Here is a 57,671-nt window from a genome sequence, read left to right as displayed (position 1 = left end):
CAGCAGCGTTTGGGTGTAGGCCAGACGGAGCTGGCGGAGGGTTCCGGCTGTCATCTCACGCCCCCGGGTGATTGCGATGGATGATCCTTGACGGCCCAGCGCGTATCGATAGCAAACTATCAATTAGCGGTGCATCATTCAAGGGCGGGCGTGGATTCCTGGGCCGCCGAACGCCGCATCTCACGGGAAGCGGACGCCACGAACAGCACAGTATGTTGCCGGCGCAGAGGGCATCGGCCGCGGATAGCTCGGAAATTCGTCTGCGACATCCACAGTGACGGGCTCAGGAAGGCCGCCGGTGACCTGCCGGGCCTCGGGACGGGTCTGTGCGATGTCTCCGACAGGACGCAGCAGATCGGGCGCGGTCGGAGAGCTCGTCGAAGCACACGGACGCCCCGAGCTGCGCATGAACGACACCATCCTGCCGGGCGCCGTCGATGGCCTGCACATCCGACGGCTGTTCGCTTGGCCCTGCCCCAGAGAAGGGTTGCACCCAGATCCACGGGATCGACGGGGGCCTTCAGGCCGGTGGGCCAAAAACGAGCTGAGATTTCAGTGAGTTGGTCGCCCTGATTGGCGGAGAGCGCTCTAGCCATCCGGCCCCGGATCGGCCCGCACCGCCGCGATGCCGGCACCCGCCGCCCAGGCGTCGAGGTCGGCCTTGCGGATCGCCGCCGCCATCATGTCGGGGAACAGGTCGGGCGTGCAGGCGAAGGCCGGAACGCCGAGCGCGGCGAGCCGGGCCGCGAGCGCCCGGTCGTAGGACGGAGCGCCGGAATCCGACAGGGCGAGCAGCGCCACGAACTGCACCCCGGCGGCCACGAGGCGCTGGGCGTGGCCGAGCAGACCCTCCGTCACGCCGCCCTCGTAGAGGTCGGAGATCAGCACCAGGATCGTGTCCTCGGGCCGGGTGATGCGCGACGCGCAGTAGCCCACCGCCCGGTTGATGTCGGTGCCGCCGCCGAGTTGCACCGAGAACAGCACCTCGACGGGGTCGTCGAGCGTGTCGGAGAGATCGACCACCGCGGTGTCGAACACCACGAGCCGCGTCGAGACCGCCGGCAGCGAGGCCATCACGGCGCCGAAGATGCTGGCATAGACCACGGAGGCCGCCATCGAGCCCGACTGGTCGATGCACAGCACCACGTCCTTGAGGGAGCCGCGGCTCCGGCGCCCGTGGCCGAGCCGGGTCTCGGGGATGATCGTTTTGTAGTCGGCTTGGTAGTGGCGCAGGTTCGCCCGGATGGTGCGGTTCCAGTCGATCTCGGCGTGGCGCGGGCGCCGGTTCACCCGGGACCGGTCGATCGCGCCGTTCACCGCCTGTCGCACCGGCTCTTCGAGCTTGCGCATCAGCGCCTCGACCACCCGGCGCACCACCAGCCGGGCGGTCTCCTTGGTCCGGCCGCCGAGGAGGCTGCGCATGGCGATCAGCGTCGAGACCAGGGCCACGTCGGGCACCACGGCCTCCAGCATCTCGGGCTCGGTCAGCATGCGCTTGAGGTCGAGCCGCTCGAACGCGTCGCGCTGCATCACCTGCACCACGGAGGCCGGGAAGTAGTCGCGGATGTCGCCGAGCCAGCGCGGCACGGAGGGCGCGGAGGCGCCGAGCCCGGCCTTGCGGTCGGAATCGTAGAGGGCGCCGAGCGCTTGGTCGATCCGAAGGTCGCGCTCGGACAGGGGGCAGCCGATGCCGTCCGCCGGGCCGCCGCCCAGGACGAGGCGCCAGCGGCGCAGGCGCTCGGTCTCGCTCACGCTCTTCCCTCCGTGGCAGGCTCCGGCCCGAGGAGCAGGCGCAGGATGGGCAGCACCCGCGCGGCGCGCTGCGCATCGAACAGGGCTCCCGGGACATCCTCGCCGCGGCCCGCACCCTCCGGCCGGGCCAGGGCCTCGCCGATGGCCCGGCGCTCTGCCGGCGCGAGGGTCGCGAAGGTCCGGCGCACCAGCGGCAGCAATTCCGAAAACATCTCGGGCGCGAGGCCGCCGAGCCAGGAATCCACCAGGGCGAGCAGGCCCCGGCCATGGACCAGCGTCGTGCCGCTCTCCGCGAGAAAACCCTCGATCCAGGCCGCCGCCGCCAGGGCCTCGGTCGCCCGCGACAGGGCGCGGTGAAGGCGGTCGCCCGCCTCGGCATCCGTCAGGGCGCCGCCCTCGTGGAGGAGGCGCACGGCCCGGCCGACCACCCGGCCGTGGACGTGCTCCTGATCGGCGAGAGCCCGCAGGGCATTTCGCCAGATCGCGGCGAGGTCGGGATCCTCCAGGAGCGCGACCGCGCCGGAGACCGCGACGATCCGCGCCTTGGCGTCGGCAGCGGCCGCATCGTCGAGGCTCTGGCAGGCGGCGACGAGGCCGGCCGCCGCCCGCGGCAGCAGACCCCGCACCAGGGCCAGGACCGGTGCGGTGGCGGAGGCGCGCACGGAACCGTAGCGGGCGAGTTCCGCGAGCGGCGGCAGAGCCTCCATTAGGTCGAACACGTCCGCCGAGACGGCAGCGCGGGCGTCGAGCGCCCGGATCACATCGCCGCTCGCCGCCCCGAGATCGGCATCGAGCAGCGTGCCGATCAGCGCCGCGAGGTCGGCGACGCGGGTCGCCTCCCGGGCCTTGGCGCGCACCCGCTCGGCGGCCGCCTCCGCGACCGTGCCGCCGTCGGCCGAGGCCGCCACCAGCTCGACCACCCAATCGGGCTGCCAAGCCAGGGCCCACGCCTCCTTGAAGGTGCCGCGCCCGCGCGCTTGGCGCGGCGTCCCCCAGGGGATGTCGATCAGCCGGAGCCGGTTGAGGAACTGGCTGCGGCCGAGGTCGGTCTCCTTGCGCAGGTCGAGGGTGATCTCAGCCGTCTCCGCGCCGAGCTTGAGCCGCAGGCGCCGGCACTGGGCCTCGAAATCCGCCTCCACGGGGGTGCCGGCGCTGCCCGGCGGGGTCGCGCCCAGCCGCTCGCCGATCACGAGCTTGCGCCGGATCAGCGCCATCGGGGCCGGATCGGCGAAGCACAGGGTCGCGAGCGCCGCCTCGTCGAGATCCTCCAGGGCGGGCTGCGCCCGGCCGCGGAACCCCGCCAAGGCCTCGGCGAGGCGGGCCGCCTCGATCACGGACGCCGGCGAGGCGTCGAGATCCTCACCCCGCAGCAGCGCCGCCGCCCGGGCGAGCCAATAGGCCGCGACCCGGCCCTCGTGATGCCACAGGGTGTCGTACCATTCGGGCGAGAGCACCCCGGCCCGGTAGCCGCTCGCCGCGGCCAGCCGCGGGTAGGACCACGGCGCCCAGGCGACCGCGACCTTGGTCTTGGGCAGGCCCTTGAGGGTCGCGGTGTCGGACGCCGCTTGACCGCGGGCGTCGTGGCGCAGCAGCGCCGGGACGTGCCACGCGCCGCAGATGACGGCGATCCGCGCAAACCCGTCCCGGGCGGCACGCCGGATGCCGGTGCGCATCTGCGCCTCGCGGGCCGCCTCCTCGGGATCGCTCTCTCCCAGCTCGCTCCCTTGCGGCTCGGCTTCGCGCAGGGCCGTCATCGCCTCCGCGATGGCCGCGAAGACGTCGCCGTCCGCCCCGCCCCGGCCCTCCACCAGGGCGTCCCACCAGCGCTCGCCGTCCGCCTGTCCGGCGGCCTGCGCCAGCTCGCCCAGCGGATCGCGCCGGATCGCGGCGACAGGGTCCTGGCGATCGGTTTCGGGCGCCGCCGCCGCGGCGTCGTCCATCTCGGCCGCATCACTGGCCGGCTCCGCCGGGAGCGCCGGCTCGGGCGAAAACCCGTCGGCGAGCCGGACCGCCTGCGGCAGGTCGATGAACCGCACCGGGATCCCGGCCGCGAGGCCGTGGCGCAGCGCGACCCATTCCGGCGAGAAATCCGCGTAGGGGAAGAACCCGCACGCCCGCGGCCGATCCGGCCGGTAGACCAGCAGCGCCACCGGCGGCCTCATGCCGGGATCGGCCGCGAGCGGGAGCAGCGGCTCGGCCTCCGGCGGCCCCTCGATCAGCAGGCAATCCGGCGCGAACCCGTCGAGCGCCGCCCGCAGGGACTTGGCCGAACCCGGGCCGTGGTGGCGGATGCCGAAGATCCGGATCTCGGCCATCGCGGGCTTTCAGCCGATCTCGCGGGCGGCGCGGTAGAAATCCTTCCAGTCCGGCCGCTCCTTGACCACGGTCTCCAGGTATTCCCGCCACACGATGGCGTCCTGCACGGGATCCTTCACCACGGCGCCGCCGATCCCCGAGACGAGATCCCGTGCCGTGAGCCGGCCGTCGCCGAAATGCGCGGCGAGCGCGAGCCCGTTGCCGACCACGCTGATCGCCTCGGCGGTGGAGAGCGTGCCGGAGGGCTGCTTGACCTTGGCCTTCCCGTCGGCGGTCACGCCCTCGCGCAATTCCCGGAAGATCGTTACCACCCGGCGGATCTCGGCGGCCCCCGGGGGCTCGGCCGGGATCTCGAAGGCGCGCCCGAGGGCGGCGACCCGCGATTCCACGATGGCGATCTCGGCCTCGATCGTGGCGGGCGGCGGCAGCACCACGGTGTTGAACCGGCGCTTGAGCGCACTCGACAGCTCGTTCACGCCCCGGTCGCGGTTGTTGGCGGTGGCGATGAGGTTGAAGCCCTTCCGAGCCGGCACCTCGTCGTTGAGTTCGGGGATCGGCAGGGTCTTCTCGGACAGGATGGTGATGAAGCTGTCCTGGGTCTCCGAGGGGATGTGCGTCAGCTCCTCGATCCGGGCGATCACGCCGCGCTCCATCGCCCGCATCACCGGCGAAGCGACCACGGCCTCGCGGCTCGGCCCCTTGGCGAGCAGCAGGGCGTAGTTCCAGCCGTAGCGGATCGCCTCCTCGCTGGTGCCGGCCGTGCCCTGCACGGTGAGCCGCGAGGTGCCGCAGATCGCCGCCGCGAGATGCTCGCTGACCCAGCTCTTGGCGGTGCCCGGGACACCGAGCAGAAGAAGCGCCCGGTCGGTGGCGAGCGTCGCCACGGCGATCTCCATGAGCCGCCGGTCGCCGATATATTTGGGGCTGATCGCGGCCCCGGAGGGCGTTTGCCCGCCCATCAGGTAGGTGACGACCGCCTGGGGCGACATCTGCCAGTTCGGCGGGCGGGGCCGGTCGTCGGCGGCGCGCAGGGCCTCGATCTCCTCCGCGAAGGCCTCCTCGGCGGCCAAGCGCAGCCGGGTCGGGGCGGGCGTGTCGGTCGGGCTCATCGTAGGGCGGTCTCCGAAACGGGCGGATCGGGTGCGAAGTCGCGCCGCATGGCGGCACGCAGGTCCAGAGTCTCGGCGAGCCGGGCGAGCGCACTGGCCAGAGACCGGTTGCCGTCCTGCGGGAACCGATCGCGCAGCGCACCGGCCGCGGCGGCTGCCTCCTGGCTCGGCCAAGCCCGCTCGGCGAGGCCGTCGATCAGGTGGGCAAGCTTCCAGGGCGGATCCGGCACCGCGCCGCGGTCGATCAGGCCAGACAACCAGCCGAGCAAGGCGCGCGTGAAGGATTCGGAGAACCGCGACGGCTCCTGTCCGAGATGCGCGATCACGAAGGCCACCGAGTCGGCGCGGATGAGGATCGCCACCAGCTTTTCCCAATCGCTCGCCGGCAGCAGGGCCGCCGCTGCCGCCCAGGCGGTCACGAGCGGTTCGGAGGGTTCGACCCCCGCGAGGCGGCCGAGGCAGGCCTCGCCCAGCACCGTCGTCAGGGCCTCGCTCCAGGCGGGATCGCCCGCGCGGCGCGCGGCGGCGAGGAGTCCGGCGCGGATCTCGCCCGACCAGTCGCCGCGCAGGGCCAGCTCGATCCAGCGCCGCGGCGGGTGCTCGGCGAAGGCCTCGAGCGGCGCCGCCGCCAGGACATCCCGCAGCAATCCGGCCCGGACCCCGCTCCCCTGCGGGGCGTGGGCGCTTGGCGCGATCCCGTCCCGGGCCAGGGCCGGATCCTCCTCCGGCAGGGTGACCACCAGGGTGTAGGTGGTGCGGAACAGCTTGCGCTGAGCCTCGATCCGCAGCGCCGCCCGCGCCCGGGCCGCCATGCGGGCCGCGAAGGCCGAGGCCGCCAGGCGGGGAAGGAGAAGTTGCGCCTCCGTGCGGACCCCGGCGGCGCGGTCGTCCAGGCAGGTTTCGAGGAACGGGCCGTCCGCCTCCGACAGGCCGACCGCCAGGGCCGCCACGAAGCGCGCGCGCAGTTCGGCCTTCTCGGTGCGGAACCCGGCTTCGAGGGCCGCGCGGGCCGCCGCCGCGTCGCGGGCGCGGAAGGCACGGAAGGCGGTCTCGCGCTCGGCCGGGGCGCCCTCGGTCCAGTCGGGTTCCCCCTCGGCGGCCTCCGGCTCGGCCCCGCCCGTCGCGGCCCGGTCGAGCCAGGCGAGTTCGGCCCCGGCGACCCGCGCGACCGCCTCCGGCAAATCGCTGCGGCGGGCCGCCAGCGCCGGCAGCAGCCAAGCCGGAGCCCGCAGCCCCGCCTCGCCCGCGAGATCGCACCATTCCGCCAGCCGCTCGCGATTCTCCGCGGACAGGAGCAGGGCAAGGCGCGAGGCCGCCGCGGGCGGGCATTCGGGCCCCGCCGGCGCCCGCTCAGGCACCGGCACCAGCGCCTCGGGCGCGAAGCCCGCCCCGGCGAGGTGGTGGATTCCGTGGGCGGCGAGCCGCGCCAGCAACGCACCACCGGCATCCAAGACCGGATCGAGCGCGACGAGATCGTCACCGGTCCGGGCCGGCCCGGCGCGGTCGGCGCCGAGCAGGGCGGCCGCCAGGGTCGGCTCCCAGGCATCCGCAACCGGTCCGGGTGTGACGGCGTCCATCAGGCCGCCAGCAGCAGGATCGGGCGCGGATCCTGCGCCGGGACCGCGAAGCGCCGCCCGGCCGCCGTCACGGCTAGGACCTGGAGGCCGAAGCCGTCGTAGAGGCCGAACAGACCGACCGGCTGGCCAGCCGACACCGCCAGCACGGCCGGAAGGTGCGGGTCGGCCCGCAGGGGCAGGCAGCCGGTGGCATCCCCCGCCGCCAGACCGCCTCCGCCCGCGAGATGCCCGAGCCGGACGCCGGCCACGCAGACCGGCCACCGCTCGGTCCAGGGGGCCCGGGCCAGTACGGCCGCGAAGGCGTCGCGGGCCTGCGCGACCGTGCCGCCCGCCGGCAGGGCGGCGGCACCGGCCACGACCGCGCCATCGCGGAAGACCGCCCGCAGCGGCGGTTCCCCCGGATGGAACGCGAGGCTCCCGGCGCAATCCCGTCCCGGAGACGGCATGAGCGGCAGGGCCGCCGCTGCGGCGGCGAAATCGATCACCTGGGCGGGCAGGCCAGTCCTGCGCCCCACGAGCCAGACGGTGCGGACCGTCAGCCTGTCCTCCTCGGTGACGGTATGGGCCAGGACGGCCCAATCGTCGGACACGCCAGGCCGGGCCGCCAGTTCCTCGGCGCCTACGGGAAAGCCGATCGCAGCGCGCACGCCGGCGGCCTGTTCCGGCGCCAGGGCGTCGAGGCGCCGGGCAGCCCGGACCAGCAGTGCGAGCCGGCCGACGCCGAACGCCAAGGCCGCCTCCGGGGCGGCGGCGCCGGGACGTAAGCCCGCGGCGGCGAGGCCCGGCAGCGCCCGGACCCGCCGGGCGAGGCCGGAAGCCTGCCCGTCGACGAGGCGCCCGGCCATGCGGTCCCAGAAGGCATAGGGCTCGGCTCGGGCCACCGCGAGACCGCGCCGCATCAGGTCACGCAGCCACAGGTCGAGTTCGTCCAGGGCTCCGGCGACCTTCGCGTCCCGGGCCTGCCGGCGCCGATCCTGGGCGCGGGCGTCGACGGGTTTGGCCGTCTCCTCGGCGCGGCCCGCGGCGGCGGCGCGGCTCTCCCGCCCGCGGATCCAGGCGCCAACCCAATCGGGCGGCTCGGCCTCGGGCGGCGCCCCGGCGGCCGCGACCAGCATCAGGCCGATCGCATGCTTGCAGGGGAACTTCCGGCTCGGGCAGGTGCATTTCGCCGCCGGCCCGGACGGGTCCGCCACCGTCCGGTACGGGGCCGCGCCGCTGCCCTTGATCTCACCCCAGATGACGCTTCCGGCGCGCCCGAGCCCCTGCCACTTGGCCGGCTTCGCCTGATCCTGGCCGGCCTTGCGGCTGGCCGGATCCGGCGCGAGATCGAGGATCTGGTCCGCGGACAGGGTCATGCGATCGACGCGATAGTACCGATTCGGTGCCGGCAGCGCCAGGATAGAAGAGGATCGCCGCAGGCGAAAGCGCCGCCGGCAACTCTGGACCGGCGCACGGCCTCGAAGATCATCACGACAAGGTCCGGCGATCGTATTTTTGCATCCACATATGCCTGCATCGACCGACACTCATCTTCAAACGCTCAATCCACGGCTTCGATTGTCTGTCTCTTCATCGTCCGCCGGCCCGCGATGGCGCACCAACGCCTGCGCACCCGGCCAACCGGAAACATCAGCGTTCCACCGAGGCCACGAGCCAGTGCGTCAGCCAGACCGAGCCGCCCAAGATGGCGAGGCAGACGATCACGCGTAGAGCAATCAGGATGACCAGGATGCTCTTCGGAAAGTGGACGCGATCCGCGGTGATCAGCATCTGAGAACCGAAATAAAGCGTGCCGCCCGCCCCCACAGTTCCGACGACGAGTCCGATCACGGCGAGCGTCCAGAGAAAGATCCTCATGGGCGGCTCCCGAGATCGGGCAGGCGCGCGCTCGCCGGCCCGGACCGGGCGGCGGGGAACGGCTCACGCGAGCAGGCGGCCGGCATCAGAGCAGCGGCTGGGCCGAAGGCCGCGGCTGCGGTGCCGGGGTGACCGTGCGCGGGATGGGCTGAGCCGTGGACTCCGTTCCACCCGCGGACGCTGCGGCATCGGGCGTCCCCGTGGCCCGCGGCGGCGGGGCCGCGGGCACCGCCTGGCGGACGGTGTCGCGCAGGAAATCGCCGGTGCTGGCTTCCCGGGCCGCCGGCGCGCTCCGGGCCTCGTCCCGCGGACCTGCGGCCGGGCCGTCGCGGCGGACCGGCGCCCGCGTCGCCACAGGGGCCTGAGGGCGTTCGCCCTCCGGCACCCGGATCCGGAACGTGAAGGGGAGCGTCGAGCCGTCGCCGTATGTGACGGTGACCGACAGGGTGTCGAGGCCGGAAAAATCGGGCCGCGCCGTGTAGTAGAGCGACATCGCATTTTTCTTGGCGCCCTCGCAGCCATTCAGGGCGGAGATCGGGGCCCCGGTCGCATCGGTCTTGCCGGAGAGGATCCTGAACTCCCGCCGCTGCTCGACCCGGCCGCCGCGCGGAGGCTAGACGAGTTCGATCGACGCCGCCTGCGACCGGCAGCCCTCCGTCGCGAAATAATACGTGAAGCCGTTGAGGAAGATCCGCTGCCCGGGCCGCGCGGTCTTGTTCACCACCTCCGCCTGGGCCGGTAGCGCGAAGCAAAGCGCGATCAGGCCGATGCACGCGGGCAGGCGGGCCGGCGCAAGGGATCGGGCGGCGTTCGGCATGCGGTGATCCACCAGACTTCTCCTCGGCATCGTGATGCGGGCACCGGTCGGTGGGGGACCGGGCGGCCTGCGCGGTGTCAAAGTTGGGGCGTGGCCGGCGAGTGGGGGCGTGGAGCCGGGGACACGTTCCGCGGGGCCGAGGACTCGGCCGGAACCCGCGGTGCAGGCGCGTCCGAGGCGGATGCCGAAGCGTCGGCCTCCGCCTTCGGAGGCGCCGCCGCAGGCCTCGCCGGACTGGCGGGAGCGGCGCCGCGGACCGTGTCGCGGAGGAAGTCGACGGTGCTCGCCTCGCGGCTGGCCGGGGCAACTCGAACCGCCGGAGCGGCGTCCTCGCGGGGGCTTGGCCGCTGCGACACCGCCGGGGCCTGCCGGCGTTCGGCCGCCGGCACCGTGATCCGGTAGGTGTAGGTGACCTCCTCGCCGTTCGAGAAGGTCACCGCGACCGACACCGTGTCGCGGCCGGAGAAGTCGGCTCGGGCCGTGTAATACAGCGCCGTCGCGTCCTGCTCGACGGCGGAGCACGGGCCCGTCACGCGGGTGCCGTCCGTGTTGAAGTTGAGCACCATCAGCTCTTGCCGCTGATCGACACGGCCGCCGCGCGGGGGCGTGACGAGTTCGACCGCGTTCGGCGGCTCCGATGGGCAGCCTGCCCGATCGTGCTGCATGGAATAGCCATCGAGCTGGATCCGCTGCCCGGGGCGGGCGGTCCGGTCGATGGTTTTCGCAAGCGCCGGCCCGGCGAGACAGAGCACGAGGAGCCCCAGGAGCCCGGCCCACGCCCAGAGGGCGGACCGGTCGGCGGGGGAAGGTCTCACCATATCGGGTGCCATCGATGATCTCCTCGGCTTCGACAGGGGATCGGCAGCGGAGCGCTCACTTCGGCGGCTTCTGCTCCAGGACCGGCCGGTTGCCATCCGTGCGGAAGCGGACGGCATAGGTGCTGTTCGCCGACTGGGCGCTGCAGGTGATGACCACGGGGCCGCCCATCGGGTCGGGCATCTCGCAGGTGCCCTTGACCTTGATCGTGTGGGACTGCTTGCCCTCGGCGAGCAGGAGCCCGTCGATGGGCTGGTGCAGGGCGCCGCCTTCGACCCAACCCTTCGCCGAAGCCAGGAACGCCATGGCCCGGTCGTCGGTGGTGCCGAAGATGAACCCGGCCTTCGGGCTCCCGGCCTCGGAGGTGTTCTCCGCGGCCGGGGCGCAGACGGCGGTCGCGTCCTCGCCGTCGATCATCAGGGATTCGCAGCGACCCTTGAAGGACAGCTTCAGGAACGTGCCGGGCGGCGGATCTCGCGATTCAGCCGTGTCGCGGGGCGGCGGAGGCGGTGTGGAGACGGCCGGATCCGGCTCCCTCGGCTGGGTGCCACGATCCTGCGCCGGCTGAGCGCCGCCGTCGCGCCGGGCCCAGGCGCCGCGGTTCTGGCCCGGCTGCCAGACGCACAGCCGGGCGTCGACGTTCTGCCAGCAGGGACCGTCCGGCGCCATCGCGCCGAGGGATTCGCCGGCGCGCAGGGCGCCGGAGCGCGCGTTCCAGTAGCCGGTGGCCCGCAGCGGGTTCTGGGGCTCGCGGACCAGCTGCGCCAGGATGTCGAGCTTGCCACCGATATAGGACCGGATCTCGAAGCCGCGCGTACCATCCTGCCCAGACTCGGGCCGGAACTGGCAGGCCCCGTCGAGCCGGCTCTCGCCCCCGACCTCAAGGAGGCAGTCGGCCAAGCGCGGCCCGGTCAATCCGGCCGCTGCCCCGGGCCCGTCGAAGCCAGGGCGCCCCTCGCCGAGCTTCCAGGCGCAGACCCGGCTGCGGGAGCCGGTCCAGCAGGCCCCATTCGACGTGACCACGTCGGTGGGGCCGTCCTCGGGCTTGCCGCCGGCCTCCCGGCTCCAGGTCGCGGTGCCACGGCCGGGGGACGAGATGGTGACGATCGCCCCGTAGCGGATGTAGCCGTTCTCGTAGGTGGCGAGGCGGAACCCGCCCACCCCGTAGGCGGAGGCATCGGTCAGGAACTCGCAGGCGCCGTTGATCAGAGTCCTGCCGCCGGCCTCGACGAGGCAATCGGCCTTGCGGACTTTGATCTGCGCCCAAGCGGCGCCGGGCAGGAGAAGGCCAGCCACCAGGGCCGCCGCCAGAACGGCGAGCCCGCGGGCGAGGCCACCCCCTGCCGGAAACCACGCGCGATCCGGATGTCGACCGGGAGCCATGCCCGTCATCTCCTATGGGTTGCCGAGGAGGCGGCGGGCCGCCTGGATGGTGCGGTCATTGCGCTGGTCGACGATGCGGCCCTGGTAGAGACTCCGCTCGGCCAGCCGCTCCTGCAGGGCGGCCCAGAAGCCGTCGCCCCATTTGTCCTGTTCGAGATTCTGCATGATCTCGGTGGACTTGAGTTCGAGGGCCCGGATCGTCATGTCGGCCGCCTTCGCGGCGTCTCGCGACAGGCCGGCGCCGCCGATGTCGTACAGGAAAGCCGCAGAGACCGCCGCGGGAGCGAGAGATCGCTCGGTCACGAGACGTTCGAGATACCGGCTCGCCAGGGGCCCGTCGGGCGGGGTGACCCGCTGCTCCTTGTTGGCCGGGGACAAGTGCATCGTGGCGTAGAAATACTGCGCGACCGAGACCCCGCTCTCAGCCAGGCTCCTGAGCTTGGCCGCGTCGGCGGCGTTGGAGACCGCGCTCTTGGACAGCGCGATGAGTTCATCGACGCTCGGCTGCACGGCCGGGGGCGGATTCGCCGGCTTGGCGGCGCCGGATTTCCCGCCATAGGGGTTCGGCTGCGAACCGCCGGCGTTGCCGGCCAGCGCCTGCACGGCTGCCCGCGTCTGCGGGCTCGCCGTCCCGTCGACCGGGCCGGTGTAGAAGCCGCGCCGGGCGAGATTGCGTTGGATCGCCGCCAGGAGGTCCGGCGGCTGCCGGCCGAGATCGTCCGCGAAATTGCCGACCACGAACGTCTGCTTGGCGGCCACCGCGCCCAGGTAGATGTCGGCGGCCTTCTGCGGATCGCGCGGCACGCCGCTCTCGGCGTTGAGGAAGCAGTTCGCCAGCCGGTAACGCGCCAGCCAGGATCCGCCGAGATATTGGGTCCGGATCGCCTCCGGGTTGTCGTTGAAGGCCAGCCCGTAGCGGCAGCCGCGCTTCAAATCGTAGGCGCCGCCCTTCGGATCGAGCAGGATCTCGACCATGCCCCGCTGGGCCAGCGGATACCCGATATCGGCGGGCTTCTGATAATAGGCCAGGGCCTTCGGAGGGTCCGGCCTGACCGGGTTCTTCGGGAAGAACGGGCCCCATTCGGGATCGTAGAGATAGCCCATGGCCGCGCGGGCGTAGAGGTCGCCGCCCTCGGCGGCATTCTTCAGCCTCTCGAAGGCGGCCTTGTCGCCCTCCTGGCCGATCTTGTGGGCCAGATCGTAGTAGAGCTTCTCGTTCTCCTTGTTGTCGGCCGGCTTGCCCCATTCGTCCGTCGGCTTCAGCAGCGCCAGGGCGAGGCCGGCCAGGAGCGCGACCACGGCCTGGGGCAGGACCAGCCAGGCCAGGCGGTAGCGCGCATCCGCGTACCAGAGCGTCCCGTGCGCCCTGCCTCGATCGGTGGCGGTCATGACTTGGCCTTGATGTAGGTGCGCAAAGCCGTGATGACGGCGGCGTTGCGCTTGTTCTCGACGGGAAGCTTGTAAAAGCCGCAGGCTGTCAGCTCGGCCTGCAGGGCGCCCCAGAACGGGCCACTCCAGCTGCCCGCCTCCTCGAACAGGAGCCAGATTTCGCTCTGGCTGTCCTTGAGGTCGAGGCTGCGCAGCGCTAGGACGGCGGCCTTCCGGGGATCCTTGGCGACGTTGCCCCAGCCCGCGTCGTAGATCACCGCGGCCTCGCCTGCCGCCATGCCGTTGCCCGCCGCGGCGGCGCGCTCGTAATAGGCGACGGCGACCTGCGTGTCGGGTGCGAACACCGCGCCCTTGTTGAAGACCGGGTTGAACAGGCGCGCGTAGGCGGTGAGCGCGTCCGCGTCCCCGCCATCGGCCCGACTCTCGAGTTCGGCCATTTTCCCACGGTCGCCGGCCTGGGCCGCCGCCTGGAGAGCCCTCACCTCCGGTTCCGGACCCTTGGGCTCTATCCGCCGCAGCTCGGGCCGCGGGGCCGCGACCGTGTTGGTGATCCCCGCCTCGACCTGGAGGGCGGTGACGATGCCCGGATTGGCACGCCCGTCCACGGGGCCGATGTAGCGCCCTTGCTTGGCCAGGCTCTGCTGGAGGCCCGACACCAGGGCGGGGTTCTGCTGGCCCAGATTGTTGACGAAAGCGTCGATGGTCGGCGGGTGTCTGCGCCACAGCACCGCCGTCACCAATCCCCCCGCCCGGACCGGATCCTGCGGCAGGCCGCTGCCGGGCTCGACGTAGCAGGTGGCGAGCTTGACCGTGAGCCGCTCCTCGCCGGTGATCGTGCGCTGCAGTGTCTCCGGGTCCTCGATCCAGGTCTGGGCGAGGCGGCAGCCGCGCCGGAGGTCGCGGTTCGGGTTGGCCGGATCGAGCAGCACGTCGGCGAGGCGCGAGACCGCCGTGAGGTCACCGACGGCGGCGCCCGGGCCGTAGAGGGCGGTCGCCCGGGCGAAATTGTCGGGCACCGTCTTCCTGGGGAAGTAGGCGGCGGTCAGCGGGTCGTAGAGCGTCCCGAGCTTGATCGCGGCGTCGATCTGGCCCCGCGTCGCCGCGGCGGTGAGTTCGTCGAACGCCTTGCGGTCACCGTCCTTGCCGGCCCGGTCGCGCAGGGCGCTCAGCTCGGCGACCCGCGCCTTCGAGGCGGTGGCCGGCTGGCCCCATCCGCCCTGTGCGGCGAGCGCGAGACACAGGCCCGCCGCCGCGCAGGTCGCGGCCTGCGGCAGGAGAAGCCATGCCAGCCGGTAGCGGGCCTCGCCGTACCAGAGGGCCGCGTGCGCGCGCAGCCAGTCCTCGCCGCGGGGGCTCATGGCCGCGACGGACTCCGCTTCGCACCGTTCATCGCGTCGTCACGCATGCGCTCATGCCGCCGCTCATGCCGCGGGCGCGGCGGCGCGGAGGGCCCGCTCGAAATCCACCAGTTCGAACTGGCCGTGATCGCCCAGGGGATCACCCGAGAGCCGGATCGCCTGGGCCTCGCGCAGCCGTTCGAGGAGGGTGCGCATCTCGCGGGCGTTGGACCAGTCGTGCCGCTGGGCGCGCTGCTCGATCCACGGGATCAGCAGGGTCTCGAAGCGCGGCGGCAGCCGGAACGCTTGCCGCCCTGCCATCAGGCGCAGGATCTCGACGAGGTCGTAGGGGTCGTAGGCCGGGAACGCGACCGTCTTGGTGAAGCGGCCGGCCAGACCCGGGTTCGTGTCGATGAACCGGGCCATGTCCTGCGTGTAGCCGGCCACGATCACGACGATCCGGTCGCGGTTGTCCTCCATGAACTTCAGGAGCGTATCGATCGCCTCCTTGCCGAAATCGCTGCCGCCCCCGCCATCGGCCGCCAGCGTGTAGGCCTCGTCGATGAACAGGATGCCGTCGACCGCCTCCCGGCACGTCTCCAGGGTCTTGGTCGCGGTCTGGCCGACATAGCCCGCCACCAGCCCGGCCCGGTCGACCTCGACCACGTGGCCCTTCCGCAGGACGCCGAGCGCCTTGAAGATGTCGCCCATGATGCGGGCCACCTCGGTCTTGCCGACGCCGGGCGGGCCGGTGAACACCATGTGCTGGCTCACCGCGCCGACCTCGATGCCCTCCGCGCGCCGCTTGGCGTCCACCAGGACCCGGGCCACGACGGCCTTGACCTGCTCCTTGACCGGGGCAAGCCCGATCATCGCTTCGAGGCGGGCGATGACCTTGCGCGCCCCGTCGATATCCACCGCCCCGGCGGCCTGCCGCCCCACCGCCGTCGCGATGTCGGACGCTTCGAGCCGGTTGATGTCGCCGCCGGGATTGGCGGCGATCCGCATCGCCTGGGCCTGACGGGCCTTCTCCAGCACCGTGCGCATCTCGCGGGCATTGGCCCAGTCCTCGGCCCGGGACCGGGCGCTGACGTAGGGCAGGAGATCCCGCTCGAATCCCTCCGGCAGGACGAAGCCCTGGGCCGCCGCCATGCGCTTCAGGATCTCGGCCAGTTCCGGCGGGCTGTAGGGCGGAAACGCGATCGTCTTGGTGAAGCGGCTGGCGAGGCCCGGATTCGTATCGATGAACCGGCGCATGTCGTTGGTGTAGCCGGCCACGATCACGATGATCCGGTCGCGGTTGTCCTCCATGAACTTCAGCAGCGTATCGATCGCCTCCTTGCCGAAGTCGCTCCCGCTCCCGCCGCCGGGCGCCAGCGCGTAGGCCTCGTCGATGAACAGGATGCCGTCGAGCGCCTCCTTGCAGCGCTCCAGGGTCTTGATCGCGGTCTGGCCGGCATAGCCCGCCACCAGCCCGGCCCGATCGACCTCCACGAGGTGGCCCTTGCGCAGCACCTTCAGCGCCTTGAAGACGCTGCCGAGGATCCGCGCCACCTCGGTCTTGCCGGCGCCGGGGGGCCCGGTGAACACCATGTGCTGGCTCATGGCGGCGACCGGCAGGTTCTGGGCGCGGCGCTGCTGCTCGACCTGCATCCGGGCGATGACGCCCTTCACCTCCAGCTTCACCGGGTCGAGGTCGACCATGCCCTCCAGGTTCGCCAGGGCGGTGGCGAGGAGATCCTTCTTCTGCGCCGCCGCGCCGTCGTCCGCGAACCGGATCGGGCGGATCTTCCGGCTGGCCCGGGCCCGCTCCTGGGTGCGCCGGGTGTCCTCGATCCGCGCCGGGATGTAGCTGCCCGCCAAGAGGCCGCCGACGAGGCCGCCGAGGATCAGGCCGTTGTGCAGCAGCGCGGCGGGCGTCGCGGTCAGCGGATCGAGCACCTCCGGCCGCAGGGCGATCAACAATCCGACCGCGACCAGCACGATGGTCAGGAAGACGGCGGCCGGATGTTTGTCGAGGCGTTCCATCACAGTGACAAACCTTGGGCGGTGACGAACCTTGGTGCGGGGCGGCCGGGCGGCGTTGCTCGGGCCGCCGTCAGGCGTCCTCGCCGGTGGCGCGCAGCAGATCGGCGATCTCGAGGCGGCGCAGGTCGCCGCCTTGCAGGACGACCCGGCCGGCCTGCGCCTCGCGGGCCTTCTCCAGGAGGGTCCGCATCTCGCGGGCGTTGGACCAGTCCTCGGCCCGGGACCGCTGGGCGAGCCAAGGGGTGAGCGCCGCCTCGAACCCCTCGGGGAGGGTGAAGTGCTGGCGGGCCGCCATGCGCTTCAGGATCTCGCAGAGGTCCTTGGGGCTGTAGGGCGGAAACGCGATCGTCTTGGTGAAGCGGCCGGCGAGACCGGGATTCGTGTCGATGAACCGGCGCATGTCGTTGGTGTAGCCGGCCACGATCACGATGATCCGGTCGCGGTTGTCCTCCATGAACTTCAGCAGCGTATCGATCGCCTCCTTGCCGAAGTCGCTCCCGCTCCCGCCGCCCGAGGCCAGCGTGTAGGCCTCGTCGATGAACAGCACCCCGTCCAAAGCCTCCCGGCACTTCTCCAGCGTCTTGGCCGCGGTCTGGCCGACATAGCCCGCCACCAGGGCCGCCCGGTCGACCTCCACGAGGTGGCCCTTGCGCAGCACTTCGAGCGACCGGAAGATCTCGCCGATCGCCCGGGCGACCTCGGTCTTGCCGACGCCGGGCGGGCCGGTGAACACCATGTGCTGGCTGATCGCGGACACCGGCAGGCCCTCCGCGCGCCGCCGCTGCTCCAGTTCGAGCCGTGCGATTAGGGCGTTGACCTCGCGCTTGACCGGCGCGAGCCCGACCATGGCTTCCAGCGTGGCGATCACATCGTCGGGCGCCCGCGCCTCCACGACGCGCCGCGGCGCGAGCATCAGGCGCGGCAGGCCGAGGAGGCCGCTCGCCGGCTGTCCGAGCGCGGCCTCCGCCTTCCGTGCCGCCGTCGCGGTCGCAGCCAGGCCCAAAGCCGCCAGCAGGGCGATGGCGATCCCGATGCCGGCTCGCCAGCGCGTCTCCGGGCCGACCGCGTTCCACCAGGCTACGGGACCGTAATCGGTGCTCAGTAGCAGCGGCGTCAGGACCGCGACCACGAGCCCCGAGATCACGACCGGAACGAAGGCGGATTTCGACATCCCTCAGCTTCCGCAGGGCTTGCTGGTGTCCCAGATCACCGGAATCCGCACGACGCCGGCTACCTGATCCATCTTGAGGCCGGGTCTCAGCTGGACGAACACGTCCTTCGCGGAGCCTTCGAGGACGATCTCGCCCTTGCCGGTCTCGTAGGGGGCGGGGAACGGGACCGCGATATCGATCGGCGTGTCGGCGACGTTGAAGGCTGGCGACAGGTAATTCCCCGCCCGGATGCGCACCACGCCGCCGCCCTGGCTCGTCGTCTTCGACAGCCGCATGCTGGCGAGCGGCGCCGTGCAGGCCTTGGCCTCGGCCACGACCTTGTCCTTCTCCTCGGGCGCCAGGGTGTCGGCGGCCTTCTCGATCTCGGCTTTCTTGACCAGGCTTAAGGCCGGCCGGTCCACGGTCCCGACCTTCTCATGACCGCCGAGGAGCAGGACGCCCGCGACGACCGCAGCCGCTACCACGCCGCCCCCGATCGCCAGGACGCTCGGCGACGGCCCGGGCTTCGCCTGCCCCGGAGCGGGCGGAGCCGACACGCGTTCGGCGGACTTTCCTTCAGATTGTACCTGGTGGTCCATGTTCGACATCCGCCAGACCCTGAACGTTGATCAAAGAACGCGCGTGATGAATTTGCGATTATTGCGTCTCTAATTTTGTATTAAAACTTGGAATGAATCCAAGAAACACCGTATCTTCTCGCCTGTCCAACACAGGCAACGTTTAGGCAGCCGCCAAAAACCGGTCTACTAGTGCACATGACCTATATCGTTCGGCTTGACCTGGGGGGTGTCTTGCTTGGCAGTAGGAGTTCGGCCGTCCGCAAGGCGGCCTGATTCCGAGGCGGCGAACGGGAGCGGAATGGCGGGCCGGGCGGGAGACACGATCATCGTCGCCGATGATCATCCTCTGTTCCGCGCGGGCATCCGGCTCATCGCCGAGCGACTTTACACGCAGGCCCGCGTGCTGGAGGCGGCCACGATAGACGAAGTCCTGGCGCTGTCGCGCACCGGCCCCTCGCCGCACGCCTTCTTCCTCGACCTGCTGTTTCCCGGCCTCGATCCCCAGCATTCCATCGGCGCGTTGCGCGCCGAGTTCCGGAAGGCGTCGATCGTCGTCGTCTCGATGGCCGAGGACGAGGCCTCGATCCGGGCCGTGATGGAAGCGGGTGCGGACGGGTTCATCGGCAAGTCGCTGCCCGCGCAGGAGATCGGCGAAGCGATCGCGGCGATCCGCGACGGGGCATTCATGGTCAGGCGCGGCCCCAGCGCGGGCTTCGCCCCGGCGCGCGGCGTCCTGCCGTCCCTGACGCAGCGCCAGCGCGATGTCCTGCGCCTCCTCGTCCTGGGATGCACGAACAAGGAGATCGCCCGAGAGCTGGACATTTCCCCCTTCACGGTCCGTATCCACGTCTCGGCGCTGCTACGGGCCCTCGACGTGAGCTCCCGCTCGGCCGCCGCCGCGAAGGCGGCGACCGCCGGGATTGCCGGTTGATCGGGCCGCTGCGGGGGCATCGGATCGCAGCGCTCGGCTTGATGATTCGGCCCGGCTAGCGGCGGGGACCGCTGACGGCAGCGGACCGGGTCCCCCGCGTGAGGCCGACGGAACGAAGGGACAAAGGCCGTAGGACAAGGGCCTTGGGACAAGGGCCCTGGGACAAGCCTGTCCAGGATCATCGCCAGAACGTCGGGTCTCATCCCGATCATCGACACGGAAAACGCGACGCCCGTCACTTGAGAATCTCGATGTCTCCTCCGCGGCACAAGCAGGACGAACCCTTCGATACGGAGAAAGCGCAGGCCGTCATCCGTATCGTCATCATCAGCAGCACCATCGTCTATTATCTTCTGTTAAAAATTATCGATGTCATCCCACCGGAGGGATATCTGATTCCATATATCATGTTTTCTAGTCTATTTTTGTCGTTTTTTTACTACTATTGGATCAAACGGCGACCCGGTAAGATCATCCTGCGGCGCATCATCACGATGAGCAACGACATGGGCGCGATGACCTGGGCCATGGCGGCGGGCGGCGCGCCGATGCTGCCGGTCTACGCCATCCTGATGTGGGTCACCGTGGGAAACAGCCTGCGCTTCGGGACGACCTACCTGAAGATCACGACCATGGGGGCGCTTGCGTCGATCGCCGTGACGGCCACGTTCAACGCGTATTGGCGGGACAATCCGTTCCTGGTGCTGACGCTGGCCTGCACCACGATCCTCGTACCGGCCTACATACACTCGCTGTTGCAGCGCCTGCAGACCGCCTACGTCCGCGAGCAGGAGGCGAACCTGTCCAAGTCCCGGTTCCTGGCGCAGGCGAGCCACGATCTGCGCCAGCCGATCCACGCGATCAGCCTGTTCACCGCGTGCCTGCGGAGCGCCAAGCTGGGTCCGGAGGAGTTGGGCATGGTCGAGAACATCGACCGGTCGCTGCAGAGCGTCTCGCGCCTGTTCAAGTCGCTCCTGGACATCTCGACCCTCGACAGCGGCAAGGTGGAGCCCCGGTTCGAGCCGGTCGCGATCAGCGACATCATCGAGGATGTCCGGCGGCAGAACGCCGAGGCCGCGCAGCGCGACGGGACGGCGCTGCGCGTCCGCGCCTGCGCGGCGATCGTGAGCGCCGATCGGGCGCTGCTGACCACGATGGTGCAGAACATCGTCAACAACGCGATCAAATACGCGCCCGGCCGGCCGATCGTGATCGCCTGCAGGCGGCGGGGCGATCGCCTCGCCATCCAGGTCTACGATCGCGGTCCCGGCATCCCGGAGGCGGATCAGGCGAAGGTCTTCGACGAGTTCTACCGGGTCCGTCGCCGCGGCGACAAAGATATCGAAGGGGTCGGCCTCGGCCTGCCGATCGTCCGGCGCCTCGGTACGATGCTGGGCCTGCAGGTGATGCTGCGCTCCGTGCCGGGACGGGGGACCTGCGTGAGCATCGGCAACCTCCCGATCGTCCAAGCGCAGGCGCTCTCAGCCCCGCCGCGCGCGCTCGATCCGTCGCCGACGCTCGGCGGATTGCGGGTGCTGCTGGTCGAGGATGACGAGGCCGTGCTGCGGGCCACGGCCAGCCTGCTGCAGACCTGGGGCTGCCAGGTTCAGGCTGAACCCGCGATCCCCGGGACCGTCTCCGAGATCGACCTGCTCGTCACCGACTTCGAACTCGGCAGCGGCGTCACGGGAACGGATTGCATCGCGGCGGTCCGCCGCCTCGCGGGACAGGCGCTGCCGGCCGTGGTGATGACCGGCCACGACGAGGCGCGCGTGCGCGTGGACCTGGGCACGATGGACGTCCCGATCCTGTCGAAGCCAATCCGGCCGGCGGAACTGCGCTCCGTCCTCGTCGCCGCGCGGATCGGGATGCGCACCCGGCCGGCGCCGGCCGGGTGACGGTGCAGGAACGGGCCCTCCGCAGGCCGTGCGGCACCTTATTTCCGCTCGTCGGAGCGGTTCGATCGTGCGGCGGCCTCCCGATGATCCACCATGGCCTTCAGCAGCTCGGCCTGCGTGAGGCCTTGCTCGGCCGCGATCTGGTTCACGCTCCGAAGCGCCCGCTGGGCCGGAGAGCGGTCCGTCACCGGCAGCTTGGCGAAAGCCCCGTTGAGGCGCTCGGCCGCGATGGCCCCGATGACGAGCCCGCCGGCACCGGCTGCAAGCCGAATGCCGATCGTCATGGTCTCCATATCAGGTTCCGGGCCGATCGACGGCATGAAACCCTACGCCCGACGCACAACGGATGAGTTTCCGCCGACGCGTGGCTGGCGGCGTGCAACGCCATTCCTTTAAACCGACCGCATCTGAGCGTCGATACTTCACCTGTACTAGAGACGCACCTGATCGCGTTGCAATCATGCGCAGCTCTCAGCGCTTGTTGTGACGCGCACTCTTGCGCCGAGCCGGTCTCAACTTCGTCGGAGAGCGCTCTCAGATCGACTTTGGATCACACGTCGAGCGTGGTTTCCCGCTCCCAGGCCGTGAAATGGGCGCAGTAGCTGTTCCACTCGCCCTGTTTCAGCTTGAGGTAGGCGGACGAGAAGGCGCTCCCCAGATTCGTCCGCAACGCCGCGTCGGCCTCGAAGGCGCGTAGGGCGTCCAGCAGGTTGAGCGGCAGGCACGGGGCGTCGGCGACCGTGTGGCCGTCCCGGTACATGTCGATGTCGCTGTGCGGCCCGGGATCGGCGGCGTTCGCCAGCCCGTCGAGGCCCGCCGCCAGGATCGCCGCCTGGAGCAGGTAGGGGTTGGCCGCGCCGTCGGGCAGCCGCAGCTCGAACCGGCCCGGCCCGGGCACCCGCACCATGTGGGTGCGGTTGTTGCCCGTCCAGGTCACGGCGTTCGGCGCCCAGGTCGCCCCGGAGATCGTGCGCGGCGCGTTGATGCGCTTGTAGGAATTGACCGTCGGGTTGGTGATCGCGGCGAGCGCGGGCGCGTGCCGCATGATCCCGCCCAGGAAATGCCGGCCCCGGCTCGACAGGCCGAACGGCATCTCGGGATCCGCGAAGACGTTCTCGGTTCCGGCCGCGTTCCACACCGAGACGTGGCAGTGGCAGCCGTTGCCGGTCAGCCCCGGGAACGGCTTCGGCATGAAGGTCGCCCGCAGGCCGTGCCGCTCGGCGACCGACCGGACCATGAACTTGAAGAAGGCGTGCTTGTCGGCGGTGGCCAGCGTGTCGTCGTATTCCCAGTTCATCTCGAACTGGCCGTTCGCGTCCTCGTGGTCGTTCTGGTAGGGCTTCCAGCCGAGCGCCAGCATGTGGTCGCAGATCTCGGCAATCACGTCGTAGCGGCGCATCAGCGCCTGCTGGTCGTAGCAGGATTTTTCCGCCCGGTCGTGATGATCGGAGATCGCCGCCCCGTCCGGCGCGAGCAGGAAGAACTCCGCCTCGACGCCGGTCTTGACCCGCAAGCCCTCGGCGGCGGCCCGCGCCACGAGCCGCTTCAGCACCACCCGGGGCGCCTGATCGACGGGGGCGTCCGCCATGGTGCAGTCGGCCGCCACCCAGGCGACGTCCGGCTTCCAGGGCAGGCGGATCACCGAGGCGGCGTCCGGCATCGCGAACAGGTCGGGATGGGCCGGGGTCAGGTCGAGCCAGGTGGCGAAGCCGGCAAAGCCCGCCCCGTCGCGCTGCATGGCGCCGATCGCCTGTGCGGGCACCAGCTTGGCGCGCTGGCAGCCGAACAGGTCCGTGTAGGAGATCATGAAGTACCGCACGCCGTGCTCGGCGGCGTAGGCGGAAAGGTCGGTCGTCACGGCAGCCCCCTGAGCGCGGATCGGTTGGGGACCGGCCGCGCCCGAACCGGCGCGACCGGCGGGGTTGAAGGCCTAGAAGCCCGCTTTGCCCGGGTACCAGTCGGTCCCGGCCAGCGGCACGCGGGCCATGGCGGCGGCCTCCAGGGTCAGCGCCACGAGGTCCTCGGGCTCCAGATTGTGCAGGTGGTTGTGGCCGCAGGCGCGCGCGATCGTCTGCGCCTCCAGGGTCATCACCTTCAGGTAGTTGGCGAGCTTCCGGCCGGCGCGCACCGGGTCGAGGCGAGCCGCCAGTTCGGGATCCTGCGTGGTGATGCCCGCGGGGTCGCGGCCCTCGTGCCAGTCGTCGTAGGCGCCCGCGGTGGAGCCGAGCTTGCGGTACTCCTCCTCGTAGGCCGGGTCGTTGTCGCCGATGGCGACGAGCGCCGCGGTGCCGATCGAGACCGCATCGGCCCCCAGCGCGATGGCCTTGGCGACGTCGGCGCCCGAGCGGATGCCGCCGGAGATCACAAGCTGCACGCTCCGGTGCAGGCCGAGATCCTGCAGCGCCTGCACGGCGGGGCGGATGCAGGCGAGCGTCGGCTGGCCGACATGCTCGATGAAGACGTCCTGGGTCGCCGCCGTGCCGCCCTGCATGCCGTCGAGCACGACGACGTCGGCCCCGGCCTTCGCGGCGAGGGCGGTGTCATAGTACGGCCGCGCGCCCCCGACCTTCACGTAGATCGGCTTCTCCCAGTCGGTAATCTCGCGCAATTCGCCGATCTTGATCTCAAGGTCGTCCGGGCCGGTCCAGTCCGGGTGGCGGCAGGCGGAGCGCTGGTCGATGCCCTTGGGCAGATCGCGCATGGCGGCGACCCGGTCGGAGATCTTCTGGCCGAGCAGCATGCCGCCGCCGCCGGGCTTGGCACCCTGGCCGACCACCACCTCGATGGCATCGGCGCGCCGGAGATCGCGCGGGTTCATGCCATAGCGGGAGGGCAGGTACTGGTAGACGAGGATCTCGGAATGGCCGCGCTCCTCGTCGGTCATGCCGCCGTCGCCGGTGGTGGTGGAGGTGCCGGCCAGGCTCGCGCCGCGGCCGAGCGCCTCCTTGGCGTTGGCGGACAGGGATCCGAAGCTCATGCCGGCGATGGTGATCGGGATCTTCAACGCGATCGGCGTCTTCGCAAAGCGTGTGCCGAGGGTGACGCCGGTCCCGCAGGTCTCCCGGTAGCCCTCCAGCGGATAGCGGGACATCGAGGCGCCGAGGAACAGCAGGTCGTCGAGATGCGGGAGCTTGCGCTTCGTGCCGCCGCCGCGGATGTCGTAGATGCCGGTGGCCGCGGCCCGGCGGATCTCCGCCAGGGTGTGGTCGTCGAAGGTCGCCGATTTGCGCGGCGGCATCGGCGGGTTCTGGTAGGTCATGCCCAATCTCCCGCTCAGTAGGCGTCGGCGTTATCGATGTTGAAGCTGTAGAGCGTGCGGGCCGAGCCGTAGCGCCGGAACGCTTCGGGCCGCACGTCCGTCACCCCGGCCCGGTCGAGCAGCACGGCGAGGTGCTCCACGTGCTCGGGGCGCATCGGCTTCTCGATGCAATCGGCCCCGAGGCTCTTCACGCTGCCGCGGACGAACAGCTTCGCCTCGTAGAGCGAGTCGCCCAGAGCCTCGCCGGCATCGCCCAGCACCACCAGGGAGCCGGACTGGCCCATGAAGGCCGACATGTGCCCGATCGAGCCGTGGACAACGATGTCGATCCCCTTCATGGAGATGCCGCAGCGCGAGGCCGCGTTGCCCTTGATGACCAAGAGGCCGCCGCGCCCGGTGGCGCCGGCATATTGCGAGGCGTCGCCCTCGATCACGACGGTGCCGGACATCATGTTCTCGGCGACGCCCGGGCCCGCCGAACCCTGCACCGTGACGGTGCCGCCGTCGTTCATGCCGGCGCAGTAATAACCGACCGAGCCGCGCACCGTGACGCTGACGGGCCCGTCGATCCCGACCGCCACCGCGTGCTGGCCCCGCGGGTTCAGCACCTCGAAGGCGGTGTCGTTGGCGCCCGGGGCGACGCCGTGGAGGGCTTGGTTGAGGGCGCGCAGGGGCGTCGCCTCCAGATCGAAGACGGGCATGGGCGAGATCCGTGGACGAGATCCGTGAGGGGTGGGAAGCGGGGCGGCTCAGGCCGCCTGCCGCTGATCCCAGAAGTAGACGGTCGCCGGTTCGGGCTCCCAGACTCGGGCGGACTCGATCCCCGGCAGGCCGACCAGCGCCCGGTATTCCGAGCCGAAGGCGACGTAGCGCTCGGTCTCGGCCATGATCGCCGGCTTGCAGGCGATCGGATCGCGCAGCACCCCGAAGCCGGAGCGTGTGCCGACCACGAAGGTGAAGAACCCGTCGAGATCCTCCAGCGCCCCGGCGAGGGCCGCGCCGAGGTCCCGTCCCTGCGCCATCGCGGTGGTGAGATAGGCGGCCGCGACCTCGGAATCGTTCTGGGTCTCGAACACCATGCCATCGCGGGCGAGGCTCCGGCGCAGGTTGTTGTGGTTCGACAGCGAGCCGTTATGGACGAGGCACTGGTCGGCGCCCGTGGAGAACGGGTGCGCGCCCATCGTGGTCACGGCCGATTCCGTCGCCATCCGGGTGTGGCCGATGCCGTGGGTGCCCGACATCCCGGCAATGCCGAAGCGCGCCACCACGTCCTTCGGCAGGCCGACCTCCTTGTAGATCTCGACGCTCTCGCCCGCGCCCATCACGCGCAGATCGGGCGAGAGATCCTTGAGGGCGCTCCGCGTCGCCGCGAGGCGGTCGGACGCCACGGTGATCACCGCATGCGAGTTCTTCACCGCGACCCGCGCCGAGCCACCGGAGACTTCCGCGAGCTGTTGCGCCAGGGCGGGGAAATCTGCCGCAGGCTGCGCCGATTGCACGGTGATCTTCGACTGGCCGGGAATCGGCGGCGCGTAGATCGCGAGGCCCGCCGAATCAGGCCCACGATCCGTCATGGTCACGAGCATGTCGGCGAGCAGCGCGCCGAGCTGCGGCTCCAGGGCCGGGTCCTTCAGGAACAATCCGACGATGCCGCACATGGCACCACCTCCGTTGCGGGTACGCCCGGAGCATAGGCGGCCCTCACCGACAAAATCAACCAGCAAGAAATAAAATTTCTTCTCAGGAATTAGATGCGGAGGTTCAGTCGGGACTGCCCGCCTTCGGATAGGCGATCACCGACAGGTAGCGGGCCGGCAGCACGAGCAGCTCCGAGGGCCCATGCGGGGCATCGGCGTCGAAGAACAGGCTGTCGCCCGGCCGCATGTGGAAGTGCCGGTTGCCGTGCCGGTACAGCACCTCGCCCTCCAGCATGTAGAGGAACTCCAGGCCCGCGTGCTGGAAGGTCGGAAACACGTCCGAATCGGTCGTGAGCGTGATGAGGTACGGCTCGACCGTGACCCCGCTGGTATTCTCGTGAATGTGCCCGAGCAGGTTGTACTGATGCCCTGCCCGTGTCCCGCGCCGCTCCAGCTCGATCCCCTCGCCGGCCTTGACGAACACCGCGTTGCGGACCTCCTCGTAGCGCCGGAAGAAGCCGGTGATCGGCATGCCCAGCGCCTGCGCGAGCGCCTGCAGCGTCGTCAGCGATGGCGAGATGTTGCCGTTCTCGATCTTCGACAGCATGCCGGGCGACAGGCCGGTGGTGGCGGCGAGGTCGGCGGAGGTGAGGCCCAGCTGCTTCCGGCGCTCCCGCACCGCGTGGCCGATCGCCCGTTCGAGGTTGTTCTCGCGCGGCTCGCGGACGGCGTGCGGATCCTGCGACAGGAGGGGTTCCCCCGCCCGCCCCGCCGCCCGGTTCGAAGAGCCTGACGGCATGGCGGGTCCCCTCCTCAGCCGATCGCGGGCTCCGGCCGCACGGACTTCGAGGCGCCCTGCCGCGGCGTCCCGTGTCTGTCAACGGCACGCGGTCCGAGTCATCGGCGAAACAGGGCACCGGGAGCCTCCACGGTGACCTGTCAGGTGGCGGAACGCCGAGACCGGCCTGGGATCGCCGACGGTCGGGGGCCGGATGGGGAGCGCCTGAAGCTGACGGAGGGCGGACGGAGCGCAACCGGGAGCGTCCGGCCTGTCGTCTGTGAAGCAGCCCACATCCCATTTCACGGGCAGGCCGCGCGAACGTCCTCCGCCTGACGGCCGGCCGAGGCTATGCCGCGGCGACCCGCTGGTTCGTCGGCGGCGCTTCTGCTGGCCCACCTCGCCGTCACCAGCCTCCACCCCTGGGCTGACCCGCCTGTCCCAGCCGCTGCCCGAATCCGCGCCACAGCTCCATGCGGGCGGCCCTTAAAGCCATGCCCGATCGCGTTGCGCATCGACGACGACACACGATCGGAAGCGTTCGATCGGCCGTCCAACCCACCCCCTCATCCTGAGGTGCCGGCGCGCAGCGGAGGCCTCGAAGGAGACCTCCAGGGATCGCGCGGCCGGCTGGAACCCTCCTTCGAGGCCGCTGACGCGGGCACCTCAGGACGAGGGGATTGGGTGGGATCGCGCGATAACCGGGCCATGGGATGCTGTCGTGTCCCGTGCGCTTTGCAAGCGCCCAGAGCTCGGCAAGCGCCCACAGCTCGAAGCTTTGTTTCAGAGCGCTCTCCGCACCGGCGGAGAGCGCCCTACGCCTCCGGGAGCGTCGGCGCCGGCGGGCTCACCAGGCTCTCCCGGCGCAGGCCGACGCCGCTGGTCCCCTGCGCCATCATGGCCCGCAGCAGGGCCTCCATCTGGTCGGTGGCCGCCTCGACCGCGAGCCCGTCCTGCCGGATGTTCGAGATGCAGTTGCGCCGGGAATCCGGCAAGCCCGGTTCCGGCGTACAGGTGATGTAGCAGCCGAGGCTGTCGGAGGCCGACAGGCCCGGCCGCTCGCCGATCAGCACGACGACGCAGCGCGCCTTCAGCCGGGCACCGATCGGATCGCCGATCGCGACCCGGCCCTGTTGCACCACCGCGACGGGGGCGAGGCTCCAGCCGGCCCGGCGGACCCGCGCGGCGAGCGCGGTGGCGGTCGGCACCGCGTTGAGCGCGACCGCCGTGGCCGAGAGCCCGTCGGCGATCACCAGGGCGACGTCGAAGCCTTGCCCCAGCCCGTCGAGGACCCCTTCCGAATCCGGGTGCAGCGTGCGGCCCCGGTCCGGCCGGCGCAGATATTCCGCCCGGTCGGCGACATTGGCGCGGAGTTCGACCGATCCCAGCCCCTCGGCCCGCAGGGCCTCGCCGATCGCCCCCGCGTCGAGGGGCGTCCAGACCGCCTCGCGGGCCCGGGCATGGTCCAGCCCGAAGGCGAGGGCCGCCCCGGTCGGCAGGCCGGCGCCGTGGGCGCCCAGCGCGATGCGGGCCTGCGTCAGCGCGCGCAGGTCGCGCAGCGACGGGGTTCCGGCACGCTTGGGCTCAGCGGGCGCGCTCATGCCGCCCGCCCCGGCAGAAGGCGCGACGCCTCGGCCAAAGCCGGGGGCAATTCACCCGGCGCGTTGGCAAGCCGGCCCTGCGCGTCCGTGATGCGGACCTCACGCAGCCACGCTTCGAATTCCGGGGCCGGCGGGCGGCCCAGGGTCTCGCGGGCGAAGACCGCATCGTGGTGGGAGAGGGACTGGTAGTTCAGCATCACGTCGTCGGCCCCCGGCACGGTGATGACGAAGTTGACGCCCGCCGCGCAGAGCAGGGTCAGCAGGGCGTCCATGTCCTCGCCGTCGGCATCGGCGTGGTTGGTGTAACAGACGTCCACCCCCATCGGCAGGCCGAGCAGCTTGCCGCAGAAATGGTCCTCCAGCCCGGCCCGGATGATCTGCTTGCCGTTGTAGAGGTATTCCGGCCCGATGAAGCCCACCACCGTGTTGACGAGGAGGGGATCGAATTCCCGCGCCACCGCGTAGGCGCGGGCCTCCATGGTTTGCTGGTCGACGCCCCAATGGGCATCGGCCGAGAGGGCCGAGCCCTGGCCGGTCTCGAAGTACATGAACTGCCCACCCTCCGGGCAGCGGCCGAGCGCGCGGGCCGCCTCGGAGGCCTCGCGCAGCACTTCGAGATCGACGCCAAAGCCGGCATTGGCCTTCTGCGAGCCCGCCACCGACTGGAACACGAGATCCACCGGCGCGCCCTTCGCCATCGCCTCAATCGCCACCGTGACGTGGCCGAGGCAGCAATGCTGGGTCGGCACGTTCAGGCGCAGGCGCAGGGTCTCCAGAAGCTCGACGATGCGGATGTAGTCCGGCAGCGAATCGGTGGCCGGGTTCACCCCGATCACGGCGTCGCCCGATCCCATCAGCAGGCCGTCGAGGGCCGAGATCAGGATGCCGGCCGAAGAATCGGTCGGGTGGTTCGGCTGGTTGCGGGTCGCGAGCCGGCCGGGCAAGCCGATCGTGGAGCGGAAGCGTGTCACCACCGGCCGCTTGGCGGCGATCGCGACGAGATCCTGCAGCCGGCAGATCTTTGAGACGGCCGCCACCATCTCGGGCGTGAGCCCGGGGGCGAGGGCCGCCAGCGCCGCCGCATCGGCCGCCGGGGAGAGCAGCCATTCCCGAAAAGCGCCCACCGTCAGCGACGCCGCCGGCGCGAAGGCGTTCCGATCGTGCCGGCGGGCGATGAGGTCCGAGACCTCGTCCTCCTCCGAGGGGATCAGCTCCTCGGCCAGGAAGGTCTTCAGCGGCAGGTCGGCCAGGGCGATCTGCGCGGCGAGGCGTTCCACGGGACCCTCGGCGCAGAGCCCGGCGAGTTGGTCGCCCGACCGCTCCGGCGTGGCCTTGGCCAGCAGGCTGCGCAGGTCGGGAAAGGTGAAGCGCGTGCCTTCGATCGTCGTCGCGTATGCCATGGCCGGCGCTCCGGGCGAGCTGTTCGGTGTCAGGTATACCGGTCCGGCCCGATTGCGAGGGGCGGCCGGTCTTCTCCGGGCTGACACGCAAGGAGCCGGACGCGGTTGTCTCATGCCTTCATGAGACGCTGAAACGGATCGCATGACCGAAACAGCAGGCCCCGATCGTCGACGGGCAGGTGCGACGGTGGCGGCTCGCACCTCGGACCGCCTGATTGGCCTTAAGAGCCGGCGGATCGCCTCGACCCGCGCACCGCCGGCATAGCGACTTGCCGCGTCCGCACCCCATCGCAGCCGGATCGCAATTGACATCGCGGTGCTGGCAGCTCCCGAGGCGGGCTTGCAGAAGCACGAAGACTTCTGCCGCGGCTTAGAGCCGTTGTTGTAACGCGCTCTCACGCGTCGAACCGATGTCCCCTTCGGCGGAGAGCGCACCCAATCGCTGACGCGCGCGCCACGATCACGACTCTCCTCAAAGTCCCACCGCCCGAAACCGCAATGCTTCAGCCAGTGGACGTCATCACGGCGAATTTTTTATCCGCCTTCCCACCGATCAGGAATATCCTCAAGTAAATGGCTTCAACAAAATGGCATAAACGCTAACCGTAAAATATCTTTCCACAGTATTCCACCTTCTGAAAAAATCAAACACCTTCAACATCGGCTTGTCACCGGCGTTGTAGTTCAGCCGCTCGACAACCAAAGATTGACTGTCGATCAGTTTGCGGATCTCGAGGGGCGTAATTTTGTTGAGTCCGACGTCCGACGCGCTTTGAATATTATTTTTGAGCACAAAACGCGCGAGCGGAAACAGCACGCGCTCCGGAAGAATGCTGATCCACGGGATGGATCGCCCAACGAAGCGCCCGTGATCTCCAAAGGGACTGAAATACAATGGGCTCGTGCCCAGTACGATGCGCCCCCCCGGCTTCACCATAACGAGAATATCCCGAAGCACTTTGTTAATGTCGTCAATATGCTCCAAGGTATCCTTGCAGATCACAACGTCAAAGGCATTGCGGTACCGGCTTGTAATATTGGAAACATCATCGCAGATGAACGTGATCTTATCTACCAGCGGAGCATAGTTCTCTCGAACATGACTGACGCCAAACGATACGCGCTCTTGATCGACATCAATGGCGACGACGGAGGCTGCGCCGCGTTCCACCGCATCGACAGAGAGGGCGCCGTGACCGCAGCCGAAATCCAAGACGTTGAGAGATCGAAGGTCGAGGGGCTCACCAATTCGACGCCAGAACTCGTCGATACTGCCAGACTGCCAATCGAAATAGGCGCGATTGCGCCGCGCTTTCAGATCCTTGTCCGACTCCCCCGGCAGGCGCGGCAATGCCCAGGGTTGGAAATTCGGTGACCATTTGCCTTCCATTAGACATTCTTCTCTAAGTAATCTCAATCTCTACCGTCTGCGGAACTAAATATCTCAAATTTTCCGAGCGGAACTGAAATTTCTGGCCCGAATATCTTCCGATTTGGTTTCGTACGCAAGCCAAAATCCGAGGATCACGAGGAAGAAGAAGGCGGCGTTCGGTGCAAACATGTTCGGCGAGATTGAGCTATCCAGGACGAAGGTACAACCCTGAAGGAACAAGGCTTGGTCGAAGGGTTTGGGTATAGATTTGTTATAGGCGCACGTGATCAGCGACGCGATGAGGAATAGACACAGCCCAATCAGGCCATAATCGAGGAGGACCCCGACCAAGCCCAAGTCGCCGGGTGCGAAATACGTGATGCCTGTGACGGAAAAATGGTAATTCGCGAACGAGGTCAAACCCATACCTAGCATCGGGCTGCGGCCGATGATCTCCTGTGCGATCTGGTATTCCAGGGCTCGGCCAATTCCGGACGTGTCGTTGCTCGCGAAGGCGAAAAACGGGTTCCATCGCGTGTCGACCATTCCGTAGACGAGCACGGATGAAAGGATACCGAAGCAGCCCAGGCAAACCGCACGGATCACAGGGCGGGGTGCCCGCACCACGCTCAAGATCGACACGACGGCGAGGCACCCGAGGTACACCCGCGAAAGGGTCATGATATTCGCCAACGCGCTCACGAGCAGAAGCATCACGCGCGCACTCGTTAGACGATCCTGCACCCGCACCATGGAGACATACCAGACGAAGCCGAGCGCGCCGAAATGCGCCCAGAGGCGATCGCCGCGTTCCATGTCATTGAGGATGAGCGGCGTGCTGATTTGGGGTGGGAGCAGCCCGACGCTATGAAGTAACGAGATCGCTAGATAGATGAAGGTGTAGGCAATCGCGTATCGCGTCAGTGTACGGACGACGTACGTCGCAACCCCGTCGCGCACCATGATGAAGATCGGAACAAATGACAGAAAGGCGCCGTACTGGCCGATGCCAGGCCAGTTCAGGGGCACGTTCCAATTTTGCTCGAAGATCCAGGCCTGACCGAGTATAAGACAGACGCAGGATATCGAGATAAGCACAACGGCAATATAACCTCTTGCAATTGCGATAAGTATATAGAAGATAGCGATTAAAATCTGACTCAAGAGGAGGATGCGCTGAGCAGCGTCAGAAAACATGAAGAGATAAAGTCGGGAGTTGTAGCATAAATCCGCCCCGATGATGACGTGAATCAGGATACGGTGGACCATTAAAAGAAATTGAGGTTTAGCGGCGTGATCCGTCATGGCGCGCTCGGCGTCCGCGCGCAGATCGAGAGGCCGCGACGGGACGCAGTTTGAAGGAACCGGCGCACGTGTGGATATCGGGCTGATCTCATCGCGTCTGTTCGAAGTAAATAACCGGTGATGCCGTTGGCACGTCCTCGCCCGATGCCGCACTCTGGATTCTGGTCAGCGGGCGGGCGGGATCGTCTCCGGCTTGTCCGCGACTCTGATTTCCTGCCAGCCACGTTCCGAGGATAGCCGCGAAGTAGAAAGCTCCGCCCGGCAAGAACAGGATGGGCGCGATGCAGCCATACATGGCAAGCGTGCAACCTGTCAGATTGAGTGCATCACCTTGGTCGCCACTCAGGATTGGCGGCCGTGTGCAGGCGAGCCACGATGCAATAAGAAATAAGCTCAGCCCTAGGATGCCGAAATCGAGCACGATCCCAGCCATCCCAAGGTCGCTTGCGGCAAAGAAGGGAATACCCGTGAGCAAGCCGGGTTGCTCAGGCGAACTCGATAAGCCCAAACCCAGAATCGGACTGCGCGCCAGGAGATCTTGAGCGATCTGGTACTCAAGGGCGCGTCCGATCCCTGACGTATCGTCACCCGATAGCGCGAAGAAAGGGTTCCACCGCGTGTCGACAAGTCCATAGAGGAGCACGGACGATACAACGCAGAGAGCGCCGACGCACACGATGCGGATGACTGCGCGCGGCACCCTCACCAAGTCCAAGATCGTGACCGCCGCGAGGCAGGCCAGATACACCCGCGACAATGTCAGCACGTTGGCGAGTGCGCATAGGCCGAAGACCGCAAGGCGTCCGCCGGTCCTTCGGGCCCGAATACGATTGAGCGCCACGTACCAGGAAAAGGCCAGTGCCCCAGCATAAGCGAAGAAGCGGTCGCCCCGTTCGATGTCGCGGAGCAAGAGCGCTCCGGTGAAGCTCGGTGGCAGGAGACCCGCGAAATAGGCACCGACATAGGCAATGTAGAAGCAAACGTAGCCGAGCGCGTACATCGCGAGCACGCGCATCGCATATTCCGCGAGCCCGTCCCGACCGACTACGAAGAATACGATGAATGTCAGAACGACCGTATATTGGGCGACACCGGTCGGGTTCGCCGCCATGCCCCAATTCACCTCGTAGACGATCAGCTGGCCGATGATGAGCCCGCCGGCGAGGAGAAAAAGCAGGACCGGGACCACGTGCCCGCGCATGAGCGCGAGACCAAGATAAGCCAACCCGACCAGAAGCAGCGTGGACAGCAGGATGCGCTGCGCAATGTCGGGAAGGATGGCCATGTAGAGGCGCGAGCTGAAGCACAAGTCCGCCGCAATGATCGCATGGATGGTCACGCGATGGAGAGAGAGCAAGTGCCTCTGTCCGGGCGACGCTGCGTTCACCCATTCGGGCTGGCCGGGAACGCCACTCAACTGACGCCCAGGCCAGTCCGGACCGACGACCGCATGGCGTAGACCGGCTCCGGCGAGACCCGGGTATTCGGCACTTGGTCATGCATGAGGGCATCCGGCACGAACTTCAGATTCACGAAGCCGAATCGACGGCCTGTGAACAGCAGCAGGAGCGACGCGAACAACCCGATGATGAGGCCGGCCGGGATATAGAGGGCCGGCCGAGGCGAGGCCGGAGCAGCCGGCACGCTCGCCGGCTGAAGGATCTGCGCGCTCGAGAACGCCTCGTTCGATCGCCACGCGTTGTTGACGCGGGCCTCGCTCGCGCGCTTCGACAGATTGTCGATCGCACCCTCAGCTTGCGACACGGTGCGCCGCAGCGTGTTGTAGGTCGATTCGTGCGTCGCGAGCGCCTGGAGCTCGGCATCGATCTGCTTCAGCACGTCCGCCCGCTGCAAGCGGGTCGCCCGCAATCCCTCGAGTTCGGAGTTCGCCGAGACGAGGCGCGCAGCCGACTCCTGGTAGATCTTGATGTTGAGCAGCGGCGGGTCATCCGAGATGACATCGCTCGGCCTTGCCGCCCGGGTGCCGCTGACCCGCGATGTGTCCCCGAAGATCTCAGGCGGCAGCGTGATCTTCCCGCGGAGTGCGACCATCTGCGTCTTCAGCGAATTCAGCTCGCTCTCGACCTTCGCGATCTGTGTCGCATTGTCCGCGGCATCCTTGGCCGCCGCCGCCCGACGTTCGAGCAGGAGTTTCCGCTGCTCGGAAACCGAGTAGATCGAGTATTGGCGCCCGAACTCGTCAAGCGACTTGGAGGCGGCTCGCAGCTCGTCGTTGAACCGCTGCTCCTGCGACTTGAAGAAGTCCACGTCGCCCTCATTGCTGTAGAGGGCGGAACGCCGCGCGAGGAACTCCCCGGCCAGCAGATTGGCGAAGCGCGCCGCCATCACAGGGTTGGGATGACGAAACGCGAGCTTGAACACGAAGGTGTTCGGCTCAAGGCTCAAAATGACGTTGCCGCGCGCAACACCGGCCTCGACGTTCTCGATTTCGCTCGGGTCGAGGCCCTTTGTCGCCGGCAGATCGGGGTAGAGGCGCGCAGGCCGCAAATCCTGGACCGCCTTCCGGACGACGACGTCGCTGCCTGCGATCAGCAGCTGCGTGCGCAGCAACTGGTCGTAGGTGACGACCTCGTTGCCCGACCGGCGGTCATCGACGCCGGCCACCGTCTGCGAGCCGCGGCTCGCATCGAGGATCATCCACACGGTGCCCTCGTACTTCTTCGCGGGAACGAAGGAGAGGACGAGCGACGCTGCGATCGGCAGGACCAGCGCGGCGAGCACGGTCAGCCAGAACGCCGTCAGCGCCAGTTTGCTTCGTCCGGGGCGTTCCATGCAGAGTCCGTTCCTATCGCGGCCGGGCGTCACCCGGAGTGGAACCGGAGAGGCACCATCCGGGGATCCTCGCGACGGCGCTCGCCGACGGAGCGTTGCGCGTTGAGGACTGTTTGCGTGTGGATTGTGGCTCTATAGCGCCCTTTCGCATTGCACAAGACGATGGCTGCGGGGGTCATTGCTGACCCGCAATGGATCTCTTTTAGGTGATGCCAATGGCTCGCAGCGCCGCGGCGAGGTCCTCGACGTAGCGCTCCAGGCGATAGCGCTCGCGGGCGAGCGCTGCGGCCCGCTCGCCCAGGCGGCTGCGTTCGTCCGGCTTGGCCAGAAGGTCCGTGATGGCCGCACGCATCGCCACCGGGTCGCCGGGCGGCACGGTCCTCATGGCGTCCGGCTGGTTCACGTAGCCTTCGAGGCCCGCGGTCGCCGTGACGACAACCGGACGTCCGCAGGCGAGGGCCTCCATCAGCGCCTGGACGCCCGCCGCGTGATCGCTCGGGAACACGCTGACCACGATGATGTCGGCGTCGCGGTAGAGTTGAAGCAATTCCGGCCAGGCGTAGAAGCGCTGGCTCATGTTGGCCGGCCGCGTCGCCGGGAAGGCGCGCGCCAGGACCTTCGTATCGGCCGAGAAGCCGCTGATCTTCACGTCGACATCGAGCGTTTCGGTGGCTGCCGCGAGGGTCGCATAGTCGCGCTGTTCGAGCCCCACACTGGCGATGATCGGCCGAACCTTGTCGGGCGATGCCGGTCCGGGCCGGAAGAACGCGGTATCCGTCTGATCGGTGACGAACTGGGCGCGCGCTCGACCGCCGTGGTGCGCGACGAAGCCCTCGAGGAAGCGGGCCTGCGGATGCGCCACCGCCGTGAACAGAGCCGCGCGCTGCGCCAGCCTGAACAGGCGCAGCGCAAGTCGCCCCTTCGGCCGATCGACGTAGTGCATCATCACGGCGACGCGCGCGCCGCCACGCCCGCCACAGAGCGCCGCCACCGGGATTCCGACGTCTTCACCGGTGCAGAAGACGACGTCCCCCGGGGCGATGTCCCGGCGTAGCCGTCGGGCGATCGCCCACCAGAGCGGCCGCGTGCGCGTCGCCCGGGCGGCGATGCGGTCGAGAGCGTCGGGCTCGAGGCCCGATCCGTCATGCACGCGGGCGCCGAGGCTCTCCGCGAGCTCGGCCATGGAATGGCGCGGGTTCTCGCCGGTGCGTGCGCCTTGCGCAAGGCCGACGAGATCGGTCGGTCGATTGAGCACTATGTGGTAGGTCATCGGCAATCAACCTTGAGCATTCTTGTTCTGCCGGACGGCTTGAGCACGCTCCGCCGGGCTGGATACCGGTTCGGGGTCAGAGCGCGCGACACAGCGAAAGGCCGAGACCCGTACCCGCCTGCGGCGCGGTTGGGACCGGGTCCGACGCGGGCAGCGGAGAGCTGCGCCCGGTCACGCCGCGGTCCGCTTCGGGATGCCCGGACGGTCGGAGGGATAATGGCGACCCGCCACAGCCCGAGCCTGATGGCCGATCCACCGCCAGTCTCCGCGCAAGGCCGAGCGGCCCATGTTGCGCGCGATGCCCAGCAGCATTCCGGGCAGCGAGACCCAGGAGTATCGACAGCAGAAGAGAATGGCGCCGCGGATCATATAGAATTCGGCCAGTGCCGATTGCGGACCTTCGTGGCGCGTTCCGATCGAGGCCCCGACCTTGTGATGAACGACCGACTTCGGGGCGTATCCGAGCTTGAAGCGGTTCCGCGCCCGGTAGGCCCAGTCGATCTCCTCCCAGTAGAGAAAATAACTTTCCTCCATCAGGCCGACCGTCTCGATGAAGGCGCGCGTGGCGAGCGTCGATGCGCCGTTGATGTAGCTCAACTGCCCTTCGATCGCGTGAGCTTCCGGTCGCTGGGCGAGCATCGAGCCGGCGCCGATCTCCACGCCCCAGCCACGCCACCGTCTGAAGCGACTGCCTGCGAGCGCCTGAACGATTTCGGGCCGGGCGTGATAGACGAGCGTCGAGCCGCAGAGGCCGATCCGCGGCTCCTCCCGGACGCGCGCGAGCAGCCACGTCAGCGCATCCGGCTCGACAACGGTGTCATTGTTGAGGATCCAGACGAAATCGCACCCCTGCGCGAGCGCGAACCGAATGCCGACGTTGTTGCCCGCCGCGTAGCCGGCGTTCCGCCCGGCCTGGATGAGGGTGAGCGTCGTGCCGCCGCCGGCCTTGGGAAGCGCCCCGGCAGCAACCCGCTCGAACGTGAACGGGGGCAGGCCGTCCCGGGTGCGGCGCGCATTGATCTCCGGCAGGGCCGATTCGCCCCAGGCCTGGAGATGCCGCTCGGACTCGTCGGGCGAGGCATTGTCGACCACGATGGCGCGAATGGGCTCCCTGATCCGCATCACGGACTTGAGACAGCCGATCGTGTCTTGCCAGCCGTTGTAGTTCAGGATGACGATACCGGTCACGCCCGCCGGCGTGGGAACCGAACTCATGAGGCGACCGGAACAGCGCGGCCGGATGCGCGCGACCGCGCGCGAGCGGATCTCTCGGTCCGCCGAAATCGTCCTACCATCGTGCTCCCGATCACCCGGCCGCCTCTCGGCCCGCTCGCCGCCGCACCCTCGAATTTGGGATGGCTCTTGGCAAGGCGTAGGCGTCACGCGACGTTTGCTTAGTGCATCAACAGACGCGTTAAGTGCAATGCACAGTCCGCGCCGCCACGGCTATTCTTTTCGCACAGAAATGATACTCCCCTCGCGCGAAATGCAAATACGGTTGCGACCGGGGTGCTGGAGGCGGTCGCGCCGCGAGCGTGAACAGCTCTCCGGCCTCGGTTTGACGCATCCTCTTGCGGCGAACCGGCTTCCACCTCGGCGGGGAGCGCTCGTGTGCCGGAGCGCCGATCTGCTTCAGAGAAGGTGGGGGGCAATCACAAGGGGCCGTCGCTTGGCCGGTTGGCAACGGAATGACAGCGTGAGCGTCGGCTCGATCATGAACCTTTTATCGCCCCGGGAGCGCCAGCACGGCAGCGCCCCGATTCCGCCCGCGCACAACAACTTCGACTATATCCGCCTGTTCGCAGCCACCCAGGTGGTCATCTTCCACGCTTTGTACCACCTCAAGATCGACGCACCGAGCTGGACGAAGGTACTCGGACCCTTCCCGGGCGTCCCGATCTTTTTCGTCGTCAGCGGCTTCCTGATCACGGCCTCGTACGAGCGCAGTTCCTCGCTGAGATCCTACGCCGAGAAGCGGGCCCGTCGCATCTTTCCGGGCCTGTGGTTCTGCCTGATCGTGACAGCCCTCGTTCTGCTCGCCCTCGGCTACCCTCTGCTCACACGCCCGGGCCTGACGTGGTTCGGCAGCCAGCTGGCCGCACTCATCTACACGCCGCAGTTCCTGCATTCCTTCGGCTTCGGTTCATACAACGGCAGCCTCTGGACGATCCCGGTCGAACTCCAGTTCTACGTCACGGTTCCGCTGCTGTCCCTCGTCGTCCAGCGGGCCAGCAACCGATCCGCTGCAATTCTCGCGGTTCTGGCGGCGGCCATCGCCGTCGGCGTCCTCATCCGGATCTGGCTGCCGACCGTGATGGGGATGTATGATCATCCTGAATCTATGGCGGAAAAGCTGGTCCGCTACTCGTTCGTAGCGCATTATTACCAATTCGCGCTCGGTGCGGCGGCCTGCTACCTCTCCCTTCATCTCCGGTGGTGGGTGCGCGGCAAGGTTCTGTTCTGGCTGGCTTCGCTCATCGCACTCAACATCTTCACGCCCTTCTCGGCCGTGACGTCCGTGGCGGAGCACATCGTCCTCGGCATCTTGACGCTGTCTGCCGCCTTCACGCTGGCCGGCCCCAGCCGGATGGGCCATGTCGACATCTCCTACGGGGTCTACCTCTTTCACGGCTTGATCCTGAACCTGTTCGTCGCCTTCGGCCTGGTTGGCGCGCCGGTCGCCTTCTACGTGCTGCTCGCGTGTTCATACGCAGCCGGCTGGGTGTCGTGGACCTTCGTCGAGTCGCGCTTCCTGAAGCGCGGCGGCAAGTCGCCAGCACCGATCGTCTCCGACCTCCGGAAAGACGACGTCGTCGCCCTCGACCGGCGTTAGCGCGCGCCAAGACGGGCTCCGGGCCCGGAGCCTGGTCCCCGCACCGGTTCGCAGCCTGCGCGTCACCTTCGGTCGCGCTGGCTGCGAACCGGCAGAGGTTCGATCGAGCCCCGCCGCGCCAGATCGGCAATCCATGTGGCGCAGCCGCATCTCCGGCTTGCATCGGAATCGTCGGCGCTCATCGCGTACAGCGGATCCACGCCCGCCCAGATCAGACGATGGCCGGCGCGGAAAAACGCGCCCAGCAGCGCAGCGCGAATCCGCGTCCGATCGCGATGCCCACCGCATACGACCCCAATCCCCGCCCGCATGGGAGAGGAGGCCGGTCGTACTTGCCGACCGTGTCAGCAGATGACTGTCGTGTGCCGCGGGCGAGCCAACACATCGTCCGCTCGGGTCCATGGTGAGTCACAGGGTTTGGCCGCAAAACCGGCGGCCACTTTGGCGAAATCAGCTTAGCCGGCTGATCGTCCGACCTCGGCACCAGACCTGACTGAAAACGCGGCTGCGACGACCAGCCCATCAGGCTTGAGCAGCACCCGTTGGAGGCCATACCGTGCGGCACGCCATTCCAATACGCAGGGTGGGCAGGCAGGCCTTTGTCATGGCCGAGCGCGTCGCATTGAGCGCAATATCTTGGTCATTCTACCTTGGTAAATGAATATAAAATGTGATTCCGCAAAAATCTATCGAATTATGTTCGTCGAATCTTCAGAGAGACCGAGTAGATCTAAGTCCAGTTGGCTTTGGATCCGGACATGCAACTCGGCATTAATCTTTCTGGCGCCGCTTACGGTTTGCTAACGACGACGGCCAGCGTCGATTACTTTGCGAGCAAAGGATTTTCGACGATCCGCCTGCCCCTGGACTGGGAACAGGTTCAGCCGACGTTGAACGGGGCGCTCGATCCGGACTTCCTCGCGCAGGTTCATCAATTCGTGTCCTATGCCGAATCCCAGGGCATGCACGTCATCCTCGATCTGCATAACTACGGCAGCTACAACGGCGATCTCGTCGGCAGCGCGAGCGTGCCGGTATCGGCTTTCGCCGATCTGTGGGGGAAACTGGCAGGCGCGTTCGCGACCGACGCGAACGTCTCGTTCGGCCTCATGAACGAGCCGCAGGTTCCGACGGCCTCCGCTTGGCTGCCGGCCGTGAACAGCGCGATCCAGGCCATCCGCGACTCGGGAGCGACGACCCAGCAGGTCCTTGTCTCCGGCACCTATTGGGATGGCGGATCGAGTTGGACCCAAACCGACAATGCGAGCGTCATCGGCAAGCCCGGCGCCGTCGTCGATCCGTCGAATAATGTCGCCTTCGAGGTCCACCAGTATCTTGACGACACATCGGGTCAGAACAGCTGGGTCGTGTCCGAGTCGATCGGCGTGGAGCGCCTGACGGACATCACCGAGTGGGCGCGGCAGACGGGCGCCAAGCTCTATCTGGGCGAGTTCGGGGTCGCGGATAACGCAACCTCGCTCGTTGCCATGACCAACATGTTGAATTTCGTGTCCCAGAACAGCGATGTCTGGGAAGGTGCCTCCTACTGGGCCGCCGGGACCGGCTGGCACGATTACATGTACTCGGTCGAGCCGAACCTTGGCATTCTCGATATGCCGCAGATGTCGGTCCTGGAAAATTTCACCAGCACGAATGTGGTTCCGAAGGTCCTTTCGGATGGCACCGTCGAGCTGGACACGTTCGTCAGTGGCCGCAGCGGCGCGAGCATCAAGGACGTCTTGGACGCCAACGGCGACCTGCTTTCCAGAACCCTCTACAACGCCGATGGCTCGATCTCGCGCAGCGTAAAGGTCGATGCCGCGGGCAATTTCGATCTCTCGCTCTACGCGAACAACTCTGACCACCCGACCTCGCTCGAGGTGTACTCGTCTGCCTACGCGCTGGAAGCCCGGACGTCGTTCAACGACGACGGCTCGAAGACCGTCGTCACGTATGGCGCCCATGAGTGGGATGTCGTCAAAACCGAGAACTACACGAAGGATGGGGCGCTGGCCTCGACCTCTGAAGTCAACGCGGACGGCAGCCATCAGACTGCCAATTACGTCGATGGCCATATCTCGACCGTCGAACAGTATGACGCGAGCTGGAAATTCATTTCCCGAAGCACGTATGACGCGTCGGGCAAGCTCGAGCAGGTGCAGTCGACCGATGAGGCGGGCCAATCGACGATTGCGCACTACAGCAGCGACGGCAAGCAGGTCGCCACGTCCGAGCTGTATGACGCGAACTGGAAGCTGATCTCGTCCACAAGCTACGATGCGAATGGCGTGATCGCGAAAGTTCAGACGAATCTTGAGGACGGGTCGCATCGGGTCGACACGTACGCCGCGAACGGCAGCTACGTGTCCGAGTCCACGACCTACGATGCGGCGTGGTCGGTCGTCTCCAAATCCATGCAGACCGCCGACGGTTCACGCACGATCGAGACCTTTGCCGCAGGCTCGGCGGTGATGGTCAAGTCGGAGAACTATGACAGCGACTGGCATCTGCAGAGCCGCACCACCTACGACAGCCACGGCAACATCAGCGAGGTCCTCACGGAACTGAAAGACGGCAGCCATCAGGTCGCGGCCTACGCGGCGGCCGGCGCTGCCGGCCCATCCTCGATCACAACCTACGACGCGTCCTGGCAGATCACCGCACGTTCGCAGCTCGACAGCTCCGGCCGGGTGAGCGCGATCGACCACATCAACGCCGACGGCACGCACACGGTCCAGAGCTTCGCCGCGGGCTCGACGGTGACGACCCAGTCGGAGAGCTATGACGGGTCTTGGAACCTGATCAGCCGCACCACTTACGACAGCCACGGCAACGTCAGCGAGGTGCTCACGGAACTGAAGGACGGCACCCATCAGGTCGCGGCCTACGCGGCGGGGGCCGCCAGCCCCTCGTCGATCACCACCTACACGGCATCCTGGCAGATCACGTCACGCGAGCAGCTCGACAGCTCCGGCCACGCGAACGTGATCGATCACGTCAGCGCCGACGGCACGCACACGATCGAGACCGTTGCGGCCAGCACGGCGTCGACGGCCAGCACGGCGTCGACCGCCAACACCGTCACGGGCGCTTCGAGTGCACCGAGCGCACCGGGCGTGGCGCTGGCACACGATACCGGATCGGGCAGCAATCACCTCACCAGCGACGGGCTGATCACCTACACCCCCACGGCGAGCGGCGACACGCTCCACTTCCGGCTGGACAACGGCACCGTCTCGTCCAGCGCCCCGGTGCTGGCCACGGATGGCAGCGCAGACGGCCAGCACACCATTACCGTCTACGAAACCAACGCCACCGGCCTTAACTCTGCCACCACCAGCCTCGCCTTCACCCTCGACACACACCACGCCACCACAACCGCGGGAAGCGCGACCGCCGGACAGACGAGCACGACCGGGACCGGCGCGAACGGAAGCGTGAGCGGGACGAGCCAGAGCGGCGGCACGACCGGGACCGGGACTTCGGGTGTCGGCTCGGGCACGACCGCGGCGGCTCCGAGCGCACCGGGCGTGGCGCTGACGCACGACACCGGATCGGGCAGCAACCACACCACCAGCGATGGGCTGATCACCTACACCCCCGCGGCGAGCGGCGACACGCTCCACTTCCGGCTGGACAACGGCACCGTCTCGTCCAACGCCCCGGCGTTGGCCACGGATGGCAGCGCGGACGGCCAGCATACGATCACCGTCTACGAGACCAACGCCGCCGGTCTCACCTCGGTCGACACCAGCTTGGTCTTCACCCTCGACACCCACCACGCCACGAGCGGTCTTCACGTCGCGTGAACCAGAACGCAGACCACCGCGTAAAGGGCCACGGAGCGGTGCCCGATTGCAACGCAATCGGGCACCGCTCTCGGCACGTGGAGCTAGGCGCCCTCCGGCGCTGAACTGTCTCCGCCGCGGCGCGGAACGCCCCGAGGCGTAGCGCCAGGACGAAAACTGGATTATGGCTTCCCGCAAGTTTATTGAGCGGCGCAAACGTCCGTCTTCAGAACGTGATCGATCGTAGCAACCGGTCGAGACAGCGCTTGCACCGACCCAACGAGGAGCTTCGCGATCGACGAGGACGGCGCGCGTCGTGCTGCGTGCACGATGCTCATCCCGTCCCAGCGGTGGAGATCTTACGGTCGAGTCACGCCGCGGGCTGTACGCGACCGTTCGTTCTTCCGAGCTCCGAGCTTTTCGAGGTCCATCTTGGCGTCTGACAAACTTGCCGATGAGGCAGCCCTGCTCCCCGCATCGGGGGGCGTCGAGCCGAAGAAGAAACGTTTCGGCTCCAGCGTCGGACGGAACTTTCTGGTCAATTCCACCGGGACGATGGTCGGCCTGATCGTCTCCTTCGTCACGGTCCCGATCTACGTCCATCACATCGGCGACGCCCGCTACGGCGTGCTCTCGATCGTCTGGCTGCTTCTGGGGTATCTGGGCTTCCTCGATCTGGGCCTGTCGCGCGCAGCGACCAACGCCCTGGCGCGCCTCGATCGGTCGGCCGACGAGGAACGGACGCGCATCGTCGCCACGTCCATCATCCTGAACCTCGGCTTCGGCGCGATCGGCAGCCTGATCCTCTACCTGGGCGGATCGTTTCTGCTCGATTACATCGTTTCCGTCCCACCCGATCTCCGACCCGAGATCGAGGGAAACCTGGTCTGGGTCGCATCGCTGCTTCCGCTCGCCCTGATTTCCGGGGTCGCCATCGGCACGTTGGAAGCACGCGAGCGCTTCATCGCGGCAAACGTGCTGCAGGTGATCGGCTCGTCCGCCGGACAGATCATACCGGTCATCTGTGCGTTGCTCATCGCACCGAACCTGTCGGTGGTGATTCCGGCCGCGGTCCTCACGCGGATGTTCGGCGTCCTTCTGATTTGCGCCTACGTCGCGCTTCGCAACGGGCCATGGGTGCCGACCCGCCCCGACATGAAGACCATGCGCAGCCTGCTTGGGTATGGCGGCTGGGTGACGATTTCGGGTCTCGTCAGCCCTGTTCTCCAATCTGTCGACCAGCTGGTGATCGGCTCCATCCTGAGCGTGGCTGCGGTGACCTATTACGCAGTGCCGATGAACTTGGTGATCCGCAGCCAGGTCTTCGCGGTCGCACTTGCGCGCGCGCTCTTTCCGAGAATGTCCCGAGTCGGGGCGACGGAGGGCCGTGACATCTCCGAGCAATCCCTCGTCGCGCTGGCCTACGGCTACGCGATGCTCTGCGCCCCCGGAATTCTTCTCGCGCAACCGTTTCTCGCAACCTGGCTGAGCCCAAGCTTTGCCGAACTAGGCGGGCCTGTGGCGCGGATCCTGCTGGTCGGGGGGTGGATCAACGGGCTGGCCTTCATCCCTTTCAGCCTTCTGCAGGCGAAGGGACGGCCGGATCTGCCGGCCAAATTTCACCTTCTCGAAATCGTGCCCTTCATCGGCGTGCTCTGGGGACTTTCGTCGTTGTTCGGCCTGAAGGGTGCCGCCCTCGCGTGGTCGCTGCGCGTCATCGGTGACGCCGGCCTGCTCATGGCTGGAGCCGGGATGCGGATCCGGATGATCAAAGCGATCGCCCCTGCAGCCGGATTGATGGGCGCGTGCTTTCTCGTGGCTGAACTCATCCCGCTGTCGAACCTTTCGGCCTTCGCAGCCGGGTGCGTTGCCGCACTTATCAATGTTGGATTGGCCATGATTTTTTCCCCGCTTAAACTGCAGATGATCCTCGCATCGTCCGCGAAACTGGGTCGGAAGGCAGTTTAAATCCGCCCTGCGTGGATTGACTTCGGATGGAACGGAATCGTCCCCTGTGTGCGTTGAGGCGGGCACGGTTTCCAGGTCGACGGAGAGCGCATCGCCGTCCCGACCGCGATCGAGCGGCAGGTGGAGGAAGGCAGCGTTCACGCGAGAAGCCATCAAAGCCTCGCGTGCCAACGACGCGGGCCGACTTCCTGCGACGTCCGGAATGTAATCACGATGTCCAGGCTCAACATCTTAACATTGATCAAGATTTACGACTTCAGACTTACTTGATGCGCAACGTACAGCGAGCGCTTTGTGCTTGTCTTTGCCCCGATGGATCGGTCCGGATCCATCATTTAACTATCTGGAGGCCGCCGCGATGACGGTCCGGGATCTGATCCCTGTCTATCAATGGCGGTATCCATGCAGTAATCTCTGGACCGGCTGGTGCAGTTTCCGCCGAAGTGGATACCGGTTCGGCGTCGGAGAGCGCGCCAAGACAGAGGCTGCGAGACCCGCCCGATTACAACGCGATCAGGCAGGGCTCGTGATGCAGATGACCAGTCAAGTTACTGACATGGCGGCATAATTCGACTATGGAAATCAAGTCTCTGGATGCGCGCGCGACGATCGCAGATCCGTCGCCGATGGACACCGTCCCGATTGAGGCTCAGCGGCGCGAGAAGTTCGGCGGCATCCAGGCTGGACGCGCCGTGGCGGCGATCCTCGTCGTATTCGCCCATGCCGGGACGATCATCGCCGAACCGCGCTTCTACGGGGCCGAACCGTTCGGAGGCCTGTTGCGGCAGTTCGGGGTCGGGGTCGATTTCTTCTTCGTCCTCAGCGGCTTCATCATTGCGTGGGTGCACTGGGGTGATATCGGCCGTCGGGAACGCCTCCCGACGTATGCGCGCAACCGGTTCCTGCGCATCTACCCGCCCTACTGGGGCGTCCTGCTGCCGCTGTCGTTCCTCTACTTCCTGTTCCCGAATGCAGGGATTCCGAGCCAGCACGATCCGGTCAACTTCGTGTTCTCATTCCTGCTGGCGCCGTATACCAAGCCGCCGATCCACTCGGTGGCTTGGACGCTCGTTCACGAGATGATCTTCTATGTCATCTTCGGGCTCCTGATACGGCTCGGAGCCCGAGCTGTCTGGATCCTGCCCATCTGGGCCTTGGGAATCCTGGCGGTGTACCCGGTGTTGGACAGCCTGCCGTTTCCACTGACCGTGCTTCTCAATCCGTACAATCTTGAGTTCCTCATCGGCATCGGAACCGCCCTGACGCTGATGCACATACGCGTGCGAGTTCCAGAACTCGTCGCGGTCGTCGGATCGATCTTCTTCCTGAGTGCGATGCTGTTCGGGGCACAGCTGCTGGACCATCAGCTCGCCGCACGTCTCGTATTCGGATCCGCCGCCGCCTTATTCATCCTCGGCATCGTCGAGCGCGAGCGCAGCAGGGGATTGGCCGTCCCGCCGTTCGTACTCCTGCTCGGCGCCGCGTCGTACGCGATTTACCTCATCCACGGCCTGGCCCTCTCGGCCGTCGTTCACGTCACGGTCTTGGCCACGGGACGGACGCTCCCGATCGTCGCGGTCCTCGTGCTGCTCGTCGTCGCGGCGACGCTGACAGGCGTGGTCTACCATCTGGTCTACGAGAAGCCCGTCAGCCGCAGGCTGCGAGTCCTGTTCGCCAGTGAGGCGCGATAAGGTGCCGCCCGCGCAGCCGCAGCGGCGCGCGGGCGTGGACCTCTCCCTGCTGGAGCGGGCTCGAACCCGCCCAGACGTTGATCGGCGGCACCCAGGCCGCGCCGGGGCAGGATGTCCAAGCGCTCACCGACGCGATGGCGGAAGCCTGTCGACGGCCGGAGGCCGCGATTCTGCCCCGCTGCGACGGGATCGGGCCGCCGGGCGGCCCCCTCCCCCGCCTGGAGCGCGTTCGTCGCCGGCCTGCACGGGATCGAGGACCTGATCGAGGCGGGGCGGCTGACACATCGTCCCGAAGGCGGTCACCACGATTCGGACACGGGTGATGCGAGACGAACGATCCGGAGCCTCGGCACCTAGGCTCAGGGAAATCGGATCGGGGCCGGAACTGCACAGGCGCTGACGGGGCGGGCGGGATCGAACGGCGCGTGATACGATCGCGTTGACGGCGTCCAGCCACAGGCCGGCGCTTCGGTCACCGGTGAGGCGAGGCGCGATCGCACGTTCTGACATCGAGCGGCCCAGACCGGGCTGGGGCGCTCTTGGCGGAAGGAGATTCCGTTCGGCGAAAGGGTGCAGCTCTAGCCGACCGGCTCAACCGTAGTCGCAGGAAGGTCGATCCGCCTGCCCGACATGCAGGCGGATGCGATGTGGGTGCGGATTGCGTCGGCGATTGTCGACGCCACCATGACATGCGCAGCTTCGGTCAGATGCGCGCCATCCGCCATAAGCATGTCCCCCTTGCTGCCGACACCGAAGCTTTCGAACAGGTCCACGAAAATGCCGCCCTTGGCGTCAACCAAGTGTCGCAGCCGTTGCGTGTAAAGCGCCGCGTGCCGGGTCTTGTGTTTGGGACCGCAGGGAAACGCCGACAGAACCACCGGGACGGCCGAATTCCGGAAGCACTCGTCCATGATCGCGGACTGCGCCGCGAGGCATTCATCGAAATTGTTGATCTTCTTCGAAGACGCCAAGCTAATGAAATCCTGAACCTGCCAGCGCAACGTGGAGAGATGCGACGTCCGTTTCTTCGCGGCTGGCGCCAAGGGAAGCCGCGATTCCTCTGCGGATTTCTTCAGAATCGATCGCGTTGCGTTGACGAAGCGCAGCACCACGCTCGCATCGGTTGTAGCAAATTGAATAATTACATACTCTGGTTGTGTATATCGGATATCACGGAGGACGAATTTCCGCGCATCCTTGGACGAGAACCCAGGATACGACTTCAGCTTACCTTGAACAGACATCCCCTTCGCGGCCAGCAATCCACACGTCATCTGGAAGAATCCGAGCTTGTGTGGGGTGCCTTTGATCATACATGCGCCGACACCGAGGATTTTGATGTTGTCTATCACTGATTTGACCGCCCCCAATGCCGACCGGACGATCGATCAGTTCCCACTTTGTAACTGGCAGGGATACCTGAACGACGTCTTTGTACAAACTCGGCGTTATGATATGTTGTTTTGATCTCAAAGATTTATGTACGCCAGAATATCTTAGCCATGCATCGCGATCAGGAATAATGGTCGATAAGATACATAACATGGCAATGTTTTTCGTCAAACAGCATACAGAGCTCCTGAAACTGGTATATAAATACCGGTAGATTCACGACACTAGCCACAGCGATGCAAAATACACTTAGAATTGATTACACCTCGTCGCGCCGATGTCCACACTTTTATAGGCGGCAACATATCCTAATACGGAAATCGATTCCTAATCCATGATACAAAACGATCACCAAGCCATTCTCACGAGAACAGCAGAGCTTCGCGGAGATCGCAGCCTGGGGAAGGGCGCGGTAGGCGGTGTCACAACCATGACGCGATCGCCCGGGTGAAGCGGGGCGCGCAGCACGCAGGTCCGGCCCGCCCGGGCGCGCGTTTCCGAAGGTCGTTCTACGGGAGCATGACCGCAGAACCCCGCCCCGGGGCACCGCAATGGTGGACCGGAAACACGGGGACGCCCGTCGCGCCGGTCGTTCGCCGACTATCGTATCGATGCCATCCCACCGCTACGCTGGAGACAGCGGTGCTGCGGGCGCGCCGGTTCTAGGGCGCGACAGCATCGAGGTCACATCGGAACCGCCGGAGCGGAGGTCGACCGCGGCCACCAGCGCCGTCGGCGCCCTTGAAGTTCACACGTCTTCCTCGATGGAGACCGGTATCCACGGTCTGTCCGCCTTGACGGCCTGTCCGCCGATCTGCGATGCCGAAGCCGCCCAGGCCCGGACGATCCTGGTGCCCTCGGCCGTCACGCAGCGCGGAGGCACCGAACGGCATGCGCCGCAACGTCGAGGACGCCATCCGCAACGGCGATGTCGTCGGGACGCCGCCGAAGGCGATCGGCCCGGGCGGGGACCGGATAGACAATCACGGCGCGCAGCGCCCGGTCGGGGATACCGGCCGGCGCTGAGACACAGGGTTCGAGGAAATCACGCTCTTGGTTGAGGCACGGGGGGGCCGGCCGGACGCGCCGGACGGGGCCGAGAATGGCCACGACGGCTCGGTCGCGGCGATCACGCAGCGCCTCGATGCTCTGCCGGTTACCCGTCTTCACTTAGCGATCCTCGCCGTCAGCACGCTCGGCCTGTTCGCGGATATCGCAGAGGTCGCCCTGAGCAACGCGCTGGCGGCCATCTTCCTCGCCCCGCCCCACAATCTGCCGCGCAGCAGCCTGTCCCTCCTGCTGGCCTCCGTGTTCGCCGGCGGGGCGGTCGGCGCGCCGATCTTCGGCCTGCTGGGCGACCGCCTCGGGCGCATGCGCGCGCTCCAGGCCTCCCTGGTGCTAATGGCGATCGGCTCATTCGGCGCCGCGCTCAGCGCCGGCCTCACGTCGCTCACGGTCGCGCGCGCGGTGTCGGGCTTCGCGATCGGCGGCTTTCCGCCCCTGGTGGCGACCCTTCTTGCCGAGGTGATGCCGCCCCGGCAGCGCGGCGCAATGCTGATGGTCTGCGCCGGGATCGGATTCATCGGCGGTTCGGCCGTCATCCTGCTGGTCCAGATCCTCGCGCCGGCGTCACCGCTCGGGATGGAGGCGTGGCGCTGGGCGCTGATCCTCGGGGCCGGCCTAGCGGCGCTCGCTGCCGCGCTGTTCGCGCTCCTGCCGGAATCGCCGCGCTGGCTCGCTGCGGCCGGGCGCCCCGTCGAGGCCCGGGAAGCCTGTCGGCGGTTCACGGATTCGGCACGCTCCCGACAGGCCGCGCCCGCCGGGGAGCCGCCAGCGCCGCCCAAGGCCCGCGCGCCCGCCGACGAGCCGCCCGCGAGGCGCAGGATTGTCCTGTTCATCGCCCTCTACGCCCTCGCACCGTGGGCGACCCTGGGCTTCCCCCTGCTGAGCGCCGTCGTGCTCCTGGAGAAGGGCTTCAAGGTCGAGCAATCCCTGGTCTTCGCCGCCCTGTCGCTGCTTGGACCGCCGGTGGGGACGCTGCTGACGGCCCTGGTGGTTGACCGGCTGGAACGGCGCGCCAGCCTCGCCGTCCTGGCCGGGACGATGGCAGGCCTGGGCACGGCCTTCGCCGCGAGCACCGGGTTCGTCACCCTGGTCCTGCTCGGCATCGCGTTCAACACGGCGGCGGCGACCTACGGGGCGATCCTGTCGATCTACGCCACGGAACTGCTTCCGACGCGGCGGCGGGCGTCGATCCTGACCTGCGCCTGGGCGGGGGGGCGGATCGCTTCCGCGCTGGCCCCCTTCGTCCTATTGCCGGCGCTCACGGCCTATGGCCCGCACGGGATGTTCGCAGTCATCACGGCGGTTCTCGTGGCGAGCGCCGCGCTCCTGCTCGGCGGCCCGCGGGGCCTGTCCGGTCAGCCCGTCGCGCACACCCCTTGAGCGCCGGTCCGACGGCGGGCCAGGTGGTCGGATCGGCGTGGTGGCGCGATCAAGCGTCCAAGTCTTTGCTGCGGCGCGCTCGAACATCGAAGCCGTATCCGCTTCGGCGGAAGGCGCTCTAGGTCTTTGGTGAGTCGCAGGTTTCCGTCACAAACCCGGCAGTCATTTTTGCGAAAACTGCTATATACGGCCGCGAGACAACAGGCTTGATTGGAGACCGTCCCGTGCTTGCCGTCGGGGCCGGCACGATCAGACCGATCGCGGCTTTTCGAGCACGCGGCCGTAAACCGTCATCAGATCCCGCGCATAGGCTTCCTGTGTGAACTTCCGCTCGAACAACGCCCGTCCCGCAGTCGCGAGAGCGCCCCGAAGCGCATGGTCCTTGACCAGCGTCTCGATGGCCTGCGCAAGTGACGGGACATCGCCCGGCTTCAGAAGAAGAGAGTCCACGCCCGAGTTGAGAACCTCCGGAATGGATCCGACTTCAGTCGCGATCACCGGAACGCCGGCGGATAACGCCTCCAGGATCGACATCGGGAGACCTTCATGAAAGCTCGGCAGCACGAGGGTGTCCGCGGATTCGAGCAGGCTCGACAGACCATCACCGGAAACCCAACCCGTGAAGGTGCAGAGATCTGCGATCCCGAGTTCGGCGCTTTCCCGCCGGTAGTGATCGATCCGGCCGCCCCCCGCCAGGATAACCGGAACATCCGTGCCGCGCGATCGAAGCAGCGCCAGAGCCGACAGCAACTCCCCGACCCCTTTCCGCGGGATCAGGTTCGCGAGAAACAGCAGCCGGAATCGACCGCTGACATAAGCGGTCCTGTCAGGGCGCGCGAGCCGGCGGTCGCCCGTCGCGTTGTGCAGGACGACGATCCGGTCCCTGTCGACGCCAAGATCATGCGCGAGGAACTCGCGATGAACCTCGCCGAGAACAAGGTTCAGTGCGGCCATCCGGACCGTCGATCGGACCAGAAACTTCATCGCCCCGTTGCCACTCCGGTACGACGTGATCAGCTCCGCACCGTGGTGATGGAGGATCGTGGGCACGCGGAATGTCCGACCCAGCAATAGAAGAAGTACCTTTCGGAGAAAGCTGAATCGTTCCGATACATGCAGATGCAAAACGCTCGGTCTATTGAGCAGGCAGCACAAAAATAACTTGGAGAATCCGACCAAAAAATTTATCGGCCACAGGCGATTCCACTGTGAGCCCCTGGTATTGATGACCGTCAATGTGATCGACGGGTCCTGCTTTTTGAGGATCGTGGATATCAGATTGCTGACCGTTCCGATGCCTCCGCCCAGCTCAGTCCCCTCCGGAGAGGCCATCACAATATGCCGAAGCCATAGAGTCTTGGTTGGCTGATCTGAGATACCGGAGAGACTTTTTTCAGAGTTCATCTGACGCCTGTATCGAATTGGGCAACGCGATCGCGCACGGCTCTAACCGTGGCCGACTTATCGGTTTGCGAACGATTGCGTCGCCAAGCGCGCCCGACTGGTCGATGTATCCGCAATCCAGTCGGTTATGAGATCGGCCCATTTGAGCGGGATCTGCAAGCGGTTCCATGCAGCCGCGCTCCCCTCGGAGACGCGGCTATAGAGCGCCTCGTTGTCGAGCAGCTCCGTCATTCTGTCGGCGAGTTCCGCTGTATTACCGGCCCTGAAGACGAGACCGCTTTCTCGGTCGATGACGGCGCCTGCGAACATCGGGTGGTCCGAGACGACGAGGGGCGTGCGCGAACAAAGCGCCTCGTAGATCGTGAGTGGCATGCCTTCCGAGTACTCATGACGGCTCGGAACGACCACGATATCTGCTTGTCGCATCTTGACGATGACTTCAGCGTTATCGATCATTCCGAGCTGGTGCACGACGCCTTCGAGCCGGTGATGCGCAATCAGCCCCGCCAGGCGCCCGTCGTCGTGCCGGCCGACGAGATCCAGGCGGACGTCGCGGCCGGCATCGACCAGCTGCTTGGTCGCCACGATCAGGTCGTCGACGCCCTTCGCCTGCGCCAAGAGACCGACGTAAATAATCTTGGCCGGTGACGAGGGCTTCGTTTTCGGCGGCGTGTTTTCGGGACGATCGAACGTGGGATAATCCCAAGCCAGAACCTTGCGCCGCGGCACGCCGATCCGCACGAGCTGCTCCGCGGCACGATTCCCGTGGTTCGCCACCCACTCGATATTGGGCGCCCTGGTGAGCAGTCCGAGCAGGGCGCCGGACAGCCTGGACTTCGCGGATTGCGTATTGAACGAGTCCGCCAACAACAGGAGCGTCCGGACCCGGTGCCGGATCGCCCACCAGATGACGGGCCGGATCGGTCCACGAACGATCAGGAGGTCGGGACGCGACTGGGCGGTCAATTCCGCCAACCGGCGTCCGTCGAAATGGTCGACGAAGCCCGCACCGATCGCCTTGGCGCCACTCGCCAGCGTGACGTCGTAGGCCTGATCGGTGAAGCCCGTGATCGTTGTCACCGACCCGATCTCAGCCGCTAGGTTTTCCACGTACTCGACGGTGTGCCTTTGGGCGCGGTACGTCTCAGGGCCCCCTTTTGACAGGCGCTCTGCAGCCTCTCGGAAATCACCCGCGTATTGGACAATCGTAAGTCTAAGCGGGGATTTGACCATTCGGGACAGCCTCGTAGATTAAATACAATCAGCCTAGTGACGGGCTCTTACCGGCGACCAATAACTATGGCGATCCGATAGTCCAGAGCGTCCCGCTGGCGGCCGACCGAAACGGTGGCGTCAAGTCCAGGACTCGCGGCGGTCACCAAGCGATCGGTTGCCGTGCAGGATCAACGCCTGCGGGAGACGCGGCGCACGCTCCGCATCGCGCAGGAGCCGTGTCCAACAAACCTACTTCGGTCCGGCCAGCAGGAGCGTCATGCGCGGGTCGTCCGGCGTGGCGCCGCTGAAGTCCTGCGCGTCCCCGCCGCCGGGATCGATCGTGTACCAGAAGCCTGCATCGGGCGTGTTGTAGCCTGCCTGCCCGGCATAGACGCCCCACCACGCGTAGCCCGTCCAGACGTCCGTGTTGGCCCCGAGGAAGGCGAGGAGCGCCTTCAGCTCCACGTCGCAGGCCGCGTTCCGGCCGGAGGAGAATTCACCGAGGAACAGGCGCTTGCGGTGCGTGCGCGCCCAGTCGGTGACGCCCACCAGCGAGGACGCGCCCGTCCCGGCGTTGCAGCTCGTCTTCTTACCGGCGCCCCAGTCGTCGAGGTATTGATGAACGTCGAAGATGAGCCGATCAGCCGGATCCTCCACCTTCAGCATCAGCACGGCGTTCGACGCGGCCCCGCCTTTCCCCCATGACCAGCCGCCGCTGAACCCGTTGCCGTCGACCATGATGGTGTTGGTGGCGCCGGTCGCCCGCACCGCCTTGATGGTCGTGTTGTAGGTCGCGACGAGCGTCGGTCCGTCTTGATCGTAGGGCTCGTTCATCAGGTTGAAGATGACGGCGGGATTCGCCTTGAACGCGGTCCCGAGGCGGGACCAGAGGTCGGCGAAGGCGGAAGCCGGCACCCGCGGCGACTCGCCGATGATCACGTTCTCGTCCCGGCTGGTTCCGAAGGTGAGATTGCGCCGGCCGAAGTTGTGGATGTCGATGATCGGGTGGGCGCCGGCCGCGGTCAGGTGATCGATCTCGGTCCGCAGGGCCGCGAGCACGGTCGGATCGAGATCGCCGTCCAGTTTCGGCTGGATCCATTCCCAGGCCACGACGATCCGGAACACCCGCATGCCCTTGCCGAGATAATAGTCCATGCCCGTCGGGGTCGCCCAGGTCGTCGAGCGTGCGTAGTAGCCGTGGTTACCGACAAGGTTGACGCCGCGTCCGAGGCTGAAGGCCGATTCCGCAGAGACGCCGGCGCAGGGGCCGAGCAGGAGACAGAGCGCTGCGAGGGCGCGCGTCGGGATCCACATGGAGGAGCCACCCGTGTTGAGAAATCGGATCATGGTCGACCGGCTACCGCGCCGGCCGGGAGCGCGGACAACGCCGGGCCCCACGGTTCAGCCGGCGGGCCGGCCTTGACCTCAAGCCGGCGCATGCCGGTTCAAATCGCGCACGATGTTCAAGAACTGCTGCGCGACGCGGCTCCATGCGATCTCCTTCTGTACGCTTTCCGCCCCAAGGGCCGCGCGGGCGCTCCAGGCGCTGATCGATTCGCCCTTGAACGTGTAGATGCCCTGGAGGATCGCGTCGGAGGAGACCGGACTCACGAGCTCGACACCCGCCATGCCCACCGCGAACAGGTCGGCCAATCCCCCTGAAGCCGTTCCAATCACCGGCCGGCCGCTCGTGGCCGCGAGGACGGCGACGCCGCTCTGGGAGCTGAAATCTTCGTATGGCAGGACGAACGCATCGACTTTGGCAATCAGCTCCGGGAGGGACGCGTCAGGGACGAATCGGATATCGAGCTCGAATCCGGCCTCGTCCTGCCTGATTTCAGCAAGGCACGTGTCCCAGTACTCCGATTCCAGGGGGTGGATCTCGCCTGAGATCTGCAACGTTACGTCCAATCCTTGCGCGCGCGCGGTTTTGACCGCCCGAATCGTTTCCAGAACATTTTTGTTGCGGCGCACAGTCCCGAAACACAGCAATCGCCCGGTGCCCGGCATCGGCGTTATCGATCCCGTCGAGAACGGGCCATGCGGTATGACGCCGATCTTATCGGCGGAGATCCCATACCGTTTCACCAAGACCTGACGCGCGGCGGGAGCCAGCACGACTAGATGGTTCGGCAGGGCATAGGATACCCGATACAGCATATCTTCGAATTTTCTGATAAATCCATCGAACCGCCATTTGTGCGGAACAGCGTCATGAACGATGTAGATGATTTTCGCCCCGCTCATACGCAGAAAAACGAATAACGGTAGCGTAAAAATAAACGGCTCTGGAATATTAAAAATATAAGTCCCCGTAGTGCGCCGAAGCGAAATGGCTGCGACCGTGCTTGAGATCGATCGTCTCAGAGACGCAGTCAGTCGCTTCCATCGCGGTGCGGCAGTCATCAATTCCCGCGGAACGAAAACACGCTTCAAATTGGTGCCCTTCGGCTCGCGTTCGCGCGGCTCGGCGGCCGGTGAAATGAAGGCAATCTGTGCGCCGGCCTCCCCGATCGCCTCCGAAAGCATCTGTGCGTACCAACCCGTACCGGAACGCCACACTTTGGAAATCAAACACACGTCCGGCATCGAACTCTCTATCTGGGATGCGACATGGGCGACATCGATGGACACATCCTGTCCCAAATTGCTGCCGGCGAGACGATCGATTTTCGCAGTCGTTAGCGTGATTACAATCTGATTTCTCGCTCTTCATAACAAGGAAGACTATTTTGCCCCCCGCCTGATGACCGTAAGGTGCCGTGATATGGGTCGGTCGAACGATCGGAACCGGCTACAGACTCGGTCACCCACCGACGGCCTTTGCGCCCCTCCGCCCACCGGCCTGCCGAGCGTTGCAGGATCTTGCCTCTTCGGATCGGATCGGAACCGTGAGCCACACGCGCCCGGACGCAAGCAGCCACCCTAGATGTCCCTCGATTCAGCGGAAGGCCCTGTCGAACCGACAATCATAACGATACGGCGCCCTTCACGCGAACCGCGTCTGGACGTGGCGAGGGGCTACAGGCGTATCAGACCGGTCGCCGCCACGCTAGACGAAACACAGGGACATACACATTTGGGGTTCGCTCGACCTATGAAAAGCAATCTGCGTTGAGCAACCTCCGGTCACATTGCGTACTCAATTCCACTACATCGAAACGGCGTGCCGTATCCTGATCGGCGCGATGGGAGCGGCAATCTAAGCTTGCGTTCGGCCGAGCCTGCAACGCAGAACGGGACCCGGCCGGGCGTTCCCAGGTCGGACGGCTCCGGCGCGATCCGGGAGGCCGAAGGGCCCCTCTCCGCCTCTGCCCGATGCCGACGGTCCGGCTACGGGGTGCTGCCGCCGGCCCGGGGTTGTGGCGCGGGGATTTCTTCAATCCGCCATCGACCACACCGACGAAACGGAAATTGCTCAAGGGGAACCTATGATGCCCTCCGCGGCATGGGCACCGGTCCGGCGCGATCGGGCGAGGCTCTAAGCTTTCATGTTGGGCGCACGCACGTAGTACGCCAACTTCGCCATCCGAAAGAGGAACACGGCGCCGCCGGTGATATACCGCGCGAACAGGCGCTTCGGCTCCAACAGAAGGCGGAACAACCACTCCAAGCGCGCAGATCGTACCCATTTCGGCGCGCGGACAAATCGGCCGCCCATGAAATCTATGATGGCACCGCCGTTGACGATGAGACAGGCGTGATCGCAGTTCTGGGCGATCTTGAGCGAGAGTTCTTCCTGGCGCGGCATGCCCATGCCGAGGATGATGAGGCTTGGTTGAAAGCGCTGAACCGCCTCCAGATACCCCGCGTCATCCTGGAACCCGTCCAGCTTTGAAACGACGCGGACGCCGGCGGCCTCGATGGTTTCACAGGCATTGCCGAGCCAGGGATCGACTGTCCCGTAGACGGCAGCCGTACGACCAGCCATCTTGTGCAGAATGCGTGGAATCAGATCCGTTCCGTTGCAGTTCACCCCGCTCTTCAGCCCTAGGAACTGCAGCGCGATTTCCAGACCGACGCCATCGCGCAGAAGGCAATCCGACTTCAGGAAGGCATTGCGCAGAGACTGATTGGTATGCGCAATATTGAAACCATGCTGATTGATGAACGACAGAATATACGGCCGCCCTGGATCGCAGAACACGTTCAGACGACGCTTGTAGTGATCAGCATCTTCGATGATGGCAATCTGGGATAAAGTCGATAATATCTCTTTGGTACTCATGTATCCCGCTCTTGAAATACCGACCACCAGGCGACACGAATTCTCAGCGTCAGCACGGAAAGCGGTGATCTGTCTTTCACATCGCGCCAGATTAACGACATCGGCGGACGATGGCGCTGCATCCGCTTCTCCCCCTTCCCCGGTCGAGCCGACCGCGTGAGCGAGCGGCTTAAAGCGGTTGCCAATCGTCGGATGGTGGCTGCACCGAAGATCAGTAGGCGTTGGAGCGGCCCGGGAGCACGTGAAGCGCCGTGGCGGCCAGGATCTTGAGATCCAAAGCGAAACTTTGGTTCTCAATGTACCACAGGTCGAACTCGACCCGGCGCTGCATGTCGGCCAGCTGCGGGGTG

The 57,671-nt window shown here is 67.2% G+C and carries 45 protein-coding genes (1 of these 45 running past the window's edge); 8 read left to right on the top strand and 37 right to left on the bottom strand.

Features of this window, described 5'->3' with window-relative positions; translation table 11 throughout:
* From MKK63_RS19785 to MKK63_RS19710, 16 genes are all read right to left on the bottom strand, one after another.
* Window positions 1-54 carry the start of a MarR family winged helix-turn-helix transcriptional regulator gene (locus MKK63_RS19785; protein ID WP_244004801.1) on the bottom strand. The gene continues 423 nt to the left of window position 1, outside the view, so the window shows 54 of its 477 coding nt (coding positions 1-54); its start codon is at window positions 52-54; the stop codon falls past the left edge of the window.
* Window positions 55-588: 534 nt separating this feature from the next.
* Window positions 589-1,752, bottom strand: coding sequence for a VWA domain-containing protein (locus MKK63_RS19780; protein ID WP_244004800.1), 1,164 nt, complete (start codon window positions 1,750-1,752; stop codon window positions 589-591).
* Entirely contained in the window at window positions 1,749-4,067 is a 2,319-nt protein-coding gene (locus MKK63_RS19775; protein ID WP_244004798.1) for a DUF5682 family protein, read from the bottom strand. The genes MKK63_RS19780 and MKK63_RS19775 overlap by 4 nt, the downstream gene beginning before the upstream one ends.
* A gap of 9 nt (window positions 4,068-4,076) precedes the next feature.
* Entirely contained in the window at window positions 4,077-5,177 is a 1,101-nt protein-coding gene (locus MKK63_RS19770) for an ATP-binding protein (protein WP_244004796.1), read from the bottom strand.
* Window positions 5,174-6,754, bottom strand: coding sequence for a DUF5691 domain-containing protein (locus tag MKK63_RS19765; protein WP_244004794.1), 1,581 nt, complete (start codon window positions 6,752-6,754; stop codon window positions 5,174-5,176). Before MKK63_RS19765 ends, MKK63_RS19770 begins: the two co-directional genes overlap by 4 nt.
* Window positions 6,754-8,109, bottom strand: coding sequence for an SWIM zinc finger domain-containing protein (locus MKK63_RS19760; RefSeq protein ID WP_244004792.1), 1,356 nt, complete (start codon window positions 8,107-8,109; stop codon window positions 6,754-6,756). Before MKK63_RS19760 ends, MKK63_RS19765 begins: the two co-directional genes overlap by 1 nt.
* A gap of 274 nt (window positions 8,110-8,383) precedes the next feature.
* Entirely contained in the window at window positions 8,384-8,611 is a 228-nt protein-coding gene (locus tag MKK63_RS19755; protein ID WP_244004790.1) for a hypothetical protein, read from the bottom strand.
* A gap of 85 nt (window positions 8,612-8,696) precedes the next feature.
* On the bottom strand, window positions 8,697-9,104 hold the full coding sequence (locus MKK63_RS19750) for a hypothetical protein (protein WP_244004788.1): 408 nt from the start codon (window positions 9,102-9,104) through the stop codon (window positions 8,697-8,699).
* Window positions 9,105-9,224: 120 nt separating this feature from the next.
* Window positions 9,225-9,440: a hypothetical protein gene (locus MKK63_RS19745; RefSeq protein WP_244004786.1), complete on the bottom strand. Its 216-nt coding sequence runs from the start codon at window positions 9,438-9,440 to the stop codon at window positions 9,225-9,227.
* 65 nt (window positions 9,441-9,505) lie between these two features.
* Window positions 9,506-10,258, bottom strand: a complete 753-nt coding sequence (locus MKK63_RS19740; RefSeq protein WP_244004784.1) for a hypothetical protein — start codon at window positions 10,256-10,258, stop codon at window positions 9,506-9,508.
* A 43-nt stretch (window positions 10,259-10,301) separates the two neighbouring features.
* The gene (locus MKK63_RS19735; protein ID WP_244004782.1) at window positions 10,302-11,627 is read right to left on the bottom strand and encodes a hypothetical protein; all 1,326 of its coding nucleotides are present in this window, start codon (window positions 11,625-11,627) and stop codon (window positions 10,302-10,304) included.
* 12 nt (window positions 11,628-11,639) lie between these two features.
* Complete coding sequence (locus MKK63_RS19730; RefSeq protein ID WP_244004779.1) at window positions 11,640-13,016, bottom strand: peptidoglycan-binding protein; 1,377 nt, start codon at window positions 13,014-13,016, stop codon at window positions 11,640-11,642.
* Window positions 13,013-14,374, bottom strand: coding sequence for a hypothetical protein (locus MKK63_RS19725; RefSeq protein ID WP_244004777.1), 1,362 nt, complete (start codon window positions 14,372-14,374; stop codon window positions 13,013-13,015). Before MKK63_RS19725 ends, MKK63_RS19730 begins: the two co-directional genes overlap by 4 nt.
* Window positions 14,375-14,437: 63 nt before the next feature.
* Window positions 14,438-16,381, bottom strand: a complete 1,944-nt coding sequence (locus tag MKK63_RS19720) for an AAA family ATPase (protein WP_244004775.1) — start codon at window positions 16,379-16,381, stop codon at window positions 14,438-14,440.
* Window positions 16,382-16,451: 70 nt separating this feature from the next.
* Window positions 16,452-17,552 carry an AAA family ATPase gene (locus MKK63_RS19715; RefSeq protein WP_244004773.1) on the bottom strand — a complete coding sequence of 367 codons (1,101 nt, stop codon included), beginning with the start codon at window positions 17,550-17,552 and terminating at the stop codon, window positions 16,452-16,454.
* Window positions 17,553-17,555: 3 nt separating this feature from the next.
* Window positions 17,556-18,089, bottom strand: a complete 534-nt coding sequence (locus tag MKK63_RS19710; RefSeq protein WP_244004771.1) for a hypothetical protein — start codon at window positions 18,087-18,089, stop codon at window positions 17,556-17,558.
* Window positions 18,090-18,411: 322 nt separating this feature from the next.
* Here MKK63_RS19710 and MKK63_RS19705 point away from each other — a divergent pair, with 322 nt between their 5' ends.
* Both MKK63_RS19705 and MKK63_RS19700 read left to right on the top strand, forming a co-directional pair.
* Window positions 18,412-19,044: a LuxR C-terminal-related transcriptional regulator gene (locus MKK63_RS19705; RefSeq protein WP_244004769.1), complete on the top strand. Its 633-nt coding sequence runs from the start codon at window positions 18,412-18,414 to the stop codon at window positions 19,042-19,044.
* A gap of 494 nt (window positions 19,045-19,538) precedes the next feature.
* On the top strand, window positions 19,539-20,942 hold the full coding sequence (locus MKK63_RS19700; protein ID WP_244004767.1) for a hybrid sensor histidine kinase/response regulator: 1,404 nt from the start codon (window positions 19,539-19,541) through the stop codon (window positions 20,940-20,942).
* Window positions 20,943-20,980: 38 nt separating this feature from the next.
* Here the strand turns inward: MKK63_RS19700 and MKK63_RS19695 are convergent, their stop codons facing one another.
* The 14 genes from MKK63_RS19695 to MKK63_RS19630 form a co-directional block, all read right to left on the bottom strand.
* Complete coding sequence (locus MKK63_RS19695) at window positions 20,981-21,226, bottom strand: hypothetical protein (RefSeq protein WP_244004765.1); 246 nt, start codon at window positions 21,224-21,226, stop codon at window positions 20,981-20,983.
* A 266-nt stretch (window positions 21,227-21,492) separates the two neighbouring features.
* Entirely contained in the window at window positions 21,493-22,800 is a 1,308-nt protein-coding gene (glnT, locus tag MKK63_RS19690; protein WP_244004763.1) for a type III glutamate--ammonia ligase, read from the bottom strand.
* Between the two features lie 72 nt (window positions 22,801-22,872).
* Complete coding sequence (locus tag MKK63_RS19685; RefSeq protein ID WP_244004761.1) at window positions 22,873-24,201, bottom strand: FMN-binding glutamate synthase family protein; 1,329 nt, start codon at window positions 24,199-24,201, stop codon at window positions 22,873-22,875.
* A 14-nt stretch (window positions 24,202-24,215) separates the two neighbouring features.
* Window positions 24,216-24,902, bottom strand: a complete 687-nt coding sequence (locus MKK63_RS19680) for a GXGXG domain-containing protein (RefSeq protein ID WP_244004760.1) — start codon at window positions 24,900-24,902, stop codon at window positions 24,216-24,218.
* 48 nt (window positions 24,903-24,950) lie between these two features.
* Window positions 24,951-25,859: a class II glutamine amidotransferase gene (locus tag MKK63_RS19675; RefSeq protein WP_244004758.1), complete on the bottom strand. Its 909-nt coding sequence runs from the start codon at window positions 25,857-25,859 to the stop codon at window positions 24,951-24,953.
* 103 nt (window positions 25,860-25,962) lie between these two features.
* Window positions 25,963-26,637: a helix-turn-helix domain-containing protein gene (locus tag MKK63_RS19670; RefSeq protein WP_244004756.1), complete on the bottom strand. Its 675-nt coding sequence runs from the start codon at window positions 26,635-26,637 to the stop codon at window positions 25,963-25,965.
* A 794-nt stretch (window positions 26,638-27,431) separates the two neighbouring features.
* Window positions 27,432-28,217: an ethanolamine ammonia-lyase subunit EutC gene (gene eutC / locus MKK63_RS19665; protein WP_244004754.1), complete on the bottom strand. Its 786-nt coding sequence runs from the start codon at window positions 28,215-28,217 to the stop codon at window positions 27,432-27,434.
* Entirely contained in the window at window positions 28,214-29,617 is a 1,404-nt protein-coding gene (locus MKK63_RS19660) for an ethanolamine ammonia-lyase subunit EutB (RefSeq protein WP_244004752.1), read from the bottom strand. Before MKK63_RS19660 ends, eutC begins: the two co-directional genes overlap by 4 nt.
* A gap of 565 nt (window positions 29,618-30,182) precedes the next feature.
* Window positions 30,183-31,007 carry a class I SAM-dependent methyltransferase gene (locus MKK63_RS19655; protein ID WP_244004750.1) on the bottom strand — a complete coding sequence of 275 codons (825 nt, stop codon included), beginning with the start codon at window positions 31,005-31,007 and terminating at the stop codon, window positions 30,183-30,185.
* A 54-nt stretch (window positions 31,008-31,061) separates the two neighbouring features.
* The gene (locus MKK63_RS19650) at window positions 31,062-32,294 is read right to left on the bottom strand and encodes an O-antigen ligase family protein (RefSeq protein WP_244004749.1); all 1,233 of its coding nucleotides are present in this window, start codon (window positions 32,292-32,294) and stop codon (window positions 31,062-31,064) included.
* 88 nt (window positions 32,295-32,382) lie between these two features.
* Entirely contained in the window at window positions 32,383-33,651 is a 1,269-nt protein-coding gene (locus tag MKK63_RS19645) for an O-antigen ligase family protein (protein ID WP_244004747.1), read from the bottom strand.
* A 56-nt stretch (window positions 33,652-33,707) separates the two neighbouring features.
* Window positions 33,708-35,087: a hypothetical protein gene (locus MKK63_RS19640; protein ID WP_244004746.1), complete on the bottom strand. Its 1,380-nt coding sequence runs from the start codon at window positions 35,085-35,087 to the stop codon at window positions 33,708-33,710.
* A gap of 202 nt (window positions 35,088-35,289) precedes the next feature.
* Window positions 35,290-36,357: a glycosyltransferase family 4 protein gene (locus tag MKK63_RS19635; protein ID WP_244004744.1), complete on the bottom strand. Its 1,068-nt coding sequence runs from the start codon at window positions 36,355-36,357 to the stop codon at window positions 35,290-35,292.
* Window positions 36,358-36,528: 171 nt separating this feature from the next.
* Window positions 36,529-37,572: a glycosyltransferase family 2 protein gene (locus tag MKK63_RS19630; RefSeq protein WP_244004742.1), complete on the bottom strand. Its 1,044-nt coding sequence runs from the start codon at window positions 37,570-37,572 to the stop codon at window positions 36,529-36,531.
* A 481-nt stretch (window positions 37,573-38,053) separates the two neighbouring features.
* Between MKK63_RS19630 and MKK63_RS19625 the strand changes: the two genes are divergently transcribed.
* The 4 genes from MKK63_RS19625 to MKK63_RS19610 all read left to right on the top strand — a co-directional run bounded on the left by MKK63_RS19625 (window position 38,054) and on the right by MKK63_RS19610 (window position 46,637).
* Entirely contained in the window at window positions 38,054-39,190 is a 1,137-nt protein-coding gene (locus tag MKK63_RS19625) for an acyltransferase family protein (RefSeq protein WP_244004740.1), read from the top strand.
* A 758-nt stretch (window positions 39,191-39,948) separates the two neighbouring features.
* A complete protein-coding gene (locus tag MKK63_RS19620) occupies window positions 39,949-42,999 on the top strand; it encodes a glycoside hydrolase family 5 protein (RefSeq protein WP_244004738.1) in 3,051 nt (1,016 codons plus the stop codon).
* 411 nt (window positions 43,000-43,410) lie between these two features.
* A complete protein-coding gene (locus MKK63_RS19615) occupies window positions 43,411-44,946 on the top strand; it encodes a flippase (RefSeq protein WP_244004736.1) in 1,536 nt (511 codons plus the stop codon).
* Window positions 44,947-45,572: 626 nt separating this feature from the next.
* The gene (locus MKK63_RS19610) at window positions 45,573-46,637 is read left to right on the top strand and encodes an acyltransferase family protein (protein WP_244004734.1); all 1,065 of its coding nucleotides are present in this window, start codon (window positions 45,573-45,575) and stop codon (window positions 46,635-46,637) included.
* 578 nt (window positions 46,638-47,215) lie between these two features.
* On the opposite strand, the gene MKK63_RS19605 is transcribed toward MKK63_RS19610, so the two are convergent.
* On the bottom strand, window positions 47,216-47,989 hold the full coding sequence (locus MKK63_RS19605; protein ID WP_244004732.1) for an SGNH/GDSL hydrolase family protein: 774 nt from the start codon (window positions 47,987-47,989) through the stop codon (window positions 47,216-47,218).
* A 931-nt stretch (window positions 47,990-48,920) separates the two neighbouring features.
* On the opposite strand from MKK63_RS19605, the gene MKK63_RS31755 reads away from it, so the two are divergent.
* Both MKK63_RS31755 and MKK63_RS19600 read left to right on the top strand, forming a co-directional pair.
* Window positions 48,921-49,055 carry a hypothetical protein gene (locus MKK63_RS31755; protein WP_279574764.1) on the top strand — a complete coding sequence of 45 codons (135 nt, stop codon included), beginning with the start codon at window positions 48,921-48,923 and terminating at the stop codon, window positions 49,053-49,055.
* Window positions 49,056-49,082: 27 nt separating this feature from the next.
* On the top strand, window positions 49,083-50,474 hold the full coding sequence (locus MKK63_RS19600; RefSeq protein ID WP_244004731.1) for an MFS transporter: 1,392 nt from the start codon (window positions 49,083-49,085) through the stop codon (window positions 50,472-50,474).
* 249 nt (window positions 50,475-50,723) lie between these two features.
* On the opposite strand, the gene MKK63_RS19595 is transcribed toward MKK63_RS19600, so the two are convergent.
* The 6 genes from MKK63_RS19595 to MKK63_RS19570 all read right to left on the bottom strand — a co-directional run bounded on the left by MKK63_RS19595 (window position 50,724) and on the right by MKK63_RS19570 (window position 57,652).
* A complete protein-coding gene (locus MKK63_RS19595; RefSeq protein WP_244004729.1) occupies window positions 50,724-51,806 on the bottom strand; it encodes a glycosyltransferase family 4 protein in 1,083 nt (360 codons plus the stop codon).
* Window positions 51,807-51,935: 129 nt separating this feature from the next.
* A complete protein-coding gene (locus tag MKK63_RS19590) occupies window positions 51,936-52,958 on the bottom strand; it encodes a glycosyltransferase family 4 protein (RefSeq protein ID WP_244004727.1) in 1,023 nt (340 codons plus the stop codon).
* A 384-nt stretch (window positions 52,959-53,342) separates the two neighbouring features.
* Window positions 53,343-54,407 carry a glycoside hydrolase family 5 protein gene (locus MKK63_RS19585; protein ID WP_244004725.1) on the bottom strand — a complete coding sequence of 355 codons (1,065 nt, stop codon included), beginning with the start codon at window positions 54,405-54,407 and terminating at the stop codon, window positions 53,343-53,345.
* 111 nt (window positions 54,408-54,518) lie between these two features.
* Entirely contained in the window at window positions 54,519-55,727 is a 1,209-nt protein-coding gene (locus MKK63_RS19580; protein ID WP_244004723.1) for a glycosyltransferase family 4 protein, read from the bottom strand.
* Between the two features lie 847 nt (window positions 55,728-56,574).
* Window positions 56,575-57,321 carry a WecB/TagA/CpsF family glycosyltransferase gene (locus MKK63_RS19575; protein WP_244004721.1) on the bottom strand — a complete coding sequence of 249 codons (747 nt, stop codon included), beginning with the start codon at window positions 57,319-57,321 and terminating at the stop codon, window positions 56,575-56,577.
* Window positions 57,322-57,532: 211 nt separating this feature from the next.
* Window positions 57,533-57,652, bottom strand: coding sequence for a sugar transferase (locus MKK63_RS19570; RefSeq protein ID WP_244004827.1), 120 nt, complete (start codon window positions 57,650-57,652; stop codon window positions 57,533-57,535).
* Between the last annotated feature and the right edge of the window lie 19 nt (window positions 57,653-57,671).

Source organism: Methylobacterium sp. J-088 (assembly GCF_022829295.1).
Lineage (GTDB): Bacteria > Pseudomonadota > Alphaproteobacteria > Rhizobiales > Beijerinckiaceae > Methylobacterium.
The sequence above is the reverse complement of the archived record's forward strand: the minus strand, read 5'-3'. Positions and strand labels throughout refer to the sequence as shown.

Bases quoted from the DNA above. Each gene is read 5' to 3' on its own strand.
- MKK63_RS19775 (WP_244004798.1), bottom strand. From the start codon at position 4,067: ATGGCCGAGATCCGGATCTTCGGCATCCGCCACCACGGCCCGGGTTCG.
- MKK63_RS19770 (WP_244004796.1), bottom strand. From the start codon at position 5,177: ATGAGCCCGACCGACACGCCCGCCCCGACCCGGCTGCGCTTGGCCGCC.
- MKK63_RS19765 (WP_244004794.1), bottom strand. From the start codon at position 6,754: ATGGACGCCGTCACACCCGGACCGGTTGCGGATGCCTGGGAGCCGACC.
- MKK63_RS19760 (WP_244004792.1), bottom strand. From the start codon at position 8,109: ATGACCCTGTCCGCGGACCAGATCCTCGATCTCGCGCCGGATCCGGCC.
- MKK63_RS19755 (WP_244004790.1), bottom strand. From the start codon at position 8,611: ATGAGGATCTTTCTCTGGACGCTCGCCGTGATCGGACTCGTCGTCGGA.
- MKK63_RS19750 (WP_244004788.1), bottom strand. From the start codon at position 9,104: ATGTCGCTCTACTACACGGCGCGGCCCGATTTTTCCGGCCTCGACACC.
- MKK63_RS19740 (WP_244004784.1), bottom strand. From the start codon at position 10,258: ATGGCACCCGATATGGTGAGACCTTCCCCCGCCGACCGGTCCGCCCTC.
- MKK63_RS19735 (WP_244004782.1), bottom strand. From the start codon at position 11,627: ATGGCTCCCGGTCGACATCCGGATCGCGCGTGGTTTCCGGCAGGGGGT.
- MKK63_RS19730 (WP_244004779.1), bottom strand. From the start codon at position 13,016: ATGACCGCCACCGATCGAGGCAGGGCGCACGGGACGCTCTGGTACGCG.
- MKK63_RS19725 (WP_244004777.1), bottom strand. From the start codon at position 14,374: ATGAGCCCCCGCGGCGAGGACTGGCTGCGCGCGCACGCGGCCCTCTGG.
- MKK63_RS19720 (WP_244004775.1), bottom strand. From the start codon at position 16,381: ATGGAACGCCTCGACAAACATCCGGCCGCCGTCTTCCTGACCATCGTG.
- MKK63_RS19715 (WP_244004773.1), bottom strand. From the start codon at position 17,552: ATGTCGAAATCCGCCTTCGTTCCGGTCGTGATCTCGGGGCTCGTGGTC.
- MKK63_RS19705 (WP_244004769.1), top strand. From the start codon at position 18,412: ATGGCGGGCCGGGCGGGAGACACGATCATCGTCGCCGATGATCATCCT.
- MKK63_RS19700 (WP_244004767.1), top strand. From the start codon at position 19,539: ATGAGCAACGACATGGGCGCGATGACCTGGGCCATGGCGGCGGGCGGC.
- MKK63_RS19695 (WP_244004765.1), bottom strand. From the start codon at position 21,226: ATGACGATCGGCATTCGGCTTGCAGCCGGTGCCGGCGGGCTCGTCATC.
- MKK63_RS19685 (WP_244004761.1), bottom strand. From the start codon at position 24,201: ATGACCTACCAGAACCCGCCGATGCCGCCGCGCAAATCGGCGACCTTC.
- MKK63_RS19680 (WP_244004760.1), bottom strand. From the start codon at position 24,902: ATGCCCGTCTTCGATCTGGAGGCGACGCCCCTGCGCGCCCTCAACCAA.
- MKK63_RS19675 (WP_244004758.1), bottom strand. From the start codon at position 25,859: ATGTGCGGCATCGTCGGATTGTTCCTGAAGGACCCGGCCCTGGAGCCG.
- MKK63_RS19670 (WP_244004756.1), bottom strand. From the start codon at position 26,637: ATGCCGTCAGGCTCTTCGAACCGGGCGGCGGGGCGGGCGGGGGAACCC.
- eutC (WP_244004754.1), bottom strand. From the start codon at position 28,217: ATGAGCGCGCCCGCTGAGCCCAAGCGTGCCGGAACCCCGTCGCTGCGC.
- MKK63_RS19660 (WP_244004752.1), bottom strand. From the start codon at position 29,617: ATGGCATACGCGACGACGATCGAAGGCACGCGCTTCACCTTTCCCGAC.
- MKK63_RS19655 (WP_244004750.1), bottom strand. From the start codon at position 31,007: ATGGAAGGCAAATGGTCACCGAATTTCCAACCCTGGGCATTGCCGCGC.
- MKK63_RS19650 (WP_244004749.1), bottom strand. From the start codon at position 32,294: ATGACGGATCACGCCGCTAAACCTCAATTTCTTTTAATGGTCCACCGT.
- MKK63_RS19640 (WP_244004746.1), bottom strand. From the start codon at position 35,087: ATGGAACGCCCCGGACGAAGCAAACTGGCGCTGACGGCGTTCTGGCTG.
- MKK63_RS19635 (WP_244004744.1), bottom strand. From the start codon at position 36,357: ATGACCTACCACATAGTGCTCAATCGACCGACCGATCTCGTCGGCCTT.
- MKK63_RS19630 (WP_244004742.1), bottom strand. From the start codon at position 37,572: ATGAGTTCGGTTCCCACGCCGGCGGGCGTGACCGGTATCGTCATCCTG.
- MKK63_RS19620 (WP_244004738.1), top strand. From the start codon at position 39,949: ATGCAACTCGGCATTAATCTTTCTGGCGCCGCTTACGGTTTGCTAACG.
- MKK63_RS19610 (WP_244004734.1), top strand. From the start codon at position 45,573: ATGGACACCGTCCCGATTGAGGCTCAGCGGCGCGAGAAGTTCGGCGGC.
- MKK63_RS31755 (WP_279574764.1), top strand. From the start codon at position 48,921: ATGCGCCGCAACGTCGAGGACGCCATCCGCAACGGCGATGTCGTCGGG.
- MKK63_RS19595 (WP_244004729.1), bottom strand. From the start codon at position 51,806: ATGGCCTCTCCGGAGGGGACTGAGCTGGGCGGAGGCATCGGAACGGTC.
- MKK63_RS19585 (WP_244004725.1), bottom strand. From the start codon at position 54,407: ATGTGGATCCCGACGCGCGCCCTCGCAGCGCTCTGTCTCCTGCTCGGC.
- MKK63_RS19575 (WP_244004721.1), bottom strand. From the start codon at position 57,321: ATGAGTACCAAAGAGATATTATCGACTTTATCCCAGATTGCCATCATC.
- MKK63_RS19570 (WP_244004827.1), bottom strand. From the start codon at position 57,652: ATGCAGCGCCGGGTCGAGTTCGACCTGTGGTACATTGAGAACCAAAGT.